The sequence below is a fragment of the Streptomyces sp. NPDC006193 genome (assembly GCF_040613915.1).
Classification (GTDB): domain Bacteria; phylum Actinomycetota; class Actinomycetes; order Streptomycetales; family Streptomycetaceae; genus Streptomyces.
On the sequence record NZ_JBEXTB010000036.1, the window covers coordinates 20391 to 70414 of the forward strand.

A 50024-nucleotide genomic window follows, 5' to 3' on the forward strand; every position below is an offset into this window, starting at 1 on the left:
CGGCCCGTGCCCGCCCGGCCCCGGCCTCGCGCTGCCGGTGGGGTTGCGCCGCCTGGCGGTCCGGCCCGGGTCGGTCCGTGCCTCGGCGGTGCGGATGGTGCCGTGGGGTTACGCCAAAGCCGTCCGGCCCGCGCGGTGGGTCGGGCCGCTCGGTCGCCCGGTCCGCCCCGGCGGCCCCTGCCCCCGGCGGTCCGGTCCGCGCCGGTGGTGTGCGCCCCGGCGGCCCACGCAGGCCGGTCCGCGTCGCCCGGCTCTTGCGCCTGCGCCGGCTGGTCTGCGCGCCCCACCCCGTCAAGTCCGTGCCGCTCGGCCCTTGCGCCCACCCCGGCGGCCCTGCACCGCCCGGCCTTCGGTCCGCGCCGGTCGTGTGCGCCCCGGAGGCCCGTGCCGGTGGTTCTGCGCTGCTCGGCGGTTCCTTTCGTCCGCCCGGTGGTGTGCGGCTCGCTGGTCCGGTCCGTGTTGGTGGGTCGGGGCGCTCGGCGTTCCCAGGGCGGTGGGTCTGCGCCGCTCGAGTTGCGCCTGCGCCGGCCGGTCCGCGCGGCCCGGCCCTTCGGCCCGTGCCCGCCCGGCCCCGGCCTCGCGCTGCCGGTGGGGTTGCGCCGCCTGGCGGTCCGGCCCGGGTCGGTCCGTGCCTCGGCGGTGCGGACGGTGCCGTGAGGCTTGCGCCCAAGCCGTCCGGCCCGCGCGGCGGCTCGGGCCGGACGGTCGCCCGGTCCGCCCCGGCGGCCCCTGCCCCGGCGGTCCGGTCCGCGCCGGTGGTGTGCGCCCCGGCGGCCCACACAGGCCGGTCCGCGCCGCCCGGCTCTTGCGCCCCCCCGGCCCTGCGCCGGTGGGGGAGCCGCGCCGATGCCGGCGGTCTGCGTTCCGGCGTACCGTCCGCCCGGTGGTTTCCGCCGCCCGGCCGTTTCGGGCCGCCACCCCGGGTAACCCGCCGCGGGTACGGACAGCCACACGGCGAAGCGGAGGCGCTCCGATGAAACGGGCTCTGTGGATCCTCCCGGTCGCCGGCGCAGGCGTCGGCGCCGGGCTCCTCGCGGCGCGCAAGGCCCGGCCGGCGCCGGGCGCCGACCGGTCCCGGAACCGGTGGCTCACCGTGACGGTCAACCGCCCGGTCGAGGAGGTGGCGTCCGGGGCCGAGCTGCCGCCGCCGCTGCGGCGCTTCGCTCAGGAGATCGACGTGCGGACGTCCCCCGCACCCGGCGGCCGCGGGACCGAGCTGGCCGTGCGGCCGAAGGAACCGCCGTCCGGAGCGCGGACCTCCCTCCCCGCGCGCCTGGCCGGACAGGACCCGCGCCAGGATCTGCGGCTGGCGCTGCGCCAGACCAAGGCCCTCCTGGAGGCGGGCGAGGTGCTGCACCCCGACACACCGTCGACGACCCGTCCGACGCCGGGCGGAAAGCTGGTCGGACTGCTCGTCCGCCGCTCCGGTGGGGAAGGAGTGCTGTGAAGGCGCTGTGCTGGGAAGGCGTGAACAAGCTGTCCGTCGAGAACGTCCCCGACCCCACGTTGCACAACGACCAGGACATGATCGTGCGGCTGATCGCGGGCACGACGTGCGGCTCGGACCTGCACCTCATCGGCGGCTACATCCCCGCCATGCGGGCCGGCGACGTCATCGGGCACGAGTTCCTCGGCGAGGTGGTGGAGACCGGCCCCGGCGTGCGGCGGCACAAGGCGGGCGACCGGGTCGTGGTCTGCTCGTTCGTCGGCTGCGGACGCTGCTGGTACTGCGCCAACGACCTGTGGTCGCTGTGCGACAACACCAACACCAACCCGGGGATCGCCCAGGCCCTGTTCGGCTACGAGACGGCGGGCATCTTCGGTTACTCGCACGCCATGGGCGGCCTGCGCGGCAGCCACGCCGAGTACGTCCGGGTGCCCTTCGCCGACTACGGCGCCTTCCCCGTGCCCGACGGCGTCGACGACACCAGCGCGCTGTTCGTGTCGGACTCCGCGCCCACCGGATGGATGGGCGCCGACCTCGGCGGGGTGAAACCGGGCGACGTGGTCGCCGTGTGGGGGTGCGGCGCCGTCGGACAGATGGCGGCCCGGGCGGCGATCCTGCTCGGCGCGGAACGGGTTCTGTCCATCGACCGCATCCCCGAGCGGCTGGCCATGACCGAGCGCCGCATCGGGTCGGAGACCATCGACTACACGACCACCGATGTCGCCGCCGAGCTGCGCGAACGCACCGGCGGCCGCGGCCCGGACGTCTGCATCGAAGCGGTCGGCATGGAGGCGCACAGCGACGGCCCGATGCACCTGTACGACCAGGCCAAGCAGCAGCTGCGGCTGCAGACCGACCGCCCCACCGCCGTACGCCAGGCCATCCACGCCTGCCGCAAGGGCGGCACCGTCTTCGTCCTCGGCGTCTTCGCGGGCGCCGTCGACAAGTTCCCGCTCGGCGCCGTGATCAACAAGGGGCTCACCGTGCGCGGCGCCCAGATGCACGGCCAGCGGTACATCCCCATGCTCCTGGAGCGCGTGGCGGCGGGTGAGCTGTCGACCGCGCACCTGGCCACCCACACCGTCCCGCTCGACCAGGCGCCGAAGGCGTACGACATGTTCAAGCACAAGACCGACGGCTGCGTGCGGGCCGTCATCCGCCCGGCGCCGTGACCCGGCCGGACACCGGGCGGCCGCCCGTGGGCGTGCTGCCGCAAGCCGCCCACGCGCTCGCCGGCCGCGTCGCCCGCCTCAGGGCGGCGCCCGCCCTGCACCCCCGGGGCGTGATGTGCGCCGGGACGCTGGAGGTGCCCGGCACCGACGGCGGCTGGTGGCGCGCGCCGTGGCTGGACCGGCCGGGCTCCTACGAGGCGACCGTGCGCTGGTCGCGCGCGCTCGGCCTGCCCGCACCCCTGCCGGACGGCCTGGGCCTCGCCGTGCGGGTCCACGACGCCGACGGCCCCGGTTCGGCCCTCGACCTGCTGTTCACCTCCAGCCGCGCCGGCCGCCTGGGCCGGCACCTGCCGCTGCTGCGGCCGCACGCCCTGGCCGGCCCCTACTCGACGCTCGTCTCCTACCGGGCGGGCGACCGTGCCCGCGTCCTGGCGGCCTTCCCCGTGCCCGGCGGCCACGGCCCGGTCGGCGCCTCCCTGCCCGCCCTGCGGCAGGCGCTCGCCCGCGCACCGCTGCGCTTCGACCTGCGGGCGGCGGCCGCCGACGAGCCCTGGCGCACCTTCGCCACGCTCGTCCTCACCCCGGGGCCGCCGGCCCCGGAGAGCGGCACGGTGTCGTACGACCCCTACGCCCACAGCGTCCCCGGACTGCGCCCCACCGCACGCCTGAGCGGTCTGCGCGAGGCCGCCTACAGCGGCTCCCGCCGCGGACGGAGCGGCCGGCCGCTCCGGTGAGCCGGGCGCCGCCGCGCCGGGCGGCCCGGCCGCCGCTCGGCCCGTTCCGGCCACCCGCCGTGACGTGGTGTTTTACAGTGGCTGGCATCAGTTCCGGCGACAGCACCTGTGAGGTATTCGCGACATGCCGACTGAAACGTTTGAGTTTCAGGTAGAGGCCCGTCAGCTGCTGCAGCTGATGATTCACTCGGTCTACTCGAACAAGGACGTCTTCCTGCGGGAGCTCGTCTCCAACGCGTCCGACGCGCTGGACAAGCTGCGCCTGGAGAAACTCAAGGACGACTCGCTCGACGCCGACGTGTCCGATCTGCACATCGAGATCGACGTCGACAAGGACGCCCGTACCCTCACCGTGCGCGACAACGGCATCGGGATGTCGTACGACGAGGTGGGCCGGCTCATCGGCACGATCGCCAACTCCGGCACCGCCCAGTTCCTGAAGGAGCTGCGGGAGACCAAGGACGCGGCCGCCACGGAGGGGCTCATCGGCCAGTTCGGCGTCGGCTTCTACTCCGGCTTCATGGTGGCGGACGAGGTCACCCTGGTGACCCGGCGGGCGGGCGAGAGCCAGGGCACCCGCTGGGCGTCGCGCGGCGAGGGCACCTACACCCTGGAGAGGGTCGACGACGCGCCGCAGGGCACCTCGGTCACCCTCCACCTCAAGCCGGCCGACCCGGAGAACCAGCTCCACGACTACACCTCCCCGTGGAAGATCAGGGAGATCGTCAAGCGGTACTCGGACTTCATCACCTGGCCCATCCGGATGCTGCCCGAGGGCCCCGCCGCCGAGGGCGGGGACGGCGAGGACGGCACCGCGCCCGAGCCCGAGACGCTCAACTCCATGAAGGCGCTGTGGGCCCGGCCGCGCGACGAGGTGTCCGACGACGAGTACCACGAGCTGTACAAGCACCTCGCCCACGACTGGCGCGACCCGCTGGAGACGATCCGGCTCCAGGCGGAGGGCACCTTCGAGTACCAGGCCCTGCTGTTCCTCCCCGCGCACGCCCCGCACGACCTGTTCACGCGCGACTTCAGGCGCGGCGTGCAGCTGTACGTCAAGCGCGTGTTCATCATGGACGACTGCGAGGCGCTGCTCCCGCCGTACCTCCGCTTCGTCAAGGGCGTCGTCGACGCGGCGGACCTCTCGCTGAACGTCTCCCGCGAGATCCTCCAGCAGGACCGCCACATCGAGATGATGCGCAAGCGGCTGACCAAGAAGGTCCTCTCCACGGTCAAGGAGATGATGGCCAAGGACCGGGACCGCTACGCCACCTTCTGGCGGGAGTTCGGCACGGTCCTGAAGGAGGGACTGGTCACCGACCCGGACAACCGCGACGCCGTCCTCGCCGTCGCCTCGTTCGCCAGCACGCACCACGACACCGAGCCGACCACGCTCAAGGACTACGTGGAGCGGATGAAGGACGGCCAGCAGGACATCTACTACCTGACCGGCGAGTCCCGGCAGAGCATCGAGAACTCCCCGCACATGGAGGCGTTCCGCGACCGGGGCATCGAGGTGCTGCTGCTCACCGACCCGGTCGACGAGGTGTGGGTGGACGCCGTCGGCGAGTACCAGGGCAAGAAGCTGAGGTCCGTCGCCAAGGGGCAGATCGACCTGGACGCCGAGGACGACGCCGCCTCCGACGACGAACGCGAGAAGCGGAACGAGGAGTACGCCGGGCTGCTCGGCTGGATGAAGGAGCGGCTGGACGAGGACATCAAGGAGGTGCGCCTGTCCTCCCGCCTCACCGTCTCCCCGGCCTGCGTCGTCTCCGACGCGCACGACCTGACGCCCGCCCTGGAGAACATGTACCGCGCGATGGGGCAGGAGGTGCCCAGCGCCAAGCGCATCCTGGAGCTGAACCCGGACCACCAGCTGGTGAAGGGCCTCAACCAGGCGTACAAGGAGCGTGAGGACCGCACGGAACTCGCCGGCACCGTCGAGCTCCTGCACGGTCTGGCGGTGCTCGCCGAGGGCGGCCAGCCCAAGGACCCGGCCCGGTTCGTCAAGCTCATGGCGGACCGTCTGGAACGCGCCCTGTAACCGGCCCGCCGCCCCGCCCCGCCCCCGTCCGCGACGCGCGCGCCGTCCGCCCTCCCGCCCGGCGCCGGGCGGCCCGGCCCCCGGCGGGGTCCGGGGCGGGGAGGCGGACCGAGGGCGGTCATGCCTGCCGGGAGTGCACCGGGTTGTGGGCGATCTCGTCCGGGCACGTCCGGCCCGGACGGCGCCGTCGGTCGCGCCGCAGGTCGGACGCCGCGAGGGCGAGGGACGCCAGCATGCCGGCGAGGGCGGCGCCCAGGGCCGCGACCAGGGCGCCGCGGTAGTCCCCGGTCCTGCCGAGCACCAGGTAGAACAGGCCGGGCAGGGCCGCGGTGCCCACCGCGGCGCCGAGCCGCTGCCCGGTCTGCAGGGCGCCGCCCGCCGCGCCCGCCATGCGTACCGGCACCTCCCGCAGGGTCATGGTGATGTTGGGGGAGACCACGAAGCCACCGCCCACACCGCCGAGGAACAGGGCGGGCGCCGCGGCCCAGGGCGCGATGCCGAGGGGTGCGAAGCGGAGCAGCACCGCGGCCACGCCCAGGCCGACGATCACACCGGTGAGCCCGCACACCGTCAGCAGCCGGCCGAACCGCTCCACCAGCCGGCCCGCGACCACGGCGGCGCACGCCGAGCCGAGGGCGAAGGGGGTGACGGCGAGGCCGGAGCGGAGCGGTGAGAACCCGAGACCGTGCTGGTAGAAGAGGGCGAAGACCAGCCAGACGCCGCTGAAGCCGATGAAGTACAGGGTGCCGACCCCGGCGCCGACGGCGTAGCCGCGCACGGTCGTGAACAGACGAGGATCGAGCAGCGGCTGCCCGCCCCGGACGACCAGACGCCGCTGCCACACGGCGAAGAGGGCGAGCGCCGCGGCCCCGGCGGGGAACAGCCGCCACAGGTCCCCGATCCCCCCGGACTCCGCCTGGACCAGCGGGTACATGAACGCGAGCACGCCGAGACCGAGGAGCAGGACGCCGGGCACGTCCACGCGTCCCCGCCCCGAGGGCCGGGTACGGGGCAGCAGGCGGCGGCCGAGCAGGACGGCGAGGACGCCGATGGGCACGTTGACGTAGAAGATCCACCGCCAGCCCTGGGCGCCGGAGGCGAGAGCCAGGATGACGCCGCCGGTCAGGGGGCCGACGGCGGAGGAGACGCCGACGGTCGCGCCGAAGAGACCGAAGGCGCGGCCCCGTTCGGCGCCGCGGAACATCTGCTGGATGAGCGCCGAGTTCTGCGGTGCCATGAACCCGGCCGCGAGGCCCTGGGCGAGCCGGGCAGCCACCAGCGAGGTGATACCGGGAGCCGCCCCGCAGGCCGCGCTGAAGAGCACGAACCCGGTGAGGGCCAGCAGGAAGATCCGGCGCCGGTCCAGCGCGTCGCCGAGCCGCCCGGCGGTGACGAGGGCGAGGGCGAACGTCAGGGCGTATCCGGACACCACCCACTGCACCTGAGCGGGTGAGGCGTGCAGGTCCCGCTGGACCGTGGGCAGGGCGACCGCCACGATCGTCACGTCCAGCAGGCTCATGAAGCCGGCCACGAGGGTGACCCACAGGGCCCGCCACCGACGCGGATCCGGCTCGTACCCGGCCTGCCAGCCGTCCTGGCCCCGGCCGCCCGCCGCCGATGTCGCCTCCGCCACAGGTGTTCCTCCCACCTCAGCCGCCCTGGCCGCAGCCGGGCCGGGGGCGAACGAAGCACGTCCCCCCTTCCCTGTGCCCGGTAACGGGCCGGCGTCACCGGCCGTCGGCCGTCCGCGCCCCGCGTTCCGGGTCGTCACGGCGGGTCGCGCGCCGTATGGCCCGTCGTTGGGCGGCCGTCGTGGCTCCCCAGATCCCGTCGTCCTCGCCGTGCTCGATCGCCCAGGAGCGGCAGGGCAGGAGCACGGGGCACCGCCGGCATATCGCCCGGGCGGAGGACGCCTGCGAATCGGGGGCGACCGAGTCGGACAGGGGGAAGAAGAGCTCGGGATCCTCCCCGGCGCACGCGGCCTCGTCGCGCCAGTCGTACGCGGACGCGCGGTGGTGGACTGCGGTCATCGCTCACCTCTGCCGGCCCAGGACGCACGGGATGCGTCGGACGCCGCGGCACACAGCCGTACCGCGGACCCGGCAGAGGTTGCCTGCCATTCTATGGTCGTTGCATCGATTTCTCCCGGAATGCCCTGACTCGTTTGGTTCCGGGCCGCTTCGGGGACTCCGTTGGCTATGGGTGACTACAGCGACAGCATCACCGTGCAGGTTCCGCCGGACCGGTTGTTCGCCTACCTGTCCGACGTGCAGCACCTGCCCTCCTACATGCCGCGGCTGACGTCCGCGCGCCCGCACGACGGGGACAAGGTCACCGTCACCGCTCACATCGACCCGCCCGACGCCCCGGAGCAGGACGTGACCAGCGAGGCGTGGCTCCACGTCGACGAGGGCGGCAAGAATCTCGACTGGGGCGCGGCGGGGCCGCACGACTACCGGGGGCGGCTGCACGTGGACGCCGGCGGGGACGCCGGGACCAGCCGCCTCTCCGTGCAGCTGCACACCGAGCACACCGAGGGCGGAGAGGTCGACCACGGCCTCCGGGAAGCCCTGAGCGGCATCAAGCAGGCGGTGGAGACCGCCGAACGCTGACGGGGCGGCGGCAACGCCCCCAGCCGGTGCGGCATGTACCGTCTGGGTTCCGGAATGCGTGAAGGGTGTGGGGCGCCCCCGCGGACGCGCGGGCGGTCCGGCGCGGGGAGGGTGTGCCATGTTCGCGGTGATCTACCGGTGGAGGCTGCACGAGGGCGCGGAGGAGCAGTTCGCCGCCGGCTGGCACCGCGTGACCCGGGCCATGCACCGGCACTGCGGCAGCTACGGCTCCCGGCTGCACCGGGCCGACGACGGAACCTGGGTGGCGTACGCACGGTGGCCGGACGCCGGCGCCCGCGAGGCCTGCCCCGAGGTCGACCCGGAAGGGGAGGCCATGATGCGGGAGGCGATCGCCGAGTCCTTCCCCTCCCTCCGGTGCCAGGTGGTGGACGACCTCCTCGCCGAACCCGGCCGGCTGCCCGGCCCCGGTCCGCAGACCGCGCCCCCGGACCGGTCCTGAGCCTCTCGAGCCGCCGACCGCACCCCGGTGCGGACCGCCCCGGCGGCGACCGCCGAGCCTCAGCTCACCGTCCCGGCTCGCGTGCCGCGCACGGTCGGCGAGGCGGCGCGGGGCGGCGCCGCCCCGCGCACCGGCTCCGCGGCTGCCGCCCCGCCCACGCCGGCCGCCGCCCCTCACCGGCCCCCGGTGGCCCGGCGGTCCGCCGCGGAGGCGAAGCCCAGCCAGGTGTGCCGGTTGCCCCACCAGCACCAGCCGATCTTCGGGGCGTCGCGGCGCTCGCGTCCGTCCCGCCCGGTGCCGTTGCTGATCCAGATGGCGGGCGTGCGGGCGTCCAGGCCGCCGTTCTCCTTCCGCAGCCGTGAGCCGATGGTCATGAAGCAGTGGTTGCGCTCCAGGACCTCCGGCTGCTGGAGCACCCAGTGGAGTCCCTCGGTGAGCAGCAGCGGTGTGCGGCCCTCCCCGGTGAGGGCGGGCAGTGCCTCCTCCGGGCTCCAGCCGGACAGGTGGTCACCGCGGTCCAGGCCGGTGACGAGGTACAGCGGCGCATCGGGCAGTTCGACGCCGTGGGGACCGAACCGGTCGACGTCGGTCATGTCGACGACGACGAAACCCGGCTTGCCGGCGCGGCGCAGCAGCGGCGCGAGGGCGGAGGCGGGGGCCCGGTCCGGGTGCACGGCGAGGAGGGCGTCGCCGCCCGCACGGACCCCGGCGGCCGCGGCGAAGGTGCGGACGCCGGCGGGCGTCAGCCCGGCGATCTCGTGCACCCCCAGCTCGATCAGCCGTTCGGCCTGCGTGCTCAGGGCCGGGAGGGCGGGACGGACGGTGGCGGCGGACGTGGTGTCGGGCACGATGCTCCCAGGGACGGCGGCACGGACGGCGGGACAACGAGCCGCACCGCCCGCACGTTCCCGCCGCCCGCGCCCTTCCGCGGAACCCCGCCGCCCGCGGCCCTCGGCGGGCCCCGGCTCCCGACAGGTCCGCCGCCGCCTCCCGCACGGGCGGCCGGAGCGGACGACCGCGCAGCGAACGCTCCGGCCGGTCCCGGCCGCGCCCCGGCGCCCCGGCCCGGCCGTCCGCCTCGCCGAACCGACCGGGCCGGTCCCGGCGGGGCCTGCAGTAGGCTGACGGTTCGGACCGTCCACCGGATCCGTTCGCACCGGGAGAGGCAGGGTGGTGTGATGCCCGGCACGTCTGCAGGCGCGAACGGCGACGCCGCGTCCGAGCGGCACGCCGCAGTGGTGTTCTCCACCGACGCCGAATGGGCCGACCACCTCGTCGCCTTCGTCCGGGCCGGGTTCGACCGCGGCGAACAGGTGCAGTACTTCGCCGACGCCACCGACCCCGGCCTCGTCACGCGCACGCTCACCGACCGGGGCGTCGACGCCGCCCTGGCCGTGCGGCGCGGGCGGCTCGTGGTGACCACCGCCGCCGAGACGTACCTGGCCGGAGCCCGGTTCGACCCGGACGCGATGATCGGTCTGTGGGAGGAGGCCGTGGAAGCGGCCGCCGCGCAGGGGCACCGAGGACTGCGGGCGGTCGGCGAGATGTCCTGGGGCGCGCGGGACATCGCGGGCGCCGACCGGCTCCTGGAGTACGAGCTGCGCATCCACCACGAGGTCTTCGCCCGGCTGCCCCTGACGGCATGGTGCTTCTACGACCGGCGCCTGCTGCCCCGCGACCACCTGGAGGTGCTGGCGGCGGCCCACCGGACGTGCACGGGCCACGCCGCCGGCCCCGGCGGCGGACCGCCGCTGACGGCCGCCCCCCTGGCCGGCCCGGCCGGCTTCCGGCTCTCCGGATCGGCCGGCTACGAGAGCCGCCGCGTCATCGCGTCGGCGGCGGCCGCCCTCGCCGCTTCCCCGGCGCAGCAGGTCACCCTGGACCTGTCGGCGCTGGACCACCTGGACGTCGCGTCGCTGACCGGCCTCGCCCACGCGGCGGCCCGCCGGCCCCCCGGCCGGCCCGTACGGCTCCTCGGGGCTCCCCCCGCACTCCACCGCATGCTGGAGCTCTTCCCCGAGCTGGGCGACGGCCTGGAGGTGACCGGCCGATGACCACGTACTCACGGCCGCCGGCCGAGCCCGCGCGGGACGAGGCCGCCTTCCACCACCCCGCCCTCTTCTACACCACGGAAGAGGACTACGGAAAAGGCGTCGGGGACTTCGTCCGCGCGGACGCCGCCCGCGGGCGCCCGCTGCTCGTCGCCGTGCCCGGCGAACGCCTCAGCCTGCTCCGGGACGTCGTCGGCGACGCACACGAGGAGGTCGCCTGGGTCGACATGCGGCAGGCCGGACGCAACCCCGGCCGCATACTGTCGATGCTCCAGGACTTCGCCGACCGGCACGCGGACCGGCGCCCGTCCATCGTGGGCGAGCCGATCTGGGTGGGGCGCACGCCCGCGGAGGCACGCGAGGCCACCCGGCACGAGGCGCTGATCAATCTGGCGTTCGCCGGACGGCAGGCCACCATCCTGTGCCCCTACGACACCGCGCTGCCCGAAGAGGTGCTGGCACAGGCGCACCGGACGCATCCCGTCGTCGGCGGGCCCGGCGACTACCGGCACAGTCCCCGGTACGCCGACCCGCACGCCGTCTGCCGCGACTGCGACACCCCCCTGCCCGAAGCGGCGGACGCGGTCGTCCTGCACTTCGCGGAACGGGACCTCGGGAGGATACGCGACGCGGCCCGGGACTGGGCCGAAGCGGCCGGACTGCCGCCGCGGCGGCGCACCGACTGGCTGCTGGCCCTGAACGAGGCGACCGGCAACTCGGTGCGCCACGGCGGAGGCCACGGCACCCTGCGCCTGTGGCGCACGGCCGACGCCCTGGTCGCCGAGACACGCGACCGCGGACGGCTCACCGATCCCCTCGCCGGGCGCCGCCGCCCCGACCCGCTCTCCCCGGCCGGCGGCCGGGGCCTGTGGATGATGCACCAGCTCTGCGACCTGGTGGAGACCCGGGTGCTGCCGTCCGGTCTGGTGCTGCGCCTGACCATGTCACTGGACTGACCGTCCACGGCGGTGCCCAACGCCCGGCGGATCGACATGCATGCATGTCGACGACGGGGGTAGGCGCGCGAACGTCGGTCAGTGGACCGACGAGGAAAGAACCGACTCGACCGGGAGGGGCGCACCGTGACGACGACCGTGCAGACTACTGAGCAGACGGTGGACGTTCCAGCGATCGCGGACCCGACCCAGGTCGCTCCCAAGGACGCCCGCGAGCTGTCGAAGCTGTTCTTCGACCAGCTGGCCGTGCTGGAGGAGGGCACGCCCGAGTACCAGTACGCCCGGAACACGCTGATCGAGATGAACATGTCCCTGGTCCGCTACGCGGCCGGCCGGTTCCGCAGCCGCGGGGCGGAGGAGATGGAGGACATCGTCCAGGTCGGCATGATCGGTCTGATCAAGGCCATCGACCGGTTCGAGCTCTCCCGCGAGGTGGAGTTCACCTCGTTCGCCGTGCCCTACATCGTGGGCGAGATCAAGCGCTTCTTCCGCGACACCTCCTGGGCCGTGCACGTGCCGCGGCGGCTGCAGGAGGCCCGTGTGCAGCTGGCCCGCGCCACCGAGGAACTGCGCAGCCGACTGGGCCGGACACCGACCACCAAGGAACTGGCCGAGCTGATGTGCCTGCCCGAGGAGGAGGTCGTCGAGGCGCGCCTGGCCTCCAACGGCTACAAGTCGGCGTCCCTGGACGCGGCGATCAGCGGCAGCGAGGACGGCGAGGCCGCGCTGGCGGACTTCATCGGCGACGAGGACGCCGCCCTCGGCCTGGTCGAGGACTTCCACGCCCTGGCGCCCATGATCGCCGAACTCGACGAACGCGACCGCAAGATCATCCACTGGCGTTTCGTCGAGGAACTCACCCAGGCCCAGATCGGCGAGCGCCTGGGCGTCTCCCAGATGCACGTCTCCCGCCTGATCACGCGTCTGCTGGCCCGCCTCCGCGAGGGCATGCTCACCACCGACTGAACCGGACCGCTCACGGGCGACCCGCACGGGGTGTCGCCTCGGGCCCCGCGCCCGTGGCGCGCGCTGCCCCTGCTCGGCACAGGTCACGGTGCCCTCGCAGGGCCGGGGAGAGACCGGCGCAGGCCGCCGGGCGGTCGTCGCCGGTTGCCCGGCGATCAGGCGGTGGACGCCGGGGCCGGCCCGGCGCATCGGCGGGCGGCGCGGCCGGGTCATGCCGCACGGACCGCTGCACGGGGACACCCAGCACATCCAGCCGTGCCCGCCAGGGCCTACTCCTCGGGCTCCCAGGCCAGCAGAAGGTCGAAGAGGCGCCGGTCGCCGTCGAGTTCCAGGGAGCCCACCGGAATGCGGCCGTACAGGGCCAGGACCAGCTCACGGGCCGCGCCCCGGGCCGACGCGTCGGACGCGTCCGTATCAGTGCCGTCGGGGGAGGAGAGGCGGGCGGTCCGTGCGCCGTCGGCGGAGAGCCGGAGGCGCCAGGAGGGGCCCTCGGTGGCGTGGTAGTCGACGGCGGCGGGCCCGTGCGGCCAGGCACTCGTCGTCGCACAGCAGGTGGACAGGAACTCGTCGACGCCGTCGAGTGCCACCTCGTCCGGCAGCGGCTGCGGGTCGCCCACGGCGAGCTGGGCGTCGTAGGTGTGCACCGCGACCTCCTGGAGCTGGTGCCGGGCGACGGCGCCGCAGGTCTGCGGCGACTGCGACGAACCCCACCACGTCCAGCAGCCGCGATCCGGGCCGGCCTCCCGCAGCGCGTCCAGCAGCTCCTGCGTCGCTGCGGCCGACCAGGCCAGCAGGGCCCCGCGCTCCCGGGGCGGCTGCGCAGAGCCCCCCGGAGCCGGCCGGGCCGGGGGAGCGGCGCCGGGCCCCGCGGCGACGGCGGCGGCCCAGAAGCGGCGCCCCTCGCCCAGGTGCCGCACCAGATCGAACAGCGTCCACTCCGGGCAGGTCGGCACCTGCACGTCGAGGCTGGGCGCGGCGGCGACCGCCGAGCGGAAGGCGGTCGAACGTTCCCCGATCAGCTGCAGCAGATCGGGGAACTCCAGAGTCTTGGTCACGCCCGCTGTCTATCACCGTGCCCCGGCGCCCGGACAGCGATTTCCGCGAGCGGGCGACGCTGCCCGGACTTCGGCGGATGCGCACCGAACGTATGCGGCCCCACCGGCGTCACCTCGGTGACCGACTCGAAAGGGGTCACCATGACTGCCGCACGCTCCCGTGCCCGCCTCCTGCCCGCCGCCGCGCTGGGCGCAACCCTGCTGTGCCTGACCGCCGCCTGCGGCGCCGAGCGAGCCACACCCGCCGAAGGCGCCCGCGGACGGGTGCCCCACGGCACGGTGCGGGGCACCACCGCTTGGAAGGAGCCCGCCGCCTACGCCTACACGCTGACGTCGACCTCGGAGACCCTGGCGGGGACCTTCCGGGTCGAGGTGCGCGACGGCCGTGTGACGAAGGCGGTCGGCCTCGACGAGGACAGCCGGCGGCAGGCGCGGCGACTCCCCGCCCGCCTGCCCACCATCGGCGAGCTGTTGAGGGAGCTGGAACAGGCCCGCGAGCACGGCGCGGAGACCGCGGACGCGACGTACGCGGCAGACGGGCGCCCCGTGCGGATCTCACTGGACTGGGACGCCAATGCCGTCGACGACGAGGCCCTCTACCTCGTCGGCGACTACGCACCGCACTCGGCCGGCTGACGGTCGCTGCGCCGGCCGAGGGCCGTCGCACGCCGGCCGGACGCCGCCCGAAACGAGTGGTCCGGCCGAGGCGTCCACCTCGACCGGACCACCGGGCCGTCCGCCGCGCCCTGCGGCTCAGTCGCTGGAGATGATCTCGAGCAGGTCGCCGACCGCGCGGTCGGGCAGGGCCCGGGCCACGTCCGCCAGGGCGACGATGCCGACGAGGCGGTGGCCGTCGATGACGGGCAGGCGGCGCACCTTGTGGGAGGCCATGGTGCGCAGGATCTCCTCGGCGTCGTCGTCCGCGCCGATCGTCACCGCCTCACCCTGCGCCAGGTCCCCGGCCTTGACGTCGGCCGGGTCCTTGCCGGCGCCGAGCACCTTGACGACGATGTCCCGGTCGGTGAGCACGCCCTTGAGACGGTCGTCGGTGCCGCAGATGGGCAGCGCGCCGACACCGAGTTCGGTCATCTTGCGCGCCGCGTCCAGGACGTTTTCTTCCGCGCCGACGCACTCCGCGCCCTTGGTCATGAGGTCCCGTGCCGTGGTCATGCGTCCTCCTGAAATGTCGTGACGTTCCGGTGGTGTCGGATAACCACAGGTGAGGCACCTAAACGCCCTGTGCTTCCCGTTCCCCCGAACTCCGGCTTCCCGCGTCGTCCCGGTCGATACGGAGCGGCGCACGGGGTACGCGTGACGGATCGGCCGGTCGAGCGGAGGGATGAGGGTGTGCGGAGGCAGTTGATGTGGATGCTGGTCCTGCGGGGCGCCGCGGCGCTGTCGTTCGGGGCGATGGCGGTGGTGTGGCCGGCGGTGACGGTGCTGGCGCTGGCCCTGCTGTTCGGCGCGTACGCCCTCGTCGACGGTGCGACGCTGCTGGCGAGCGCCTTCCGCCGGGAAGGGGACACGGGGCACCGGGCGGCGCACGCGGTCGCAGGCGCGGTGGGCGTCGCCGCCGGGGTGATCACCATCGCCTGGCCCGGTGTGACCGCGCTGGCGCTGGTCGCCCTGATCGGCGCATGGGCTGTGATCACCGGCGTCGTGGAGATCTGGGCGGCGGTGCGCTTCCGCCGGGAGCTGCACCACGAGTGGGCGCTGTTCCTGGCCGGCGGCGCCTCGGTCGTCGCGGGTGCACTCGTCTGGACCCGCCCGGAGGCGGGTGCGCTCACCCTCGCGCAGATCGTCGGCGTCTACGCGCTCGTCTCCGGTGGGCTGGCGCTGGCAGCCGCCCGGCGGCTGCACGGCGCCGGCGCCGTGGCACGCCCGGCCCGTCACGCCCGGCATGCCTGACCCGCGGACCCTCCCCGGCACGGCGGAGGTCCCGGCGGCCGGTGGTGAGGCGCACCGGCGCCGGGTAGGCGGCCTTCATGGGTGAAGTGGTGCAGGCAGGACTGTGGGGACTCGTTGCGGGCTCGGCGCTGCTGCTCGGCGCGGCGCTGGGGTACGGGCTCCGGGTTCCGCAGAAGGTGATCGCGACCGTGATGGCCTTCGGCGCCGGGGTGCTGCTGTCGGCGGTCTCCTTCGAGCTGATCGGGGAGGCGTACGAGCAGGGAGGGCTCGTCCCCGCGGCCGTCGGCGCGCTGACCGGTGCGCTGGCCTACACCGGCGGCAATGTGTGGCTGGCCCGGCGGGGCGCCCGGCATCGCAAGCGGTCCGGCCACCACCGGTCGCAGGCGCAGCCGTCGGAGGCCCAGCTGTCCGGGTCCGGAGCGGCGCTCGCACTGGGTGCCCTGCTCGACGGCGTCCCGGAGTCCGCGGTCATCGGCGTGAGCCTGCTGGACGGCGGAGCGGTCAGCCTGGTGACCGTGGCGGCGGTGTTCATCAGCAACGTCCCCGAGGGGCTGTCCAGTTCCGCGGGGATGAAGAAGGCCGGCCGCGGCAAGGGGTACGTCTTCGGCGTGTGGGGGGCCATCGCCGCCGCGAGCACGGTGTCGGCGGTCCTCGGCTACACCGTCGTCGGAGCCTTCTCCCCGGCGGTGATCGCCGCCGTCACGGCGGTGGCCGCCGGAGCCATCCTCGCGATGATCGCCGATACGATGATCCCCGAGGCGTTCGAGGACGCCCACCTGGCCATCGGACTGATCACCGTGGGCGGCTTCCTCACCTCCTTCGCCCTCTCCCACCTGTGAGCCGGGAAGCACCGGACGAGCCGGGCGGCTCCCTCGCGGCCGGGACCGGGAGGCGGATCCCGGGCGCAGGCCAACCGGAGCAGCCCCGCAGGCGCGGCCGCGGCACGGGCTCGAACCTGGCTCCATGAGCATCCGTCCGTGGGTCGTCGTCGAGGCGCCGGACAGTCGTGGCCTTCGCCGGGTCACCGTGGGCGGTGAGCACATCGGCAGTGCCTGGTCACCGGGGGAGCTGCGCAGACTGCTCGACCGCCACGGACACCCGGACGTCGACCTGGAGGACCCGGCATCCGTCTGCTGGCGCGGAGGGGACAGCGGGACATGGCCCGACCGCGCCTGGAGAAGGCGTGCCGTGCTCGTCCTCATGGTGGTGGGGCTGCTCGCCTCCGGGCTTCTCGACGCGGTGATCGGGTGGCCGGACGCCTCCGCCGCTCTGACCTTCGCCCAGCGCGTGACCGGGGCGCTGCTCGTCCTGTCCGGGGTGGTGCAGGGCGCCGCGGCGATCGCGGCACTCGACTACTGGGGGAGACGGCACTCCAGGACCTCCGGCGCGCTCGTGCTCCTCGGAGTGCTCCTCTCACTGGCCACGGACAGCCTGCTTGTGCTGATGTGGCTGGAGGAGAGGGAGTACACGCCCTACATGCTGGCATTCCTGCCGCTGTGGTGCTGGTCCCTGTGGGCACTTCGTCTGCTGGTCCGCGCGAGATCCTGGAAGGGAGTCCCGCAGCCCAGGAAATACGCGGCGGGTCTGTTCACCTCGGCCCTCGTGACGGCTGTCAGCCTGGCGTACTCGACCGTGTACCAGCCCGCGGTGGCCCCCATGCGCTTCACCCTCAAGGCGGCCTTCGGCACGGCCCGGGCGGACCGCGAACGCCCCTTCGTCCAGGTACCGCTGCAGCTCTCCGTGAGGAACACGGGCGACGTTGCCGTCTACGTCATCGTCAACGACTTCTCCGTCTACGGCAGAACCGCCGCGTACTCCGAGACGGGGAACTCGGTGGAGGAGCAGTGGAAGAGGAGCATCGACGAGAACGCGGAGGAGGATGCGGAACGCCACGTCGACCGGCTCCAGTACTCCCTCCTCAGCAGCGGGCGCTTCTACGACCCCGGCACCGTGCTCGACAGCGGCCAGGAAGACACCCGGCAGCACGTGTTCCAGCTCCCCGCGAACGCCGCGTACGACCTGCTGCGCGTCGATCTGCAGATGACGTACATGCGGAAGGACCGGGGCAGGATCGACGTCCGGACCTTCGGCAAGGCCCACGTGTCGTGGGGCCGGGGAAACGGCCGGTACTCCTGCGTCCTGCTCAGGTGCGCGGACCAGTTCGTGTATCACGCCAGGGTCCGCCACAACAACAACCTGGTCAATGTGACCCGCAGTCCGCGCTACGTGACAGCGGTCTGGTCACCTGAGCTGAGCCCCGTGTACTCCGTCTCCTCCTACCACCTTCGAGGCAGAGGGGTGGACCCGGCGGAGGAGACGCGGGACGTGAACAGGTTCGGCATCGGGGAAGTCCACGCCTATTCGGAGGTGTCGGCCGCGGAGTTGCTGGGCTCTATGCCTTCTCCTCGGCCATCGCGACCCACGTCCCCGCGCTGACCCCCGCGTCCCGGTCGAGCAGCCAGGCCGCCCGCAGGCAGTGGAGGGCCGGGGTGCCCAGGGTGCCGAAGAGCTCGCTCGCCGGCACGGACCGCGCGAGAGCGGGAACGAGCCGGTCGGTTGCCAGCCGGGCGTCGGCGAGCCGGTCGTTGCGCAACTGGGCGAAGGCGTCGAGGGCGTCGTCGCCCGCCTCCTCGACCTTCCAGAGGTCCTTGACGCCCTCGGAGTTCCACTTCTCCGGAAGCACGCTCTTCAGGTCCCTGGCGAGGGTGTCGTCCGGGACGGCGTCGAAGAGGGAGTCGGCGCACACCTCGGCCGCCTCGCCGAGCCGTACGTTCGGCAGCCCCTGCGCCGAGGCGGCGTCCTCCTGCTCCTTGCGCAGCCGGTCGGACTGCTCCTCCAGCCTCTTCTTCGCCGCGGCCCGGTCCTCGTCCGACACCCTCGGGTCCCCGAACTCGTCGAGCGAGGAACTGACCTCCTGCGTGGTCCTCGCAAGCCCCTTGCGTCTTCTCTCCGGCGTCCTGGGGTCCTTGAGGATCACCAGCGAGGCCCCCACCGACCTCACGGCACGGCTGAGCGTTGCCTCACCGGGGGCGTCGGCCGGTGCGCGGGTCGCGACGGACGTGGCGTGGCGCACGATCGCGGTCAGCCCCGCCCTCAGTTCCGGGGACGTCCTGCGGTCCCCGATCGTGGGCAGGACGGACGCGGACCTCTCCGCGATGAAGGTGATGTCACGCCGCCTCGCGGGTCGCACCCCCGGCCGGTCGGCCGCCGCCAGCGTGGAGGTCACCTGTTCCACGGCGCCCGCCAGCCGTTCCCGCAACGCGCGAGGCGTCCTGGAGTCTCCGATCACCGCCAGGGCCGAGAGGACGTCCCGTGCGCTCCGCACGACACCGTCCCGCTCCTGCGGCGGGACCCGCGGATCCCGCACGGACTCCAAGGCGGTGGTCAACTGCCGCACGCTGGGCTCGACGTCCTCCGGGACGTCGGCGCGCACCTTGTTCACATCGGCGGTCACGTCTTCGACCTCCTGCGTCTGCTCCCGCGCGGCCTCGGACGCCGGTGAACCGGTGTCACGCGGACCGGTCGACGTCTCGGTGGGCGACGTGTCACTCGGGCCCGGTGTCTCGGTCGGATTGACGGTCCCGCTCGTGGAGGGGGCCGGTGCTGTCGTAGGGGCCGTGGTGCTCGGCGTCGGCGGGGAAGGAGCCGACGGCGTGGACGCGGTGGCGGAAGGCTCCGTCGGGGAAGGCGTCACCGGCGGGGAAGGCTCCGCCGGCGAAGGTCCGAGCGAGGACGGCCCGGGTGAGGACGGCCCCGGGGGAGGAGGCGTCGTCTGCTCCGGCACGTCCGTCCGGGCCCGGCTCGCCTGGCTGTGCGCCTGCGGCACCGGCGCGGCGGCCGCTGAGCCGATCGGCAGGGCGAGCGCGGCGGCCAGGGCGGACGCCCCGGTCATGCGGAAGACGTGGTGCCGAGTATGTCTGGCCATCATCGATCCAGAGGGGCTCTGCGTCACACACCGCCCCGTCCGTGCGGACAGGCGTCCCTTCCTCCACTGTTCACCCGCCCGGCCCATTACGCAACGCGCGCCCCGGCCGACAGCCGGACCGCAGGCGACGGTTGCCCCGGGGAACCGTGGCGCCGCAGGGCGCGCGGTCCGAGGTGGACGCCGAGACCGGTGGGGGGCGGCAGGCCGCCCGGCTGATGCCCGTTGCGGGAGAGGGCGCGGCGGATCGCGGGGACGGCGCCCGCCCCGCCCCAACTCGCCGCGCAGGCGGGGGAGAGGGCGCTCCACCGCCGGATCGCGGTGCCGGGCGGCCTGATCGCTGCCGGTACGGTCGCCCCGCACCGTCCCGCCCGGTGCTCACCACGGCCATGGGCGTCCGGCTGGGGGCGCTGCCCGATGTCACCCGCCTGGAGCCCGGTCCAGGCTGCCGCTTGCCCCCGCCCCGCCACCCGCCCCCCGCGCCGGCTATTCGACGGCCGGGTCCTCCTGGGAGTGCCGGACCGCCTTCTTCACCGCCTGCTCCACCTCGTACCGGTTGGCCTCGGTGGCTTCGGCGTGCGCGGTGACGGCCGCCTGCACCGCCTCCGAGGCGGCGCGCCAGCGTCGCCACTGAGCGTCGTACTCGTCACCGGTGAGTCCGGCGAGCTTGGCGCGTTCTTCTTCGGCGGATCGTTCCAGCTTGATCAGCTCGTCCGGGATCTCTGCCACGGGCACGGATCCTAAGCGGGCTTCGGGACGCGCCCGCGCCGTGACCTGCCGTCCGTTCGGGTAGAAACAGCCGGCGTCCGCGAAGCAATTCCTCCGACCGGCGGGCGCATACCGAAAGGGCCTTCCCGGACCGCGTCCGGAAAGGCCCTTTTCGATATACCGCGCACAATGCGACAGGTCAGTGCTTGAACGCGTCCTTCGCCTTTTCCTTGGCCTCGCGGGCGTCACCCGTGCTCTTCTGCGCCTGGCCCTCGGCGGCCATCCGGTCGTTGCCGAGGGCGCTTCCCAGGGCCTCCTTGGCCTTGCCCTCGGCCTGCTCGGTCTTCGCCTTGGCCTTCTCGCCGGCAGTCATGGAACACGCCTCCTCGTGGCTTCTTGAGTCGCTGTTGCGATGATCCGCTGGTGCCCGGGGACACCGTCCATAAACAACACGCCTTCGGTGAATGGCGACGCAACGGCAGGGCAGACGGAGCGTCAGGAGGTTGATAACCATGGTTCCCCTGCTTCTTGTTCTGCTTCTCGCTCTGATCCTCTTCGGCGCCGGCTTCGCGCTGAAGATCCTGTGGTGGGTCGCCGTCGCCGTCCTCGTCCTGTGGCTGCTCGGCTTCGTCATGCGTTCCACCAACGCCGGCGGTGGCCGCAGCCGCTGGTACCGATGGTGATCTGACCGCGAGCACACTCCCCTTGCGCAGGGCCCGGCCGTCATGACGGCCGGGCCCTGCGCGTTCGTACGCGCCCGACCGGTCCGGAACGTACCGGCCCCGACCGCACCAAGGCGCGCGAACGGGAGGGCTGATAGGCGTCTTGCCGTCGGGGCCGGGGCACGCGCGAGGGAACCCGCGCGACCTCACCGTCCCGCGCACTGGTGCCCATGGATCGGTTGCTGGAGATCGCGCCCCGCCTGGCCCAGGCCGACGGGGTCGTCGCCGTGAGCCTGGGAGGCAGCCGGGCGAAGGGGACGCACGACCCCGACTCCGACTACGACCTCGGCTTGTACTACCGTCCCCCGCTGGACACGGCCGCCCTGCGCCGGCCGGCAGCCGAGCTGACCGGCGGCCCGGTGGACGTCACCGAGCCGGGCGGCTGGGGCCCTTGGGCGGACGGCGGCGGCTGGCTGACCGTCGACGGCCACCGTGTCGACTGGATCTACCGCGACCTGGACCGGGTGCACCGCGTCCGGCGGCAGTGCCGGGCAGGGCACTTCGAGATCGGCGCCCAGCCCGGCCACCCCCTCGGGGTGTACTCCCACGCCTACGCCGGTGAAGTGGCGCTCGGACGGATCCTCGCCGATCCCGGCGGCGAGCTGCACCGGCTGCGGGAGCAGACCCGCGTCCACCCGGAGCCGTTGCGCGCGGCCCTCGTCCACAACGCCCTCTGGGAGGCGCCGTTCATCCTGGCCGCCGCCCGCAAGGGGGCGGCCCGCGGTGACGCCTTCCACGTCGCCGGCTGTCTCTTCCGCGCGGTCGGACTGCTCGTCCAGGCCCTCCACGCCCACGCCGGGTGCTGGGTGCTCAACGAGAAGGGAGCGGTGCGGGCAGCGGGAGAGCTCGCCGCCGCCCCGGCCGACTTCGCCCGACGGGCGCACGCGCTGTTCTCCGCGCTCGGCGCCGCCCCGGCCACGCTCACGGCGGCCCCCGACGCCGCCGACAGGCTCACCGCCGAGGTGTGCGCGCGGCTCGCACGGTGATCACGACCCCGCGGTCCGGCCTCGCGACGGGGCCCGGCCGCCCGGCGACCGGTGGGCGGGAACCAAAACGCTTTGCCGCGGACGCACTTGACCGTGCCCGGTCACAGGATGCGGGCCACAGGCGCGTGTTCGGCCGCACGCGGCCGTCCCGCGCGGTTGTGCGGACGTCCGCTGCCGATCGGATGAAACGGCCAAGAGCCGGTATGCCGTACCGCGATGAGCTGCGCGGCGGCTGTTTGGATGGGGCGGGTCGTCGTCCAGCAAGGGAGCCCCATGCATCAGGTCCTTTCCCCGTCGGCAGACCGGCGCGCAGACGCCGCCGCGGTCCTGGTCGGCCTCGGCGCCTGCCTGCCGGCCCGCCGCGTGACCAACAGCGAACTGTGCGGGCGGTTGGACACCTCCGACGAGTGGATCCGCGAACGCATCGGCATCGCCGAGCGCCGGATCGCGGACCCCGAGGTGTCCACCGGCGACATGGCCGTGGAGGCCGGCGCCCGCGCCCTGGCCTCCGCCGGCGTGGCGGGTGTGGACGCCGTGCTGGTGGCCACCAGCAGCCCGGACCACCGCTGCCCCGCCACCGCGCCCTGGGTCGCCCACCGGCTGGGGCTCGGACCCGTGGCCGCCTTCGACGTCGCCGCGGGGTGTTCGGGCTTCGTCTACGCCAGTGCCGTGGCCGCCGGACTGATCGCCTCGGGCACGGCCCGGCGCGTCCTGGTCGTGGGAGCCGAGACCATGTCCGCCCTCATCGACCCCGCCGACCGCGCCACCGCGCCCATCTTCGGCGACGGCGCCGGCGCGGCCGTCTACGAGGCCGGACCGCACCACCTCGACGGCGCTCTCAACCCGGTGGTGTGGGGCAGCGACGGGTCGCTGGCCGACGCCATCGTCGTCCCGGCGGGCGGCGCGCGCGAACGGCATCGCGACCCGCACGCCCCGGCCGCCCCGCCGGGAGACGCGTTCGTGCGCATGCGGGGCAACGAGGTGTTCCGGCACGCGGTGCGCCGGATGACCGCGGCGGCCCGCGACGCGGCCGCGGCCGCCGGCTGGGAGCTCCGCGACGTGGACCGGCTCCTCGCCCACCAGGCCAATCACCGGGTCAACGCGGCGGTCGCGGACGCCCTCGGCGTCCCGCACGAGCACGTGCCGTCGAACATCCACCAGGTGGGCAACACCGCCGCCGCCTCGCTGCCCCTGCTGCTGTGCCACGCGGCCGACCGGGGCGACCTCAAGCCGGGGCACAAGGTCCTGCTGGTCGCCTTCGGCAGCGGACTCGCCTGGGCCGCCACCACCCTCGTCTGGCCGGCCGGCCTCTCGCCCCGCCTGTGACGGTCCCCCCGGCGCGCGACGCCGCGTCACCCCGCCCACGCACCCTTCTCACCCCCCTACGGCAGCCGCCCATGACGTTCGAACAGCTCAAGAGCATCCTCACGACGAACGGAGGACTGCCCGCGGCCCCCATCACCCCCGAGGCGTCCCTCGCGGACGCCGGGATCGACTCCATGGCCCTCGTGATCCTCTCGATGCAGGTCGAGGACCGGCTCGGGACACAGATCAGCGAGGACGAACTGGCCACGGCGACCAGCGTGGCCGGTCTGGCCGAGCTCGTGGCGCGAAGGAGCCTGGGATGAGCACCGCCACGGCCGCTCTCGCCCCGCTCGTCCCGCCGTCCGCCTCCGGAGTGTGCGTGCCCTTGCACCACAGCGGCCTCAACTACGCCTGCCGCATCGTCGGCGGCAGGCCCGACGGCACGCTTCCCGCCTCCCTCACGGCGACGACCGAACCCCTGATGCTGCTCGGCGGGGCACTTCAGGACGTCAACTCCTGGCCGCGCCTGGAACGCCGGATCGCCGACCGCACCCCGCTCATCCTGGTCGACCTGCCCGGCACGGGCACCGCGGACGACCTGCCCGCCGAGCAGGGCTTCGACACCCTGGCCGAGACCGCCGTCCACGTCCTGGACCACCTCCGGCTCCGCCGGGTCAACCTGCTCGGAGCCTCCTACGGGGCCCCGATCGCCTACCGGATCGCCCAGCGGCACCCCGAGCGCGTCGCCCGTCTGCTCCTCGCCGGCACCACACGCCGGGTCGCCGCCCCGATGGCCGCCCTGATGATGGACATGGTGCGCCACCTGGAGGCGGTGGCCACCGACGACACCGACGCGCCCGCCGGATCCTGGCCCGGAGCCGAGGAGTACGCCGCCCGGCTGGTCGCCGCGCTGGTCAACACCGGCCGCCAGGACAGCGTCCGGCAGTCGCAGGCGGTGCGCCGGCTGCTGTCACGCCAGTGCCTGCGCATCACCCGCCGGCAGGCCCTGCGGAACGCCGCGTGCCACCGCATGCTGCTCGGGGGAGACCTGCTGCCGTCCGGCGGCATCCGCGGCGTGCCCGCGCTGGTGTTCACCGGCGAACACGACAACGCGACCACACAGGAGGAGAACCGGGAGGTCGCCGCCGCCATCGAGGGCTCGACCCTGGTGTTCCTCCGGGAGGCGGACCACATGGCGCACCTGGAGCGCGACGCCGAGTACGCCGACCTGGTGCTGCGCTTCCTGCACGACCTCCCCCTGCACGACCTGCCCTACTGCACCCGGCCCGAGCACCCGTCCCCCGCGCCCTGACCCGGGGCGGGAGGAGACCGCGCCCGCCCGCGGGCCTCCCGGCGGCCCCCGGCCGGCACAGCCGCGCAGGCGGCCGCGCCGGCCGGGGGACGGGCGGGGGACGGGCGGCGCGATCCGGACGCCGCGCCCGGTGGGCGCGGCCGAGCGGGTCGCCCCGGGGCAACCGCGAGACCTCGAACGCGCCGTCCCGGTGACGTCCGGCGCGAGACGGCCGCCTGCGCCGCTCAGCCGCGCAGCCTGGCCTCGACGCGGCCGTCGACGATGCGGGTGTCGAAGGCGGGCTGGGGTGCGACGGCCGGGCCGGTGACGTTCCACCCGTCGGTCAGCCGGAAACGGCTGCCGTGCCAGGGGCAGCGCAGGCAGCCGTCCTCCAGGACGCCCTCCGACAGGGGGCCGCCCAGGTGACTGCAGTGCTCCGCCAGCACGTGCACCACGTCGTCCCGCTGACGGACGACGACCACGGCGACACCGTCCACGTCCCGGCGCACCGGCCTGTCCGCAGGCAGATCGCTCACCTCGGCGACGTGGTGCCACCCCGGCCCCACGAGCTGCGGTACGGCCTCGGCGTGGTTCGCTCCGGCGGCCTGCCGATAGGCGAGGTGCCCCCCGAGCGCGCCGCCGACGCCGACGACGGTCAGCCCGGCCCAGCCGAACACCTTGCCCGCCCACTCACGTCCGCGCAGGCGCGCCGTGAGGGATGTGGTGTACAGGGCGACACCGGCAATGTTGGTTGCGGCATGAACCATTCCGACGCGCTGCTGCTGACGGTTGAGGTCCGCCCAGTCCACCCACCCCGCAACGGCTGCCGGGCCGGCCGCCAGCAGGCCGGTGGCGACGAGGGTGCGCGCGGCGTACCGCTGGCCCGGCAGCGCGTCGAGCACCGCGGCGGACAGCCAGCTCCCGATGGGCACCTGGACCATCAGGGGGTGCACCGGATGGCCCAGCCACCGCCCGTGCAGTCCGTCCCTGGCCCGGCCCAGCGGAGCCGCGTGGACGACCCGCCGCACGGCGTCGAGCCACCGGTCGGCGCCGGAAAAACGCTCCAGCCGGTCCACGGACCGCAGCACACGGCCGGGCCCTCGCGCATCAGGGGACATCCGCTTGATCACCGGGTGGACACGGTGCAGGACGCTGCTGAGGCTCATGCGCTGCGAGTAGCCGCTTCACCGCCTCGTAATCCGGGCCGAGCGAGATCACGGCATATGGGTGCGGGCGAGTCGTGCGCCAGAGGCGGCAGCGGCAAGATGCCTGGATCGTCCGCTTGTGTCATGTCAGGGGCGTACGGGGTACCCGGCGGGCAGTCGCGCCGAGGGCGCGCCCGGCCGAAAGGAGTCGCTCGTGACCACGACGACCCGCCCCACCCGCTCGTACCGCAGACCAGTGCAGGTGGCCGCCTCGGTGGTGGGCCTGATCTTCCTGCTGGTCGGCATCCTGGGCTTCATCCCGGGCATCACCACGCACTACGGCACCATGGAATTCGCCGCCCACCACTCACAGGCCAAGCTCCTGGGCCTGTTCCAGGTGTCGATCCTGCACAACCTGGTCCATCTGCTCTTCGGCGTCGCCGGCCTCGCCCTGGCCCGCACCGCCTCCGGCGCCCGGACGTACCTCCTGGCCGGCGGTGCCATCTACTTGGTCCTGTGGCTCTACGGCCTCCTCATCGACCGGAACAGTGCCGCCAACTTCGTTCCCGTGAACACGGCCGACAACTGGCTGCACCTGCTTCTCGGACTCGGCATGATCGCCCTGGGGGTCCTGCTCACCCGCGACCGCGCCCCGGCCGGACGGATGGCCCCCTGACGGGCGGGCCTCCCGCCCGCCCTGCGTCCTGGGCCGCCACGGCGTGAACGAGGCGACCGCTGTGCGGCGGCCGCCTCGCTCACCCGTCGGGCCGCTCGTCAGCCCCGGACGATGTTCTGCGCCTGTGGGCCCTTCTGGCCCTGACCGATGTCGAAGGTGACGTGTTCGCCCTCGGTCAGCTCCCGGTAGCCGCTGCCCTGAATCTCGGAGTAGTGCGCGAAAACATCCGGGCCCCCGCCGTCCTGGGAGATGAACCCGAAGCCCTTCTCGGAGTTGAACCACTTCACGGTGCCGCTGGCCATACCGGTCTTTCCTTCGTCTCTGCCAGGGAACAGCCCTGCCCGGGCGTTGTTCCGGCTCCCGCGTCGGCGGGAGCCACTAGCCGTTCTACCCGCCACCGCGCTGCTTATCCGACGGACACGCGCACGGCGCGCGGTCGGCCACCCGATGGTCTGGAATGCGTCATTTCTGTGGAAAGGGTGGCGGTTGCCGTTCTGTGCCCGACAGTCTCGTGGTGGATCGGCCGGCCGACGTGCGGCGGGCCGAGCGGCATACAGGGGGAACAGCATGCGCATGACCAGTGCATTCGCGGCCGTGGTCGGCGGCATCGCGCTGACCGGCGGTCTGCTGGCAGGAGGCGCGGGCACCGCCGGGGCGGCGCAGACCGGCCCGCAGTCGGCGGCGGACTGTCCGTCGGGCTACTTCTGCGTCTGGTCCGGGCAGAACTACACCGGACACAGGCAGCAGGTCGCCGGGACCAACGCCGACCTGACCCAGTACTCGGTCTTCCAGTCCTTCAAGTCGTGGTACAACCACGGCGCTTCCTGCGACTTCAAGTGGTACTCGGCGAAGAACTACAGCGGCTCCAGCGGCATCGTCCCGAGGGGCTACAAGACCTCCGACAGCGCGTCGCACTACATCAAGTCCAACACCTGGGTCTGCTGACCGACGGCTGACCGAACGCAAGGGCGGCGCCTCGCCGGAGGTGTCGCCCCCGCGTGTGCCCGGACCGCCGTAGCACCTGCACGGGTCGCCGGCGTGCCGTTCCGGCGGCGGCTCACCCGGCCGGGCCGCGCGCTGGTCCCTGCAGGGTCCACGCGCCCGCTCCAGAAGTCACCCGCTTCCTCGGGGCGCACGCCGAGCAGCAGGGATCGGTGGCGCGCGGGGAGCGCCCGGCTCTCACCCGGGTGGTCATCGTGCTTCCGCGCGCCCTATGCCGATGCTGCGGTGAAGGAAAGGATCAGCAAGTGTCGGAAATCCCGACAGATGGTACGTACCGGTCGTGCCGCGGGTGCGGTCGGTGAGGAGAGGACGGATTTCCGTGAGCCAGCCGCACAACGACGGGGTCAGCATCTTCACGGCAGCACAACTGAGCCGGATCGCCCAGCACGGCATCTACACCTCGTCCACGTCGCTCGACCCGGCGGCCGGCCACTTCGCCGAAGCGCTGATCGCGACACTGGACGGCACGGCCGAGCAGCCGGTGCTGCCGCCCGACCTGCAGGCGCTGACGGAGGAGGTGCGGCAGAGGGCGATCATCGGCTTCCCCCGCATCACCGCCGCAGACGGCGTGCAGCTTTCGGCGCACACGATCAGGCTCAAGGGCGACGAGCCCCGCCCCGTGGTCATCGTGCCCTCGGGCTGGACGCCTCTCGGCTGGGCTCTGTTCGAGTACACGTACCTCCGGCTGGCGCTGCGCGGCTACCACGTGCTGGGCTACACGCCCCGTGGCATCGGCCTGACGATGCCCGTCCCGGGCAAGGGCTACGTCGACGGGCCGTTCACTTCCGGGGGCACGATCGACGTGGCCGGACCCGCGGACTGGGCCGACGGCTCGACCGTCATCGACTACGCCCAGCGCCACTTCGGTCCCAGCGGCATCGCCTTCCTGGGCGAGTCGTACGGTTCGGGCATCAGCCAGCTGGTCGCGGCTCACGACCGGGAAGGGCGCGTGGACGCGGTCGTGGCCCTGAGCACCTGGGGCGACCTGGCCGCCAGTCTCTTCCAGCACGACACCCGGCACCTGGCGGCGGTGACCGCCCTGATCAACTTCACCGGCGGTCCGGTCGAGCGGAAATTCGACGCGGCCACCCGGCAGATCCTGGCGGATTTCCAGGCCGGCCGGAACCTCGACGCCGTGGTGGAGTGGGGCAAGAAGCGGGCGCCGTCCGCGTACGCCGACAAGACCAACGCCCGCGAGATCCCCACGCTCCTCTCCAACGCGTGGCACGAGACGCTGTTCGCGGCCAACCAGCTCATCGAGCACTTCCGTGCCCTGACCGTGCCCAAGCGGCTCAACCTGTGGATCGGCGACCATGCCGCGCCCGAGGGCGCCGGTCTGACGATCCCGTTCAGCGGGCCGAACCAGCCGGTCGAGGAGGCGTTCGCCTGGCTGGACCACCATGTGCGCGGCGTCGACAACGACGTCCCCGCCTGGTCCCCGGTCTCCAGCCAGATCATGTTCACGTACGAGACCCGGACCGATCCGCAGACCGGCAAGGACGAGATCGTCACACCGGCCGCCCGCGAGTCCAGCCGGTCATGGGAGGACGTCACCACCTCCACAGAGCGGTGGTACCTGGCGGCGAATCCGTCGGACGACCGCGACGGCGCTCTGACCACCGACCCGGAGACGGGCTGGGAACGGTCGTTCACGGCCGGGATGCTCACGGAGGCCACCGCGGTGGACGCCATCGTCACCACCGGGCAGGCCGAGTGGAACGGCACCCCGAAGACCTACATCACCGACAAGTTCGACCGGCAGAACCTCGCGGTCTGGAGCAGCGCCCCGATCGCGGCGGACGGTCAGGGCGGCGCGGCCCGCCGGATCCGCGGCATCCCCGAACTCACCCTTGCCGTGCGCAGTTCCGCCCGGTCCACGACGCTGGTGGCGTACCTGTTCGACCTCGCCCCTGACGACACGGCCCGCCTCATCACCCACGAGCCCCTGACCCTCGCCGACCTGACCCCCGGCCAGGAACACAGCGCCACCTGGACGCTGCAGGCCGCAGGGTACGACCTGGGCCAGGACCACCGGTTGATGCTGGTCCTCACCAGCAAGGACCCGCTCTACTCGGACGCGAGCGTCGAGAGCAGCACCACGACGATCACCGCCCCGGACGGCGGCGCCTACCTGACACTGCCCCTCGGCTGATCCGGGCGCGCACGTCGAGGGTGAGGTCCGGTGGCATGACGGCCGAGGTCGGTCCTTACTGGTGGGAAAGCCGCCCAGTCGGTGCCGGACGAAGGCGCCGTAGGCCTGATCATGATGGGAGCGCAGTGATGCGTACTGTTCGTGCCGCCGCAGTTGTCGTCGCCCTGACCGCCGCCTTGGTGACCGGCGCCGCCGGACTCACCGCGGCCCAGCCCGACCCGGACAGAGGGGGCATCGGCCTCAACATTATCAACATCGACCTGTTCGGGGATCGGACCACCGGCAACTGAGGCGGCCCGAGGCGGGGCTGGTGGTCAGCGGTGACCGGGGCGCGGGGGCGGGCGTACGGGCGGGGTGGTTGCGCCGGACGGCGCAGCGGCCGCGTGCGCCTTCCCCGTGCCGGGTAAGCACCTGTCCCGCACCCCCACGCGCGAGGAGACAGGCGATGCAGCGCACCGTCCACCGCACCCTGGCGACCGCGGCCGCCACGGCCCTGCTGGCCCTGGCGGGCGCGGCGGCGGGCACGCCCGCCCATGCCGAGGTCGACGCCGACGTCCTGAGGGGCGCCGTGACCGCTCACGTCAACTCCGCGATCGACGCGGGCGCCCTCGGCACCAACCTGGTAGAGCTCCCCAACCCCGCCTCGGGCGTCCTCTGACCCCGCCGCCTGAATCGCCCCACTCGTTGTTGCCGGAGCGGGCCGCGCGGCTCGAAGCGGAGACGGCCTTGGCAGCGGCGGCTCGTGCGCTGTCGCTGAAGGGCGACTCCGTCGAGGCGCTGCCGCAAGCCTTCGCCCGTGTGCCCGCGGACGCGCTGTTGCCCGTCGTCACCACGACGTGGGCGCTGTCGCGGTCCCGCAGGAGGACCGGACCGCCTACGCTTCCCGCACCGCCTCGAAGAGGCGGCGGCCGGCCGGGCGGTGGCGTGGGTGTCGGCGGAGGCGGTCGCAGGCGCGCCGGCGATACCGGCACCCGGCGATCGCCGCGCCTCGGGCCACGTCATCGGTCCGGCGGTGCTCGGCGGGCCGGCTTGCGCGCCGAGGCCCTGGGCCGCTGCTGGTCGGGGGGCCGCCCGCTGGCGTGGCTCGCGGACTCCCGCCCGAGCGCATCCCGCGGGAAGTGAGGCCGCCCACGGGACGAGCGTCCTGCCGGCAGCCGACGGCGGCCTCAGTCCGCCGCCCGGTCGTCGAGCGGGATGCCCAGCCGGCCGGCCACCGCGGTGAGGGCGGTGCCCAGCGGGAGGGCGACCCGCGTGCGGGCGTGCCGGTCGCCGCGGGTCGGGTCCCGGTTGACGATCAGCACCGGTTTGCCCTCCTGGGCCGCCTGCCGGACGAACCGCAGCCCGGACATCACCGTCAGCGAGGTTCCCAGGACGAGCAGCGAGGCCGCCTCACGCACCAGCTCGCGGCAGCGCTCGACCCGCTGCGGCGGAACGTTCTCGCCGAAGAACACCACGTCCGGTTTGAGGATGCCGCCGCAGACCGCGCAGGGCACCACGCGGAAGTCCCCGACCTGCTCGTCGGTGAGGTCGGCGTCGCCGTCCGGATTGATGCCCGCGGCCACCGGCGCGTAGCCGGGATTGGCCTCCTCCAGCCGCTGGGCGAGCTCGCGGCGCGGGCTGACGGCGCCGCAGGTGAGGCAGACCACCCGGTCCAGGCTGCCGTGCAGTTCCACGACGTCCTCGCTGCCGGCGGCCTGGTGCAGGCCGTCGACGTTCTGCGTGATCACACCCGAGAGCAGGCCCCGCCGCCCGAACGCGGCCACCGCCCGGTGCCCGGCGTTGGGGCGGGCGCGCCCGAAGGAGCGCCAGCCCAGATGGCTGCGCGCCCAGTACCGGCGCCGGGCCTGGGCGCCGGCGGTGAACTCCTGGTAGGTCATCGGGGTGTGCCGGCGCAGGCTCCCGCCCTCGCCCCGGTAGTCGGGGATGCCCGACTCCGTGGAGATGCCCGCCCCGCTGAGCACCAGCACACCGCCGGTGCTCAGCGCGTCGGCGACCGGCTCGAGGTCCGTGCTGCCCGGCGGCAGGTCCGCCGGAGGGGTCCAGCTCAAGGTGGGGCGCATGCGCATGCCGCCAGGGTACGGAAGAGGTGCCGGCGGCCGGGGCGCTCCGTCATGGACTGGGGCGGTTCACGCGCAGCGCATGCTGGTCGTGCCGCATCACGTATCCGCCGTCGCCGTCGCGCAGGTGCTGCTGCACGTAGGCCTCGACCGCTTCCCGAGCGGGGGACGGGCCGCCGGGGACGCTGAGGAGGAAGTCGGCGACCGCGAGCATCTCGCGCAGGTCGCGGCTGCGGTACCGGGCCGGCACGACGTCCAGTTCGGTCCCGCCGACCAGCTCGGGCGGGAGCGCGGCCAGTTCGTCGGCCAGTTCCCGCAGGTCGAAGCGGAGGCCCGTGAAGTGGTGCACCATGCGCATGCAGGCCTCGTCGGGATTCTGGAGCAGGACGACCAGGACGCCTCCTGGCGCCAGCCACGTCATGATCCGCGCCACCGTCGCCGCCCACTGCGCGCGGGGGACGTAGTACAGCACGTGGGACAGCAGGGCGAGATCGGCCTGCGCGTCGATCCTCGCCTGTTGGACCGGTTCGGCGACCACGTCGGCGTCTGGGCAGGTCCGCGCCAGGGCGCGCCGCATCGGCTCGCTCGGCTCGATGCAGACGGTCCGCTCGAAGCGGGGGGCGAGGTGGCGTGTCGTGGTGCCGTCGGCGGGGCCCACGTCCAGGAACACCCGCCGGGCGGGCAGTCCCTGCACGACGTCTTCCAGGTAGGCGTGGGTGGTGGTCTTCTCGTCCGTGCCGGCGAGGAACCGGCACAGGGCTTGCCGGTAGGCGTCCTCCTCCGTCCGCAGGGTTCCCGCTGCCTCGGCCCTCTGAGGTTCCACTCCCGCGCTCCTGCTGCTCCGAGCGGCTTGCCCGCCCGCCGCCGACGACCCGTCGACCTGCGACGGTGGCACGGGCGGGCCGCCCGCCGGGTGAGCGGCACGCGTCGGTGGACGTCGAGGCGGGGCGCACCGAGGCGAAGGGGCGCGGTCCGGCGCACGCTCCCGCCGTTCACGCCGACGTCCTGCCGTGCGGCCCTGCGGGACGCAGACACCGCTGCGGGCGACCGGAAGGGGCGTCGGCGGCCGGCTCCTACCGCCCGGTGCACGCCACGGCGCCCGAGGGCGGTGGCTGGCGGCCGGCTCCACTCCACGGTCATGCGGCGCACGTCCCGCTGCGGGCGCGCGCGAGCACCTGGCGGGCCGGCTCCCGCGGTGCCCCGCCGGTGAGATCGTCGGCGTGCTTCCGGCCGGGGCCGAGGTCGGCTCTACACGGGGTCGGCGGTGTCTTCCTGGTGGATGTCGGCGAACTCCCACCAGGCGAGCGGGAGCCAGTCTCCGTCGACGAACCCGTCGACGGAGCCGCCGGTCCCGCGGATGGACACGCGTGTGCCTTCCGGATACGTGGTGCCGGACAGGCCCGAGACAGGGACGAGCAGGGTGCCGAGACGTCGTGACAAGGTTCTGGATCCTTCCCGCGGACACAAACTGGGTTATTGCAGTTTCTCCCGTGCAAATCGTCTCATCGTGTACCAGTCTGGAGAGTGTGAGGCGTAGCACATAGAACCGGTCGAGCTGCGGGCCGGGACCGCCTTCCCCTCTCGGACGCGACGGCCCCGGACCGCCGTTACGGGCGTGAGCGAACAAGCACACGATGGAGGTGCTCGACGATGAGGGCCGTCGTATACAAGGGACCGTTCGAAGTAGCGGTCGAGCAAGTGGAAGATCCCCGGATCCAGCACCCGAACGACGTGATCGTCCGCGTCACGTCCACCGCCATATGCGGCTCGGACCTGCACATGTACGAGGGACGCACCGCCGCCGAGCCGGGCATCGTCTTCGGCCACGAGAACCTCGGCGTCATCGAGGAGACCGGCGACGGCGTGACCTCCCTCAAGAACGGTGACCGGGTCGTCATGCCCTTCAACGTGGCCTGCGGCTTCTGCAAGAACTGCACGGCCGGTCTCACGGGCTTCTGCGTGACGGTGAATCCGGGCTTCGCCGGCGGCGCCTACGGCTACGTCGCGATGGGGCCCTATGTGGGCGGTCAGGCCGAGTACGTACGGGTGCCCTACGCCGACTTCAACTGCCTGAAGCTTCCCGAGGGCACCGAGAAGGAGACCGACTTCGTCCTGCTCGCCGACATCTTCCCGACCGGCTACCACGGCAACGAACTGGCCGACGTACGCCCCGGTGAGAGCGTCGCCGTCTACGGCGGCGGTCCGGTCGGCCTGATGGCGGCCTACTCGGCGATGCTGCGCGGCGCCAGCAAGGTGTTCGTGGTGGACCGGGTGGCGGAACGCCTGCAGAAGGCGGAGGAGATCGGCGCCGTGCCGATCAACTTCACCGAGGGCAGCGCGGTGGAGCAGATCATGGAGCAGACCGGGGGCGAAGGCACGGACAAGGGCATCGACGCCGTCGGCTACCAGGCACAGGCCCACGGCGAGGACCGCGAGGAACCGGCGACCGTGCTGAACCAGCTCGTCGAGACGGTCCGGCCGACGGGCGCCCTCGGCGTGCCCGGCCTGTACGTGCCGCGCGATCCCGGCGGGCCCGATGAGCAGGCCAAGCAGGGGATGCTGGTCGTGTCGGTCGGCCGTCTCTTCGAGAAGGGACTGCGGATGGGCACCGGCCAGTGCAACGTCAAGCGGTACAACCGCCAGCTGCGGGACCTGATCATCGAGGGCCGTGCGACGCCCAGCTTCGTCGTGTCGCACGAGCTGCCGCTGGAGCAGGCGCCGTCGGCGTACGAGAAGTTCGACAAGCGGATCGAGGGCTACACGAAGGTCGTGCTGCACCCGCAAGCCTGACCTCGTGCCGTTCCCGGTGCCGTGGGGCCGCTCCGTGCAGCGGCCCCACGGCACGCCGCAGCGGGCCGGCCGGCGCCGGCCCTCGCCTCCGGCGTGTCCCGCCGCGGGCCGGAGGCGTGGGGGGACGACGACGGTCCCGGGGACGCGACGGCCGGGCGCGACGCCACCGGAGGGGCGCATGGATCATCGGGTCACCACCGGCATCAGCGGGGCGCAGCCCGCGGACCGGCGACCGGACCGCAGGCGTCGCATCCCCCGCACCGACGCGGTGCTGCGCGATCCCCGTCTGGTGGAGGCCGCCGGCCGGCTGGGGTGGGACGGGGTGAAGGCGGCGGTCCGGCAGGCGCAGGAGCGGGCGCGTGCGGGCGCGGTCCCGCCCGAGGACGTGGCCGACACCGCGGTCGCTCTGCTGCCGCGGACGGCGGGCGGGCTGCGTCCGGTGATCAACGCCACGGGAGTCGTGCTGCACACCAATCTGGGGCGGGCCGCGCTGTCGGCGGCGGCCCGGCAGGCGGTGCTGGCGGCGGCCGGGCCCACCGACGTCGAGCTGGACCTGGGCACCGGGGAGCGGGCCCGCCGGGGCCGCACCGTGCTCGCCGCACTGCGGGACCGGGTGCCGTCGGCCGCGGCGGCGCACGTCGTCAACAACGGCGCGGCCGCGCTCGCCCTGGCGGCCGCCGCTGCCGCGGCCGGCCGGGAGATCGTCATCAGCCGCGGGGAGATGGTGGAGATCGGGGACGGCTTCCGTCTGCCGGACCTGCTGGCCTCCACCGGCGCCCGGCTGCGGGAGGTGGGCACCACCAACCGCACGACCGTCGCGGACTACGCCGCGGCCGTCGGCCCGGAGACGGCGTTCGTGCTGAAGGTGCACCCCTCGAACTTCCTGATCACGGGCTTCACCCGGGCCGCGGGCGTCGGCGAGCTCGCGGCGCTGGGCGTCCCCGTCGTCGTCGACATCGGCTCCGGACTGCTGGGCCCGCATCCGCTGCTGCCCGACGAGCCCGACGCCGAGACCCAGCTGAGGGCCGGGGCGTCCCTGGTCACCGCCAGCGGCGACAAGCTGCTGGGCGGGCCGCAGTGCGGGCTGCTGCTGGGCGCGGCGGACCTGGTCCGTGCCGTGTCCCGGCATCCCCTCGCCCGCGCCGTGCGGGTGGACAAGCTGACGCTGGCCGCGCTGGAGGCGACGCTGCGCGGCCCCGACACCCCCACCGGTGAGGCGCTGGCCGCCGATCCGGTGTGCCTGCGCCGCCGGGCGCGGCGGCTGGCCTCCTCGCTGGGCGCGGCCGGCGTCGAGGTGCGGGCCGTCGAGAGCGCCGCGGCGGTGGGCGGCGGCGGAGCGCCCGGCGTGACGCTGCCCAGCGCCGCGCTGTCGCTGCCCGAGTGGTACGCCGCCGCGCTGCGCACCGGGCCGGTCCCCGTCGTGGGACGCCTGGAGGCGGGGCGGTGCCTGCTGGACCTGCGGGCGGTGCCGGCACAGGACGACGAGCGGCTGGCCGAGGCGGTGCGGTCGGCCGCGGCCGCCGGGAAGTAGGCGTCATGCAGGTTCTGGCCACAGCCGGGCACGTCGACCACGGCAAGTCCGCACTGGTGCGGGCGCTGACCGGGATGGAACCGGACCGGTTGGAGGAGGAGCGCAGACGGGGGCTGACCCTGGATCTGGGGTTCGTGTGGACCCGGCTCGAACCGGAGCCGGGGGAGGAGCGGGCTGGGGCGGGCGGCCCGGACGGGGAGGAGCTCGCGTTCGTGGACGTGCCCGGTCACGAACGGTTCGTCGCGACCATGCTGGCCGGTGTCGGCCCCGTGCCCGCCGTCCTGTTCGTGGTGGCCGCCGATCAGGGCTGGCAACCGCAGTCGCAGGAGCATGCGGACATCGTGCACGCGCTGGGGGTGCGGCACGCCGTGCTGGCGGTGACCCGCAGTGATCTCGCCGACCCCGGACCCGTGCGGACGGACGCGGCACGACGCCTGGCCGCGACCTCCCTCGGCGCGGTCCCGTCGGTCGCGGTGAGCGCCGTGACCGGTGCCGGACTCGGTGAACTCCGCGCGGAACTGGCCCGGCTGGCCCGCTCGCTGCCCACCCCCGCCGCCGACGCGGACGTACGGCTGTGGCTGGACCGCGCCTTCACCGTGCGCGGCCACGGGACGGTCGTCACGGGCACCCTGGGCGCGGGCACCGTCCGCGTCGGTGACCGGCTGGTGACGGGGGACGGCAGGACCGCGCTGCGGGTGCGGGGCCTGCAGTGCCTGCACCAGGAGCGGACGCAGGCCAGCGGGGTCGCGCGGGTGGCGGTGAACGTGCACGGCGCGGCCGGCGGGCTGCTCGGCCGGGGCCAGGTGCTGCTGACCCCCGGCCGCTGGCTGCTCACCCGGACCGTCGACGTCCGTCTCACCGGCGCTCCGGCCCGGGACCTGCCCCGGACGGTGACCCTGCACATCGGCACCGCCGCGGTGCCGGTCACCCTCCGGCCGCTGGGCGCGGACACGGCCCGGCTGACCCTGTCACGCGCGCTGCCGCTGCGCGTGGGGGACCGCGCGGTGCTGCGGGAGCCGGGCGGGCGGCGCGCGCCGTGCGGGGTGAGCGTCCTGGACGTGCGCCCGCCGCAGCTGAACCGGCGCGGAGCCGCCCGGGCCAGGGCGGCCGAGCTGGCCGACACCGCCGGCCGCCCGGACGGCGCGGCGGAACTGCGGCGGCGCAAACTCGTGCGCCGCTCGGCGCTGGAGGCGATGGGCGTGCCCGCCCCCGGCCCGCCCGTCACCGGCGACTGGCTGGCCGATCCCGGCCACTGGGCGGCGCTGCGCAGCCGCCTGGCCGCCGAGGTGGAACGGCACGCGGCCGGTCACCCGCTGGATCCGGGACTGCCCACGGAGGCGGCCAGGCGGCTGCTCGGCCTGCCCGACCGGGCACTGGTCGACGCGCTCGCCCGGACTCCGGGCGCGGAAGAACTGCACCACGCCAAGGGCCGGTTGTACGGCCCCGCGCACACCGCCCCCGCGCTCCCGCCGCCGGTCCGGGCCGCCGTCGCCACCGTGCGGCGGGAGCTGGCGCAGGCCCCGTTCCGGGCACCGGAAGCCGACCGTCTGGCCGAGCTGGGGCTCACCCGCAAGGCGCTGGCCGCTGCGGTCGCGGCCGGTGCGCTGCTGCGGGTCGGCGACGGCATCGTGCTGCTGCCGGAGGCGGACGCCCGGGCCGCCGACGTCCTGCGCCGCATCCCGCAGCCGTTCACACTGAGCGAAGCCCGCCGGGCGCTGGACACCACACGCCGGGTGGCCGTGCCGCTGCTGGAGCACCTGGACGCCCGCGGATACACCGAACGCGTGGACGGCCTGCGCCGGCGCTGCCGGGCCGACGGCGGGGCCGACGGCGGAGGCGGACGGGAATCGAACCCGCCTGCCCGGGATCCCCGGGCACCTCGGTTTTGAAGACCGGGAGGGCCACCAGGCACCCACACGCCTCCCTCGCCGGTCCAGGCTATCGGACCCCACCGGCCCCCACCCGCCCGTGCCGGCCCCGGCCGGCACGCCGACGAGGCCGCTCTCCGGGGCGGCCGCACCGAGGCCGCCCGGCCGCCCCTCGTGCCTCCCACCCGCCCGCCGATCCAGGAGCCCGGACATGACCACCACACGCCCCACCCCGCTCCGCCTGACCCACTTCGCCCACGGAGGCGGCTGCGCCTGCAAGATCCCGCCCGGCGAGCTGGAGGACATGCTCGGCCCCCTGTCCCGGTCCGTGACCGGGGCGAGCGACATCCGCCTCATGGTCGGGCCGGCCACCGGCGACGACGCGGCCGTGGTCACCCTGCCCGCACGAGACGGCGCCCCGGCCCGGGCGGTGATCTCCACCGCCGACTTCTTCACCCCCGTCGTCGACGACCCCTACGACTGGGGCCGCATCGCCGCCGCCAACGCGCTGTCCGACGTGTACGCGATGGGCGGCCGCCCCGTCCTCGCCGTCAACCTCCTGTGCTGGCCCCGCGACGTGCTGCCGCTCGACCTCGCGCGGGAGGTGCTGCGCGGCGGCCTCGACGTCGCCGCCCAGGCCGGCTGCCATGTGGGCGGCGGGCACAGCGTGGACGATCCGGAACCCAAGTACGGCATGGCCGTCACCGGCCTCGCGGACCCCGCACGGCTGCTGCGCAACGACGCCGGCCGGCCGGGCACGCCCCTGTCGCTCACCAAGCCGCTCGGCCTCGGCGTCCTCAACAACCGGCACAAGGCCACCGGCGAGCGGTTCGAACAGGCGGTGGCCACCATGGCAGCCCTCAACCGCGACGCCTGCGAAGCCGCTCTGCAGGCCGGGGCGAGATGCGCCACCGACGTCACCGGCTTCGGCTTCCTCGGCCACCTGCACAAGCTGGCGCGGGCCTCCGGGGTGACCGCCGTGGTCGACACCGCCGCCGTGCCCTACCTCGACGGGGCCCGGGAGGCGGTACGCGACGGATACGTGAGCGGCGGCACCCGGCGCAACCTGGCGTGGGTCGCGCCGTTCACCGACTTCGGTGACACCGACGCCGGCACCCGGCTGCTCCTGGCCGACGCCCAGACCTCCGGCGGGCTCCTGGTGGCCGGCCGGGTACCGGGCGCGCCCGTCGTCGGCGAGCTGGTGCCCAGGGGCGAGCACTCCGTCATCCTCCGGTGAGACCCGTCCCCGGACCAGCCGCCCCCCCGGCGGATTCCGGCGCGTGCCCCGGACCGCCTGCCGTCGGCTTGCGGGCGGCCCCCGCGCGCGTAGCGTCGGAAGGGAACGCGCCGCCGTACGAAGGAGCGGGCGTATGGGCCGCAACCAGCGCAGCAGCAGACGGGACCCGGGGGCAGGCGGACGCGCCCTGACCCGGTGGCTCGAAGGCTGGCCGGTGTACCGGCAGCTCACCGGAGCCGACCGGCTCGGCCGCGGCACGGCGGCCCGGTCGCCGCGCTCGGCCCGCCTTAGTCCCCGCACCGCCCGCGCCGACCGGGTCGTGGACTCGGTGTGCCCCTACTGCGCGGTGGGCTGCGCCCAGCGCGTCTACGTCGAGGACGAGCGCGTCGTCCAGATCGAGGGCAACCCGGACAGCCCCATCTCGCGCGGCCGACTGTGCCCGAAGGGCTCCGCCAGCAAGCAGCTCGTCACCGGGCCCCAGCGCGAGCAGAAGGTGCGCTACCGGCCGCCGTACGCCACCGACTGGCAGGACCTGGACCTCGACACGGCGATGGACATGGTGGCCGACCGGGTGCTGGACGCCCGCCGCCGCGGCTGGCAGGACACCGACGCCTCCGGCCGCCCGCTGCGCCGCACCCTGGGATTCGCCGGCCTGGGCGGCGCGACGCTGGACAACGAGGAGAACTACCTGATCAAAAAGCTGTTCACGGCGCTCGGCGCGATCCAGATCGAGAACCAGGCGCGTATTTGACACTCCGCCACGGTTCCCGGTCTGGGAGCCTCGTTCGGACGCGGCGGCGCCACCGACTACCAGCAGGACCTGGTCAACGCCGACTGCATCGTCATCATGGGCTCCAACATGGCCGAGGCGCACCCGGTCGCGTTCCAGTGGGTGATGGAGGCCAAGGCGCGCGGCACGAAGGTCTTCCACATCGACCCGCGCTTCACCCGCACCAGCGCGCTCGCCGACCGGCACGTCCCGCTGCGCGTCGGCACGGACATCGCCTTCCTGGGCGGAGTGATCAACCACATCCTCTCCCACGGCCTGGACTTCCGGGAGTACGTCACGGCGTACACCAACGCGCCGTTCCTGCTGAGCGAGCGCTACCGGGACACCGAGGACCTCGACGGCCTGTTCAGCGGCTACGACCCGCACACCGCCTCCTACGACCCCTCCAGCTGGGCGTACGAGAGCACCGAGGCGCAGGAGGGACCGGGGCGCCGGGGGAAGGAGCAGGCCGCTCCCTACCAGCACGGCGCCGGCGGCCCGGCCGTCGAGGGCGGCGCCGGCGACATCGCCGCCGACCCGACGCTGGAGCACCCGCGGTGCGTGTACCAGGTGCTCAAGCGGCACTTCGCCCGCTACACACCGGAGATGGTCGAGCGGATCTGCGGAGTCCCCCAGGACGCGTTCGCGGAGGTGTGCCGGGCCTGGACGGAGAACTCCGGCCGCGAGCGCACCGCGGCCCTGGTGTACAGCGTCGGCTGGACGCAGCACTCCACCGGCGCCCAGTACATCCGCGCCGGCTCGATCATCCAGCTTCTGCTCGGCAACATCGGCCGGCCCGGCGGCGGCGTGTACGCGCTGCGCGGGCACGCCTCCATCCAGGGCTCGACGGACATCCCGACCCTGTTCAACCTGCTGCCCGGCTACCTGCCGATGCCCGACACCTCGCACGAGGACCTGGCCGCCTACCTGGACGGCGTCCGCCGCCCCGGCCAGAAGGGCTTCTGGGGCAACGCCGACGCCTACACGGTCTCGCTGCTGAAGGAGTACTGGGGCCAGGCGGCCACCGCGCAGAACGACTGGTGCTTCGACCACCTGCCCCGCATCGACGGCGACCACGGCACCTACCGCACCGCGATGGACATGGTGGACGGCAAGGTCCACGGCTACTTCCTGCTGGGCCAGAACCCGGCCGTGGGCTCCGCGCACGGGCGGCTGCAGCGCCTGGGCATGGCCAACCTCGACTGGCTCGTCGTCCGCGACCTGAACATGATCGAGAGCGCCACCTTCTGGAAGGACGCCCCGGAGACCGAGACCGGGGAGATCGTCACCGAGCGCTGCCGCACCGAGGTGTTCTTCTTCCCCGCCGCCTCGCACGTGGAGAAGGCCGGCACCTTCACCCAGACCCAGCGCATGCTGCAGTGGCGGGACCAGGCCGTCGAACCGCGCGGCGACCAGCGCTCGGAGCTGTGGTTCTTCTACCACCTCGGCCGGCTGGTGCGGCAGAAGCTGGCCGGCTCCACCGACGCACGCGACCGGCCCGTGCTCGACCTCGCCTGGGACTACGCGACCGACGGCGACGAGCCGTCCGCGGCGGACGTGCTGCGCCGCATCAACGGCATCGACCTGACCACCGGGCGGGCCGTCGGCGGATACACCGAGCTGAAGGCCGACGGCAGCACCGCCTGCGGCTGCTGGATCTACAGCGGCGTGTACGCCGACGAGGTCAACCAGGCCCGGCGCCGCAGGCCCCGCCGGGAGCAGGGCCCGTACGACGCCGAATGGGGCTGGACCTGGCCGCTGAACCGGCGCGTGCTGTACAACCGCGCCTCGGCCGACCCGCGGGGGCGGCCCTGGAGCGAGCGCAAGGCCCTCGTCTGGTGGGACGAGGAGAGGCAGGAGTGGACCGGCCACGACATCCCCGACTTCGAGAAGCACAAGCCGCCCGGCTACCGGCCCCCCGCGGGCGCGTCCGGCCCGGACGCGCTGAGCGGCGACGACGCGTTCATCATGATGGCCGACGGCAAGGCATGGCTGTTCGCCCCGTCCGGCCTCACCGACGGCCCCCTGCCCACCCACTACGAGCCGCACGAGTCACCCGTGCCCAACCTCCTGTACGGGCAGCAGGCCAACCCCACCCGCAAGGTCTACGGACGCCGCGACAACCCCTCCAACCCGGCCCCGCCCGAGGCGCACGGCGAGGTGTTCCCCTTCGTCTTCACGGCGGCCCGGCTGACCGAGCACCACACCGCGGGCGGCATGAGCCGCCAGCTGCCCCACCTGGCGGAGCTGCAGCCGGAGCTGTTCGTGGAGGTGTCGCCGGAGCTGGCGGCCGAGCGCGGGCTGCGCCACCTGGAGTGGGCCCACGTGATCACCAGCCGCACCGCGGTGGAGGCCCGCGTCGTCGTCACCGACCGGCTCGCGCCGCTGCGCGTCCAGGACCGTGTCGTCCACCAGGTCTGGATGCCCTACCACTGGGGCCACGCCGGGCTCACCCGGGGGGACGTCGTCAACGACCTCATCGGGGTGGTGGCCGAGCCCAATGTGCTGATCCAGGAGAGCAAGGTGCTGACCTGCGACATCCGCCCCGGGCGGCGGCCGCGCGGACAGGCCCTGCTGGAGTACGTCCAGGACTACCGCCGCCGGGCCGGGATCACACCCCTCACCGGCACCCGCGTCATGACGGCGGGCCCCGACCGCGGACCGGCCCACGGCGAACCGGACGGTCCGCCCCCGGCGGGCGACGACGGCCGCGACCCCCACCACACCGAACCACCGGACGACCGGCCGGAGGATGCCCCATGACCGACCAGCACAGCCTGTACGGGCCTCTCGCGGACCCCGCCGGGGACGCCGGACACCGCGAGCACCCGCCCCGGGTCGGCTTCTTCACGGACACGTCCGTCTGCATCGGCTGCAAGGCGTGCGAGGTGGCCTGCAAGGAGTGGAACGACGTGCCCGGGGCCGGCCTCGACCTGCTGGGCATGTCCTTCGACAACACCGGCGCGCTGGGCGCCGACGCCTGGCGCCACGTCGCCTTCATCGAGCAGGACCGCCCGCCGGGCGTGCAGGACGCGGGCCCGGCCGGCCTGCCCACCGGCCCCTCCCGCACCGGGCACACCACCGGGGCGGACACCGGGCGCGCCACCGGGACGCCGGACGAGGCGGCCCGCGGCGGCGGACAGGGCGCCGCCCCCGTCGACCTGCCGTTCCCCTCCTTCGACCTGCCCGGCGCCGCCACCGGCGCCGAGACCCGGACCGACTTCCGCTGGCTGATGTCGTCCGACGTGTGCAAGCACTGCACCCACGCCGGCTGCCTCGACGTCTGCCCCACCGGAGCACTGTTCCGCACCGAGTTCGGCAGCGTCGTGGTGCAGCCCGACATCTGCAACGGCTGCGGCTACTGCGTCTCCGGCTGCCCCTACGGCGTCATCGACCGGCGGCCCGGCGACGGCCGCGCCTGGAAGTGCACCCTGTGCTACGACCGCCTGCGCGGCGGCCTGGAACCGGCCTGCGCCAAGGCCTGCCCCACCGACTCCATCCAGTTCGGACCGCTCGACGAGCTGCGCGAGCGCGCCGACCGGCGACTGCAGCAGCTGCACGAGGCCGGCGTCGAGGAGGCGCGCCTGTACGGCCGCGACCCCGGCGACGGCGTGGGCGGCGACGGAGCCTTCTTCCTCCTGCTCGACGAACCCGAGGTGTACGGGCTGCCACCGGACCCCGTGGTCCCCACCCGCGACCTGCCGTCGATGTGGAAGTACGCCTCCCTGGCCGCATCGGCCCTGCTGGCGGCGGCCGCCGCCGTGTTCGTCACGCCGGACGGGAAGGTCCGCCGATGAGCGACGACGACGCACCGCCGCGCGAGCCGCACAGCGGCGCGGGCGCCTCCGCCCCGGGCCGCGGCCGCCGCCACCGGGAGACGGCCGCCCCCGCGGCCGGCTTCCGCTCCTACTACGGCCGGCCCGTGCTGAAGAAGCCCGTGTGGGAGTGGGAGGTCCCCGCCTACCTGTTCACCGGCGGTCTGTCGGCCGGCTCCGCCCTGCTGGCGGCCGGCGCCGACCTGACCGGCCGGCCGGCCCTGCGCCGCACCGGCCGCCTGGGCGGCTTCGCCGCCCTGCTCGCCAGCACCTTCCTGCTGATCGCCGACCTGGGCCGCCCGGAACGCTTCCACCACATGCTGCGGGTGGTCAAACCGACCTCGCCCATGTCCGTCGGCACCTGGATCCTCGTCGCCTACGGGCCCGGCAGCGGCCTGGCCGCCGCGGCCGAGCTGCTGCCCCCCTCCTGGCGCGCCACCCGGCCCGGCCGCCTGCTGCACCGGGCGGGCCGTCCGGGCGGGCTGTGGGCCGCCGCCTTCGCCCCCGCCCTCGCGTCCTACACGGCGGTGCTGCTCTCCCAGACGGCCGTACCGGCCTGGCACGAGGCCCGCCGGGAACTGCCCTTCCTCTTCGCCGGTTCCGCCGCCGCGAGCGGCGCGGGCCTGGGCATGCTGCTCACCCCCATGACCGAGGCGGGCCCCGCCCGGCGTCTCGCGGCCGTGGGCGCGGCGGCGGAACTCGCCGCCGCCCGGTCGATCGAACACCGGCCCGGCCTGGAGACCCAGGCCTACAGCAGGGGCCGCGCCCACCGCCTGCGCCGGGCCGCGGAACGCCTCACCCTCGGCGGGGCGGTCACCGCGGCGACCGCCGCCCGCCGCAGCCGCGCGGCCGCCGCCGCGGCCGGACTCGCCCTGCTCACCGGCAGTGTCCTGCAGCGGTTCGGCACCTTCGCGGGCGGCGTCGCCTCGACGGAGGACCCCGCCTACGTCGTGGTCCCCCAGCGCGCCCGCCTCGATACGGCTCCCGGGCGCGGTTTGGGCCGCTGAAGCGGTGAAACCCGGCCCGCACAGCACACCCCACACAGCTCGGGAGGGCTCATGGCCACGGGTGAGACCGGTTTCAGCGACATCGTGTACGACCTCATCTCCGTGCAGTACCACTCACTGAAGGCCGGGCACGACTACGGCCAGTACGTGCGCGACGCGGAGAACGCGAACAAGAAGGAGATCGCCGACTTCTTCCGCTCGGTCATGGAACAGGACTCGGAACGCGCCAAGCGCTGCCACCAGTTCCTGGCCCAGCTGTCCGGCACCGAGGAGGCGGGCCCGGCCGTCACCTGAGGGCGCCGTGCCGGGCACGGGGGCAGGCACCGGATCCGGGGCCACCGGGCGGACCTCAGGGCAGGGTCAGGATGCGGGGGCCCCGGTCCGTGACGGCGACGGTGTGCTCGAAGTGGGCGGCCCTGCTGCCGTCGGTGGTGCGCAGCGTCCAGCCGTCGGCATCGGTGCGGTAGTCGTCCCGCCCGCCCGCCATCAGCATGGGCTCGATGGCGAGGACCAGGCCGTGGCGGAGGGGGAAGCCGCGGCCGGGGCGGCCCCGGTTGGGGACGTGCGGGTCCTCGTGCATGCGGCGGCCGATGCCGTGCCCCCCGAAGTCGGCGGGCATGCCGCAGCCCGCCGTGCGGGCGACGGTGTCGATGGCGTGGGAGATGTCGCCGACGCGGCCGCCCACCCGCGCGGCGGCGATGCCGGCGTCCAGGGCCTGCCGGGTGGCGTCGATCAGATCGAGGTCGCCGGGGCGCGGTGTCCCCACGGTGAAGGTGACGGCCGCGTCACCGGTCCAGCCGTCGAGCTGGGCGCCGCAGTCGACGCTCACCAGGTCGCCGTCGCGCAGCCGGTAGCCCGTGGGGATGCCGTGCGACACGGCGTCGTTGACGGAGGTGCAGATCACGGCCGGGAAGGCGACCGGCGCGAAGGACGGCCGGTATCCCAGGAAAGGGGAGCGGGCACCGGCCTCGGCCAGCACCGCCCGGGCCGCCTCGTCCAGTTCGCGCAGGGAAACCCCCACGCCGGCCGCCTCGCGGACCGCGGCCAGGGCGCGGGCCACCACGCGTCCGGCCTCCCGCATCGCCTCCAATGCGGCATCGGTCTTGATCTCCACCATGTCCTCGGTCTCCCCGCAGCACGTCGATCCAATACTTATACCGGTATTAGTATCACGGTCTCGGCGTGGCTCCGGCCAGGACTCCCGGGCGAGGACGACGGGGCAGGCCTCCCGCACGGGGGTGGGGGAGGGCCTGCCCCGGAGGGTCCGGCGTCACCCGGCGCGCGCCGTCGGGTAACGGGGGGGTCAGCGGGCCGAGGCGGCGGGGCCGACGGGGACGTCCCCGCGCAGCGTGATGCGGTGCATGACGCGGTGCTCGCCGCCGTAGTCGCGGTTGGCGTAGTGGGCGGTGCTGCGGTTGTCCCACAGCGCGACGTCACCCGGCCGCCAGCGGTGCCGCACCACGTGCTCGGGCTTGGTGAGGTGGGCGTACAGGATGTCGAGGAGGCCCCGGCTCTCGTACTCCGAGACGCCCAGGATGTGCGAGGTGAAGCCGGGGTTCACGAACAGGCCCTTGCGGCCGCTCTCGGGGTGCACCCGCACCACCGGGTGCTCCACCGGCGTCAGCTCGGTGAACACCTCGCCCTCCCACAGGTTGCCGCGGCCCTGCCGGCGCTGGGCCAGGTAGTAGCCGAACTCTCGGCTGCCGTCGTGGACGGCGGTCAGCGTGTCCACGTAGGCGCGCAGGCCCGGCGACAGCGACTCGTAGGCGAGCTGGCTGTCGGCCCAGCTGGTGTCGCCGCCGTTCGGCGGCAGCACCACGGCCCGCAGCACGGAGATCGCCGGCGGCCTGCGCACGAACGTCACATCCGTGTGCCACACGTCGGCGAACCCGTTGTCCTGGCTGTCCAGGGAGTACACCTCGGGGGCCACGTCACCGGAGTCGTGGACGGGATGCCCCACGGTGACCTCGCCCAGGCGCCTGCCGAGGTCGATCTGCGCGGCGTCGTCGAGGCCGTGCTGGCCGCGCACGAACAGCACCTTGTACCTGACGAGCGCCTCGCGCAGGGCGAGGACCTGGTCGTCGTCGAGGCGGCCGAGGTCGATGCCGTCGATCTCGGCGCCGAAGTGCGGGCCGAGCGCGGTGACCGGCAGCGTCGCCGGGGCGGACCGCTCGCTGAGAATGCTCACCTGTGTATGTCCTTTCGGGTGGTACGGGTGTCAGGCCGCCGCGGCGGCCTTGACGGCGTGGGAGACCTGTGCGCGCAGCTCGGCGAACTCCCGGGAGCCGCGCAGTTCCTCCGCGTCGACGTCGCCGCGGGGCAGAGTGATCGGCAGGTCCAGGGCCACGGTTCCCGGGCTCCTGGTCAGCACGACGATGCGGGAACCGAGGAAGACCGCCTCGTCCGCCGAGTGCGTCACGAACACCGTGGTCCGTCCGGTCCGGTCGGTCACCCGCCGGACGTCCTCCTGGAGCCGTTCCCGCGTCAACGCGTCCAGCGCGGCGAACGGCTCGTCGAGCAGCAGCAGCGGGTTCTCGGCGGCGAGCGCCCGGGCGATGGCGACGCGCTGCTGCTGGCCGCCGGAGATCTCCCAGACGCGCCGCTCCTCCGTCCCCTCGAGTCCGACGCGGGCCAGCAGCTCAGCGCGGCGGCCGGGCCACTGCGCGCGGTCCACCCCCGCGTACCGCAGCGCCAGGTCGATGTTGCCGCGCACGGTCCGCCACGGCAGCAGCCGCGGCGTCTGGAACACCACGCCGGCCGTCCCGCCGGGCCGCGGCTCGGCCCCGCCGACCCGCACCGAGCCCTCGGTCGGCCGCTCGAACCCGGCGATCAGCCGCAGCAGGGTGCTCTTGCCGCAGCCGGAGGCGCCGACCAGGACCAGGAACTGCCCGGCCGGCACGGTCAGGTCGACCGGGCCCACGGCGGTGAACGCCTCGCCGCCCCGTCCGTACCGGTGGGTGACGCGGTCGAGGCGGACGGAGCCGGCGCGCGCGGAGTCCACCTCGTCACGGCGGCCGGTGAGTTCACTTGACGGCATCGGACAGTCCCTTCAGGTACAGGGCCTTGCGGACGACGTCCTCGGACGGCGCCGCGTCTATCTGCTTCTGGCCGGCCAGGAACCGCCCGGTGTCGGTGATGTAGGAGAGCAGCTTGCCCGGGCTGCCGTCGGTGCCCAGCCAGTCGCCCGACGCCACCTGCTCCGGGGTGAGGTACACGCCCTGCTTCAGCTGGGCCCTGGCGTCCGCGGCGCTGATGCCGAGTTCGGCGGCGACGGCCTCGACCGAGCCGTCGGGGTCGGATCTGAGCAGGCGCAGGGCTTCGGCCTCCGCCTTGCGCCAGGCGTCGATGGCCCCGGGGTCCCTGGCGATCAGGTCGTCCGAGACGACGGCGAGGTCGAGGGTCGGCTTGCCGGCTGTGCCGATCTGCTTGCTGCTCGTGAGCTGGGTGCCGCTCCTGCGCAGTTCGTCCAGGGTCGGCAGCCACACGTAGGCGGCGTCGATGTCGCCGCGCTGCCAGGCGGCGAGGATGGCCTGCGGCTGCAGGTCGACGAGCTTGACGTCGGACGCTGTCAGCCCGGCCCTCTCCAGCGCGGCGAGCAGACTGTAGTGCGAGGTGGAGGCGAACGGCGTGCCGATCGTCCTGCCCTTCAGCCCGGCGACGTCGGACACACCGGCGCCCTTGCGCACCACCAGGGCCTCGTTCTCCCCGGCGACGTCGAGGATCCACGCCACCTTGTACGGGATCGGCGAGCTGCCGGACACCCCGCGCGCGAACGGGCTGGAGCCGAGCGCGGCGATGTCGAGGGACTTGCCGATGAAGGCCTGGTTGACGCTGGCGCCGGAGTCGAACTTGATCCAAGTGATCTTGTAGTCGGGCAGTGCCTTCTCCAGCAGCCTCTTCCTCTTCACGATCAAGTCGCCGCTGGGGAAGGCGAAGTAGCCGATGCGCAGCCTTCTGGAACCGCCGGACGCGGCGGCCTCACCGCCCGCGGAGCAGCCGGTGACGGCCGCGGAGACGGCGGCCAGGGTGCCGGCGAGGAGCAGGCGGCGGGACGGGCCTTGGGCAACACGGGACATGGCGGAACCGTTTCTGTGCACAGGAGAGAAATGGGGCAGTGGAGAGCGGAGAGCCGGGAGTGGGGGAGCGGGGGAGCGGGGGTCTATGCGCGACCGCGCCAGGGGACGACCGCGCGTTCCAGCCGCAGCAGCAGGCCGTCGATGATCAGTCCGGAGACGCCGATGGCGATGATGCCGACGAGCACGACAGGGGTGTTGTTGTAGTTGGCGGCGTCCTTCACCATGCCGCCGATACCGGGCAGGCCGTTGACCAACTCGGCGGCGACGAGGGAGGAGTAGGCCACACCGACGGCGAGGCGGACCCCGGTGAGCGTCTCCGGCAGGGCGGACGGCACGACGACGTCCCGCACGACGTCCCACCGCGACCCGCCCAGTGCCCGCGCCGCCTCGACCAGGCTCTCGGGGACTGCCGCGACGGCCGTGGTGGTGGAGACCGCCACGGGCGGGAACGCCGCGACCGCCAGCAGGGTGACCTTCGGCTCCTCGTTGATGCCCAGCCAGATCACGAGCAGCGAGAAGTACGCCAGCGGCGGCAGCGTCCGCAGGAAGGTGATCCAGGGCTCGAACAGTGAGCGCAACCAGCCGACCGTCCCCATGAGCAGCCCGAACAACACTCCGAGTGCGATGCCCAGTCCGGCTCCGATCGCGATGCGGCGCAGGCTGATGCCCAAGTGCTCGACCAGGGTGGTGCCGTTGTAGCCCCGTACGCCGTCGTGCGTGGTGGACACGGTGACGAACGCGTCCCACACCTTGGCCGGCGGCGGAACCAGCGTCTCGCTCCATGTCCCGCTCGCCGCCAGCGCCTGCCACAGGGCGAGGAACACCAGCAACGAGCCCAACGGCAGCGCGACATGGCGCACGCGCGCCCATGCCCTCCCCGCCGGCAGGCGGCCTCCGGACGGCACGCCGGTGGGCGCCGTCGGGGCATCGGGTGCGAACGGACGAGACGTTGTGGACATGGGCGTCCTCCAAGGGGCGCCGGGACATGAGCAGCCGTCGTCGGCTGACAGGGCGGCCGGCCCCGGGCGAGAGCGATGCTGGACGAAGCGGAAGCGAAGCGAAGGCACCCTGCGCCGGGGTGCGTCACCGATCCCCGCCGGGTGGCATCACCGGACGACGGGGCGCGTCAGAGAAGCGCTGTCAACGACAACACGAGCCCGGGCGTCGGCACAGGTCGATGACCAGGCGTCGCACCAAGAGCTCGGAGTTCATGACCCTTTTCTACAGGCAGCCCGGGCCGCGCACCAGGAGGCGTCCACTTACTGGGACGATCTGTCCACCGTTTCTGTCGCCGCCGCGGTCCGGCCGGTCCAGGCGCCGGCCCCGCCGTCCCGCACCGGCGCCGCCGCTCTCCGCCCGGGGCGGCGCCGACGGCCCCTGTCCCTCATGCGGCGCGGTGCCGCTCGGGCGCGCCCTCGCGAAGGGACCGCACCGCCTCCGCGCATGTGCCCGGCGGCCGGCCGGAACGGCGCGCCGGACAGCGCGACGGCTCCTCGCCGGGTGGGGCGAGGAGCCGTTCGGGGTGGGGTGGCCGCGGGATCAGGCGTGGCGGTGGGAATG

49 protein-coding genes, 1 tRNA gene and 1 pseudogene are annotated in these 50024 nt (G+C 74.0%); 32 read left to right on the plus strand and 19 right to left on the minus strand.

The features are described from left to right. Positions 1-973 precede the first annotated feature (973 nt). The 4 genes from ABZ261_RS25875 to htpG all read left to right on the plus strand — a co-directional run bounded on the left by ABZ261_RS25875 (position 974) and on the right by htpG (position 5397). Positions 974-1447 carry a hypothetical protein gene (locus tag ABZ261_RS25875; RefSeq protein WP_356863098.1) on the plus strand — a complete coding sequence of 158 codons (474 nt, stop codon included), beginning with the start codon at positions 974-976 and terminating at the stop codon, positions 1445-1447. Continuing rightward, positions 1444-2619, plus strand: a complete 1176-nt coding sequence (locus tag ABZ261_RS25880) for a zinc-dependent alcohol dehydrogenase (RefSeq protein ID WP_356863100.1) — start codon at positions 1444-1446, stop codon at positions 2617-2619. The genes ABZ261_RS25875 and ABZ261_RS25880 overlap by 4 nt, the downstream gene beginning before the upstream one ends. Next, positions 2616-3353, plus strand: coding sequence for a phosphodiesterase (locus ABZ261_RS25885; protein WP_356863102.1), 738 nt, complete (start codon positions 2616-2618; stop codon positions 3351-3353). Before ABZ261_RS25880 ends, ABZ261_RS25885 begins: the two co-directional genes overlap by 4 nt. Positions 3354-3477: 124 nt before the next feature. After that, entirely contained in the window at positions 3478-5397 is a 1920-nt protein-coding gene (htpG, locus tag ABZ261_RS25890; protein ID WP_356863104.1) for a molecular chaperone HtpG, read from the plus strand. Between the two features lie 118 nt (positions 5398-5515). Here htpG and ABZ261_RS25895 read toward each other — a convergent pair whose 3' ends face one another. Both ABZ261_RS25895 and ABZ261_RS25900 read right to left on the minus strand, forming a co-directional pair. Further along, entirely contained in the window at positions 5516-7030 is a 1515-nt protein-coding gene (locus ABZ261_RS25895; RefSeq protein ID WP_356863106.1) for an MFS transporter, read from the minus strand. A gap of 94 nt (positions 7031-7124) precedes the next feature. Further along, the gene (locus tag ABZ261_RS25900; RefSeq protein WP_356863108.1) at positions 7125-7427 is read right to left on the minus strand and encodes a WhiB family transcriptional regulator; all 303 of its coding nucleotides are present in this window, start codon (positions 7425-7427) and stop codon (positions 7125-7127) included. Between the two features lie 168 nt (positions 7428-7595). On the opposite strand from ABZ261_RS25900, the gene ABZ261_RS25905 reads away from it, so the two are divergent. After that, the gene (locus tag ABZ261_RS25905; protein WP_356863110.1) at positions 7596-8009 is read left to right on the plus strand and encodes an SRPBCC family protein; all 414 of its coding nucleotides are present in this window, start codon (positions 7596-7598) and stop codon (positions 8007-8009) included. A 118-nt stretch (positions 8010-8127) separates the two neighbouring features. Continuing rightward, complete coding sequence (locus ABZ261_RS25910) at positions 8128-8469, plus strand: antibiotic biosynthesis monooxygenase (protein WP_356863112.1); 342 nt, start codon at positions 8128-8130, stop codon at positions 8467-8469. Between the two features lie 173 nt (positions 8470-8642). Here ABZ261_RS25910 and ABZ261_RS25915 read toward each other — a convergent pair whose 3' ends face one another. Then, positions 8643-9317, minus strand: coding sequence for a DUF5701 family protein (locus tag ABZ261_RS25915; protein WP_356863114.1), 675 nt, complete (start codon positions 9315-9317; stop codon positions 8643-8645). Positions 9318-9647: 330 nt separating this feature from the next. Here ABZ261_RS25915 and ABZ261_RS25920 point away from each other — a divergent pair, with 330 nt between their 5' ends. From ABZ261_RS25920 to ABZ261_RS25930, 3 genes are all read left to right on the plus strand, one after another. Further along, positions 9648-10523 carry an MEDS domain-containing protein gene (locus ABZ261_RS25920; protein WP_356863116.1) on the plus strand — a complete coding sequence of 292 codons (876 nt, stop codon included), beginning with the start codon at positions 9648-9650 and terminating at the stop codon, positions 10521-10523. Then, complete coding sequence (locus ABZ261_RS25925; RefSeq protein ID WP_356863118.1) at positions 10520-11476, plus strand: sensor histidine kinase; 957 nt, start codon at positions 10520-10522, stop codon at positions 11474-11476. The genes ABZ261_RS25920 and ABZ261_RS25925 overlap by 4 nt, the downstream gene beginning before the upstream one ends. Positions 11477-11602: 126 nt before the next feature. After that, complete coding sequence (locus tag ABZ261_RS25930) at positions 11603-12442, plus strand: RNA polymerase sigma factor SigF (RefSeq protein ID WP_356863120.1); 840 nt, start codon at positions 11603-11605, stop codon at positions 12440-12442. Positions 12443-12711: 269 nt separating this feature from the next. Here the strand turns inward: ABZ261_RS25930 and ABZ261_RS25935 are convergent, their stop codons facing one another. Further along, positions 12712-13497, minus strand: a complete 786-nt coding sequence (locus ABZ261_RS25935) for a maleylpyruvate isomerase family mycothiol-dependent enzyme (RefSeq protein ID WP_356863122.1) — start codon at positions 13495-13497, stop codon at positions 12712-12714. A 141-nt stretch (positions 13498-13638) separates the two neighbouring features. Between ABZ261_RS25935 and ABZ261_RS25940 the strand changes: the two genes are divergently transcribed. Continuing rightward, the gene (locus ABZ261_RS25940; protein WP_356863124.1) at positions 13639-14133 is read left to right on the plus strand and encodes a DUF6174 domain-containing protein; all 495 of its coding nucleotides are present in this window, start codon (positions 13639-13641) and stop codon (positions 14131-14133) included. 117 nt (positions 14134-14250) lie between these two features. Here the strand turns inward: ABZ261_RS25940 and ABZ261_RS25945 are convergent, their stop codons facing one another. After that, on the minus strand, positions 14251-14667 hold the full coding sequence (locus ABZ261_RS25945) for a CBS domain-containing protein (protein ID WP_356863126.1): 417 nt from the start codon (positions 14665-14667) through the stop codon (positions 14251-14253). Positions 14668-14844: 177 nt separating this feature from the next. Between ABZ261_RS25945 and ABZ261_RS25950 the strand changes: the two genes are divergently transcribed. The 3 genes from ABZ261_RS25950 (at position 14845) to ABZ261_RS25960 (ending at position 17841) form a co-directional block, all read left to right on the plus strand. Then, on the plus strand, positions 14845-15405 hold the full coding sequence (locus ABZ261_RS25950; RefSeq protein ID WP_356863128.1) for a DUF308 domain-containing protein: 561 nt from the start codon (positions 14845-14847) through the stop codon (positions 15403-15405). A gap of 77 nt (positions 15406-15482) precedes the next feature. Beyond that, positions 15483-16244: a ZIP family zinc transporter gene (locus tag ABZ261_RS25955; protein WP_356863130.1), complete on the plus strand. Its 762-nt coding sequence runs from the start codon at positions 15483-15485 to the stop codon at positions 16242-16244. Positions 16245-16368: 124 nt separating this feature from the next. Then, positions 16369-17841 (plus strand): hypothetical protein, encoded by a 1473-nt coding sequence (locus ABZ261_RS25960; protein ID WP_356863132.1) that lies wholly within the window; start codon positions 16369-16371, stop codon positions 17839-17841. Here the strand turns inward: ABZ261_RS25960 and ABZ261_RS25965 are convergent. The 3 genes from ABZ261_RS25965 to ABZ261_RS25975 form a co-directional block, all read right to left on the minus strand. Further along, entirely contained in the window at positions 17798-18859 is a 1062-nt protein-coding gene (locus tag ABZ261_RS25965) for a hypothetical protein (protein WP_356863134.1), read from the minus strand. The two genes, ABZ261_RS25960 and ABZ261_RS25965, sit on opposite strands and share 44 nt — an antisense overlap. A gap of 954 nt (positions 18860-19813) precedes the next feature. Next, the gene (locus tag ABZ261_RS25970) at positions 19814-20056 is read right to left on the minus strand and encodes a hypothetical protein (protein WP_356863136.1); all 243 of its coding nucleotides are present in this window, start codon (positions 20054-20056) and stop codon (positions 19814-19816) included. 178 nt (positions 20057-20234) lie between these two features. Next, a complete protein-coding gene (locus tag ABZ261_RS25975; protein ID WP_356863138.1) occupies positions 20235-20408 on the minus strand; it encodes a CsbD family protein in 174 nt (57 codons plus the stop codon). A 139-nt stretch (positions 20409-20547) separates the two neighbouring features. Between ABZ261_RS25975 and ABZ261_RS25980 the strand changes: the two genes are divergently transcribed. From ABZ261_RS25980 to ABZ261_RS26000, 5 genes are all read left to right on the plus strand, one after another. After that, entirely contained in the window at positions 20548-20718 is a 171-nt protein-coding gene (locus ABZ261_RS25980) for a hydrophobic protein (protein WP_356863140.1), read from the plus strand. Between the two features lie 209 nt (positions 20719-20927). Beyond that, the gene (locus ABZ261_RS25985; protein WP_356863142.1) at positions 20928-21743 is read left to right on the plus strand and encodes a nucleotidyltransferase domain-containing protein; all 816 of its coding nucleotides are present in this window, start codon (positions 20928-20930) and stop codon (positions 21741-21743) included. Positions 21744-22016: 273 nt separating this feature from the next. After that, on the plus strand, positions 22017-23069 hold the full coding sequence (locus ABZ261_RS25990) for a beta-ketoacyl-ACP synthase III (RefSeq protein ID WP_356863144.1): 1053 nt from the start codon (positions 22017-22019) through the stop codon (positions 23067-23069). Between the two features lie 71 nt (positions 23070-23140). Beyond that, the gene (locus ABZ261_RS25995; RefSeq protein ID WP_356863146.1) at positions 23141-23371 is read left to right on the plus strand and encodes an acyl carrier protein; all 231 of its coding nucleotides are present in this window, start codon (positions 23141-23143) and stop codon (positions 23369-23371) included. After that, on the plus strand, positions 23368-24360 hold the full coding sequence (locus ABZ261_RS26000; RefSeq protein WP_356863148.1) for an alpha/beta hydrolase: 993 nt from the start codon (positions 23368-23370) through the stop codon (positions 24358-24360). The genes ABZ261_RS25995 and ABZ261_RS26000 overlap by 4 nt, the downstream gene beginning before the upstream one ends. A gap of 224 nt (positions 24361-24584) precedes the next feature. Here ABZ261_RS26000 and ABZ261_RS26005 read toward each other — a convergent pair whose 3' ends face one another. Continuing rightward, positions 24585-25457, minus strand: coding sequence for a Rieske (2Fe-2S) protein (locus ABZ261_RS26005; protein WP_356863196.1), 873 nt, complete (start codon positions 25455-25457; stop codon positions 24585-24587). Positions 25458-25698: 241 nt separating this feature from the next. Between ABZ261_RS26005 and ABZ261_RS26010 the strand changes: the two genes are divergently transcribed. Then, the gene (locus tag ABZ261_RS26010; protein ID WP_356863150.1) at positions 25699-26160 is read left to right on the plus strand and encodes a DUF4383 domain-containing protein; all 462 of its coding nucleotides are present in this window, start codon (positions 25699-25701) and stop codon (positions 26158-26160) included. A gap of 98 nt (positions 26161-26258) precedes the next feature. Here the strand turns inward: ABZ261_RS26010 and ABZ261_RS26015 are convergent, their stop codons facing one another. Then, the gene (locus ABZ261_RS26015) at positions 26259-26462 is read right to left on the minus strand and encodes a cold-shock protein (protein ID WP_356863152.1); all 204 of its coding nucleotides are present in this window, start codon (positions 26460-26462) and stop codon (positions 26259-26261) included. Positions 26463-26733: 271 nt separating this feature from the next. Between ABZ261_RS26015 and ABZ261_RS26020 the strand changes: the two genes are divergently transcribed. The 5 genes from ABZ261_RS26020 to ABZ261_RS26040 all read left to right on the plus strand — a co-directional run bounded on the left by ABZ261_RS26020 (position 26734) and on the right by ABZ261_RS26040 (position 30436). Continuing rightward, positions 26734-27105 carry a peptidase inhibitor family I36 protein gene (locus ABZ261_RS26020; protein WP_356863154.1) on the plus strand — a complete coding sequence of 124 codons (372 nt, stop codon included), beginning with the start codon at positions 26734-26736 and terminating at the stop codon, positions 27103-27105. Positions 27106-27481: 376 nt separating this feature from the next. Next, a complete protein-coding gene (locus tag ABZ261_RS26025) occupies positions 27482-29314 on the plus strand; it encodes a CocE/NonD family hydrolase (protein WP_356863156.1) in 1833 nt (610 codons plus the stop codon). 128 nt (positions 29315-29442) lie between these two features. Next, on the plus strand, positions 29443-29604 hold the full coding sequence (locus tag ABZ261_RS26030) for a hypothetical protein (RefSeq protein ID WP_356863158.1): 162 nt from the start codon (positions 29443-29445) through the stop codon (positions 29602-29604). 155 nt (positions 29605-29759) lie between these two features. Further along, positions 29760-29972 (plus strand): hypothetical protein, encoded by a 213-nt coding sequence (locus ABZ261_RS26035; RefSeq protein ID WP_356863160.1) that lies wholly within the window; start codon positions 29760-29762, stop codon positions 29970-29972. A gap of 29 nt (positions 29973-30001) precedes the next feature. Beyond that, positions 30002-30436: a DUF2332 family protein gene (locus ABZ261_RS26040; protein ID WP_356863198.1), complete on the plus strand. Its 435-nt coding sequence runs from the start codon at positions 30002-30004 to the stop codon at positions 30434-30436. A gap of 44 nt (positions 30437-30480) precedes the next feature. On the opposite strand, the gene ABZ261_RS26045 is transcribed toward ABZ261_RS26040, so the two are convergent. From ABZ261_RS26045 to ABZ261_RS26055, 3 genes are all read right to left on the minus strand, one after another. Continuing rightward, the gene (locus ABZ261_RS26045) at positions 30481-31380 is read right to left on the minus strand and encodes an NAD-dependent protein deacetylase (protein ID WP_356863162.1); all 900 of its coding nucleotides are present in this window, start codon (positions 31378-31380) and stop codon (positions 30481-30483) included. A gap of 43 nt (positions 31381-31423) precedes the next feature. Continuing rightward, on the minus strand, positions 31424-32194 hold the full coding sequence (locus ABZ261_RS26050; RefSeq protein WP_356863164.1) for a class I SAM-dependent methyltransferase: 771 nt from the start codon (positions 32192-32194) through the stop codon (positions 31424-31426). Positions 32195-32619: 425 nt separating this feature from the next. Further along, complete coding sequence (locus tag ABZ261_RS26055; protein WP_356863166.1) at positions 32620-32811, minus strand: hypothetical protein; 192 nt, start codon at positions 32809-32811, stop codon at positions 32620-32622. 210 nt (positions 32812-33021) lie between these two features. Between ABZ261_RS26055 and ABZ261_RS26060 the strand changes: the two genes are divergently transcribed. The 3 genes and pseudogenes from ABZ261_RS26060 to ABZ261_RS26070 all read left to right on the plus strand — a co-directional run. Further along, complete coding sequence (locus ABZ261_RS26060; RefSeq protein ID WP_356863168.1) at positions 33022-34161, plus strand: glutathione-independent formaldehyde dehydrogenase; 1140 nt, start codon at positions 33022-33024, stop codon at positions 34159-34161. A gap of 178 nt (positions 34162-34339) precedes the next feature. Then, a complete protein-coding gene (gene selA, locus ABZ261_RS26065; RefSeq protein ID WP_356863170.1) occupies positions 34340-35692 on the plus strand; it encodes an L-seryl-tRNA(Sec) selenium transferase in 1353 nt (450 codons plus the stop codon). Between the two features lie 5 nt (positions 35693-35697). Then, positions 35698-37482, plus strand: a pseudogene (locus ABZ261_RS26070) (SelB C-terminal domain-containing protein); the annotation flags it as partial. Between the two features lie 41 nt (positions 37483-37523). Here the strand turns inward: ABZ261_RS26070 and ABZ261_RS26075 are convergent. Then, positions 37524-37616 (minus strand) — tRNA-Sec (locus ABZ261_RS26075). Between the two features lie 155 nt (positions 37617-37771). On the opposite strand from ABZ261_RS26075, the gene selD reads away from it, so the two are divergent. The 5 genes from selD to ABZ261_RS26100 all read left to right on the plus strand — a co-directional run bounded on the left by selD (position 37772) and on the right by ABZ261_RS26100 (position 44682). Beyond that, positions 37772-38797, plus strand: a complete 1026-nt coding sequence (gene selD, locus ABZ261_RS26080) for a selenide, water dikinase SelD (protein WP_356863172.1) — start codon at positions 37772-37774, stop codon at positions 38795-38797. A gap of 133 nt (positions 38798-38930) precedes the next feature. After that, positions 38931-42329, plus strand: a complete 3399-nt coding sequence (fdh, locus tag ABZ261_RS26085) for a formate dehydrogenase (protein ID WP_356863174.1) — start codon at positions 38931-38933, stop codon at positions 42327-42329. Further along, positions 42326-43363 carry a 4Fe-4S dicluster domain-containing protein gene (locus ABZ261_RS26090; RefSeq protein WP_356863176.1) on the plus strand — a complete coding sequence of 346 codons (1038 nt, stop codon included), beginning with the start codon at positions 42326-42328 and terminating at the stop codon, positions 43361-43363. The genes fdh and ABZ261_RS26090 overlap by 4 nt, the downstream gene beginning before the upstream one ends. Beyond that, complete coding sequence (gene nrfD / locus ABZ261_RS26095) at positions 43360-44388, plus strand: NrfD/PsrC family molybdoenzyme membrane anchor subunit (RefSeq protein WP_356863178.1); 1029 nt, start codon at positions 43360-43362, stop codon at positions 44386-44388. Before ABZ261_RS26090 ends, nrfD begins: the two co-directional genes overlap by 4 nt. A gap of 51 nt (positions 44389-44439) precedes the next feature. Further along, the gene (locus tag ABZ261_RS26100) at positions 44440-44682 is read left to right on the plus strand and encodes an acyl carrier protein (protein WP_356863180.1); all 243 of its coding nucleotides are present in this window, start codon (positions 44440-44442) and stop codon (positions 44680-44682) included. Between the two features lie 55 nt (positions 44683-44737). Here the strand turns inward: ABZ261_RS26100 and map are convergent, their stop codons facing one another. From map to ABZ261_RS26125, 5 genes are all read right to left on the minus strand, one after another. Then, positions 44738-45505, minus strand: coding sequence for a type I methionyl aminopeptidase (gene map, locus ABZ261_RS26105; RefSeq protein ID WP_356863182.1), 768 nt, complete (start codon positions 45503-45505; stop codon positions 44738-44740). 186 nt (positions 45506-45691) lie between these two features. Next, positions 45692-46576, minus strand: a complete 885-nt coding sequence (locus tag ABZ261_RS26110; RefSeq protein ID WP_356863184.1) for a TauD/TfdA family dioxygenase — start codon at positions 46574-46576, stop codon at positions 45692-45694. Between the two features lie 30 nt (positions 46577-46606). Next, positions 46607-47425 (minus strand): ABC transporter ATP-binding protein, encoded by an 819-nt coding sequence (locus ABZ261_RS26115; RefSeq protein WP_356863186.1) that lies wholly within the window; start codon positions 47423-47425, stop codon positions 46607-46609. Next, positions 47412-48464: an ABC transporter substrate-binding protein gene (locus ABZ261_RS26120; protein WP_356863188.1), complete on the minus strand. Its 1053-nt coding sequence runs from the start codon at positions 48462-48464 to the stop codon at positions 47412-47414. Before ABZ261_RS26120 ends, ABZ261_RS26115 begins: the two co-directional genes overlap by 14 nt. Positions 48465-48547: 83 nt before the next feature. After that, entirely contained in the window at positions 48548-49369 is an 822-nt protein-coding gene (locus ABZ261_RS26125; RefSeq protein ID WP_356863200.1) for an ABC transporter permease, read from the minus strand. Between the last annotated feature and the right edge of the window lie 655 nt (positions 49370-50024).

Excerpts from the sequence above, each read along its gene's own strand:
- ABZ261_RS25875 (WP_356863098.1), top strand. The coding sequence starts at position 974 with ATGAAACGGGCTCTGTGGATCCTCCCGGTCGCCGGCGCAGGCGTCGGC.
- htpG (WP_356863104.1), top strand. The coding sequence starts at position 3,478 with ATGCCGACTGAAACGTTTGAGTTTCAGGTAGAGGCCCGTCAGCTGCTG.
- ABZ261_RS25900 (WP_356863108.1), bottom strand. The coding sequence starts at position 7,427 with ATGACCGCAGTCCACCACCGCGCGTCCGCGTACGACTGGCGCGACGAG.
- ABZ261_RS25905 (WP_356863110.1), top strand. The coding sequence starts at position 7,596 with ATGGGTGACTACAGCGACAGCATCACCGTGCAGGTTCCGCCGGACCGG.
- ABZ261_RS25910 (WP_356863112.1), top strand. The coding sequence starts at position 8,128 with ATGTTCGCGGTGATCTACCGGTGGAGGCTGCACGAGGGCGCGGAGGAG.
- ABZ261_RS25920 (WP_356863116.1), top strand. The coding sequence starts at position 9,648 with ATGCCCGGCACGTCTGCAGGCGCGAACGGCGACGCCGCGTCCGAGCGG.
- ABZ261_RS25925 (WP_356863118.1), top strand. The coding sequence starts at position 10,520 with ATGACCACGTACTCACGGCCGCCGGCCGAGCCCGCGCGGGACGAGGCC.
- ABZ261_RS25940 (WP_356863124.1), top strand. The coding sequence starts at position 13,639 with ATGACTGCCGCACGCTCCCGTGCCCGCCTCCTGCCCGCCGCCGCGCTG.
- ABZ261_RS25945 (WP_356863126.1), bottom strand. The coding sequence starts at position 14,667 with ATGACCACGGCACGGGACCTCATGACCAAGGGCGCGGAGTGCGTCGGC.
- ABZ261_RS25955 (WP_356863130.1), top strand. The coding sequence starts at position 15,483 with ATGGGTGAAGTGGTGCAGGCAGGACTGTGGGGACTCGTTGCGGGCTCG.
- ABZ261_RS25960 (WP_356863132.1), top strand. The coding sequence starts at position 16,369 with ATGAGCATCCGTCCGTGGGTCGTCGTCGAGGCGCCGGACAGTCGTGGC.
- ABZ261_RS25975 (WP_356863138.1), bottom strand. The coding sequence starts at position 20,408 with ATGACTGCCGGCGAGAAGGCCAAGGCGAAGACCGAGCAGGCCGAGGGC.
- ABZ261_RS25980 (WP_356863140.1), top strand. The coding sequence starts at position 20,548 with ATGGTTCCCCTGCTTCTTGTTCTGCTTCTCGCTCTGATCCTCTTCGGC.
- ABZ261_RS25985 (WP_356863142.1), top strand. The coding sequence starts at position 20,928 with ATGGATCGGTTGCTGGAGATCGCGCCCCGCCTGGCCCAGGCCGACGGG.
- ABZ261_RS25990 (WP_356863144.1), top strand. The coding sequence starts at position 22,017 with ATGCATCAGGTCCTTTCCCCGTCGGCAGACCGGCGCGCAGACGCCGCC.
- ABZ261_RS25995 (WP_356863146.1), top strand. The coding sequence starts at position 23,141 with ATGACGTTCGAACAGCTCAAGAGCATCCTCACGACGAACGGAGGACTG.
- ABZ261_RS26000 (WP_356863148.1), top strand. The coding sequence starts at position 23,368 with ATGAGCACCGCCACGGCCGCTCTCGCCCCGCTCGTCCCGCCGTCCGCC.
- ABZ261_RS26005 (WP_356863196.1), bottom strand. The coding sequence starts at position 25,457 with ATGTCCCCTGATGCGCGAGGGCCCGGCCGTGTGCTGCGGTCCGTGGAC.
- ABZ261_RS26015 (WP_356863152.1), bottom strand. The coding sequence starts at position 26,462 with ATGGCCAGCGGCACCGTGAAGTGGTTCAACTCCGAGAAGGGCTTCGGG.
- ABZ261_RS26020 (WP_356863154.1), top strand. The coding sequence starts at position 26,734 with ATGACCAGTGCATTCGCGGCCGTGGTCGGCGGCATCGCGCTGACCGGC.
- ABZ261_RS26030 (WP_356863158.1), top strand. The coding sequence starts at position 29,443 with ATGCGTACTGTTCGTGCCGCCGCAGTTGTCGTCGCCCTGACCGCCGCC.
- ABZ261_RS26035 (WP_356863160.1), top strand. The coding sequence starts at position 29,760 with ATGCAGCGCACCGTCCACCGCACCCTGGCGACCGCGGCCGCCACGGCC.
- ABZ261_RS26045 (WP_356863162.1), bottom strand. The coding sequence starts at position 31,380 with ATGCGCATGCGCCCCACCTTGAGCTGGACCCCTCCGGCGGACCTGCCG.
- ABZ261_RS26060 (WP_356863168.1), top strand. The coding sequence starts at position 33,022 with ATGAGGGCCGTCGTATACAAGGGACCGTTCGAAGTAGCGGTCGAGCAA.
- selA (WP_356863170.1), top strand. The coding sequence starts at position 34,340 with ATGGATCATCGGGTCACCACCGGCATCAGCGGGGCGCAGCCCGCGGAC.
- selD (WP_356863172.1), top strand. The coding sequence starts at position 37,772 with ATGACCACCACACGCCCCACCCCGCTCCGCCTGACCCACTTCGCCCAC.
- ABZ261_RS26090 (WP_356863176.1), top strand. The coding sequence starts at position 42,326 with ATGACCGACCAGCACAGCCTGTACGGGCCTCTCGCGGACCCCGCCGGG.
- nrfD (WP_356863178.1), top strand. The coding sequence starts at position 43,360 with ATGAGCGACGACGACGCACCGCCGCGCGAGCCGCACAGCGGCGCGGGC.
- ABZ261_RS26100 (WP_356863180.1), top strand. The coding sequence starts at position 44,440 with ATGGCCACGGGTGAGACCGGTTTCAGCGACATCGTGTACGACCTCATC.
- map (WP_356863182.1), bottom strand. The coding sequence starts at position 45,505 with ATGGTGGAGATCAAGACCGATGCCGCATTGGAGGCGATGCGGGAGGCC.
- ABZ261_RS26115 (WP_356863186.1), bottom strand. The coding sequence starts at position 47,425 with ATGCCGTCAAGTGAACTCACCGGCCGCCGTGACGAGGTGGACTCCGCG.
- ABZ261_RS26120 (WP_356863188.1), bottom strand. The coding sequence starts at position 48,464 with ATGTCCCGTGTTGCCCAAGGCCCGTCCCGCCGCCTGCTCCTCGCCGGC.